At 44.4% G+C, this 57,671-nt stretch carries 50 protein-coding genes, 1 pseudogene and 1 riboswitch (2 of these 52 only partly in view); of the genes and pseudogenes, 17 read left to right on the forward strand and 34 right to left on the reverse strand.

The window, feature by feature from the left end:
* The 3 genes from sps_RS10295 to sps_RS10305 all read right to left on the reverse strand — a co-directional run.
* On the reverse strand, positions 1 to 1,096 hold the 5' portion of the coding sequence (locus sps_RS10295) for a Na+/H+ antiporter NhaC family protein (protein ID WP_077752443.1). It extends 473 nt beyond the left edge of the window; 1,096 of the gene's 1,569 nt are visible here — the first part of the coding sequence; it begins with the start codon at positions 1,094 to 1,096; its stop codon lies beyond the left edge, outside the window.
* Positions 1,097 to 1,174: 78 nt separating this feature from the next.
* Positions 1,175 to 1,393, reverse strand: a riboswitch (Lysine riboswitch).
* Between the two features lie 187 nt (positions 1,394 to 1,580).
* A complete protein-coding gene (locus sps_RS10300; protein ID WP_077752444.1) occupies positions 1,581 to 2,504 on the reverse strand; it encodes an electron transfer flavoprotein subunit alpha/FixB family protein in 924 nt (307 codons plus the stop codon).
* Positions 2,504 to 3,253, reverse strand: coding sequence for an electron transfer flavoprotein subunit beta/FixA family protein (locus sps_RS10305; RefSeq protein WP_077752445.1), 750 nt, complete (start codon positions 3,251 to 3,253; stop codon positions 2,504 to 2,506). Before sps_RS10305 ends, sps_RS10300 begins: the two co-directional genes overlap by 1 nt.
* A gap of 306 nt (positions 3,254 to 3,559) precedes the next feature.
* Here sps_RS10305 and sps_RS10310 point away from each other — a divergent pair, with 306 nt between their 5' ends.
* From sps_RS10310 to sps_RS10335, 6 genes are all read left to right on the forward strand, one after another.
* Positions 3,560 to 3,952: an H-NS histone family protein gene (locus sps_RS10310; protein ID WP_077752446.1), complete on the forward strand. Its 393-nt coding sequence runs from the start codon at positions 3,560 to 3,562 to the stop codon at positions 3,950 to 3,952.
* A gap of 166 nt (positions 3,953 to 4,118) precedes the next feature.
* Positions 4,119 to 7,193 (forward strand): amidohydrolase family protein, encoded by a 3,075-nt coding sequence (locus tag sps_RS10315; RefSeq protein WP_077752447.1) that lies wholly within the window; start codon positions 4,119 to 4,121, stop codon positions 7,191 to 7,193.
* Positions 7,194 to 7,276: 83 nt separating this feature from the next.
* Positions 7,277 to 8,554: an amidohydrolase family protein gene (locus tag sps_RS10320; RefSeq protein ID WP_237158103.1), complete on the forward strand. Its 1,278-nt coding sequence runs from the start codon at positions 7,277 to 7,279 to the stop codon at positions 8,552 to 8,554.
* Between the two features lie 168 nt (positions 8,555 to 8,722).
* Positions 8,723 to 9,109 (forward strand): Rcs stress response system protein RcsF, encoded by a 387-nt coding sequence (gene rcsF, locus sps_RS10325; protein ID WP_077752448.1) that lies wholly within the window; start codon positions 8,723 to 8,725, stop codon positions 9,107 to 9,109.
* 40 nt (positions 9,110 to 9,149) lie between these two features.
* Positions 9,150 to 9,902, forward strand: a complete 753-nt coding sequence (tsaA, locus tag sps_RS10330) for a tRNA (N6-threonylcarbamoyladenosine(37)-N6)-methyltransferase TrmO (protein ID WP_077752449.1) — start codon at positions 9,150 to 9,152, stop codon at positions 9,900 to 9,902.
* 15 nt (positions 9,903 to 9,917) lie between these two features.
* The gene (locus tag sps_RS10335; protein ID WP_077752450.1) at positions 9,918 to 10,532 is read left to right on the forward strand and encodes an acyltransferase; all 615 of its coding nucleotides are present in this window, start codon (positions 9,918 to 9,920) and stop codon (positions 10,530 to 10,532) included.
* A gap of 91 nt (positions 10,533 to 10,623) precedes the next feature.
* Here the strand turns inward: sps_RS10335 and sps_RS10340 are convergent, their stop codons facing one another.
* Positions 10,624 to 11,319 (reverse strand): class I SAM-dependent methyltransferase, encoded by a 696-nt coding sequence (locus sps_RS10340; protein WP_149027260.1) that lies wholly within the window; start codon positions 11,317 to 11,319, stop codon positions 10,624 to 10,626.
* Between the two features lie 375 nt (positions 11,320 to 11,694).
* On the opposite strand from sps_RS10340, the gene sps_RS10345 reads away from it, so the two are divergent.
* From sps_RS10345 to sps_RS10360, 4 genes are all read left to right on the forward strand, one after another.
* Positions 11,695 to 13,404 carry a proline--tRNA ligase gene (locus tag sps_RS10345; RefSeq protein ID WP_077752452.1) on the forward strand — a complete coding sequence of 570 codons (1,710 nt, stop codon included), beginning with the start codon at positions 11,695 to 11,697 and terminating at the stop codon, positions 13,402 to 13,404.
* Positions 13,405 to 13,923: 519 nt separating this feature from the next.
* Positions 13,924 to 14,802 (forward strand): LysR family transcriptional regulator, encoded by an 879-nt coding sequence (locus tag sps_RS10350; protein ID WP_077752453.1) that lies wholly within the window; start codon positions 13,924 to 13,926, stop codon positions 14,800 to 14,802.
* Between the two features lie 121 nt (positions 14,803 to 14,923).
* Entirely contained in the window at positions 14,924 to 15,985 is a 1,062-nt protein-coding gene (gene dgcN / locus sps_RS10355) for an N-acetyltransferase DgcN (protein WP_077752454.1), read from the forward strand.
* Positions 15,982 to 17,049, forward strand: coding sequence for a dipeptide epimerase (locus sps_RS10360; protein ID WP_077752455.1), 1,068 nt, complete (start codon positions 15,982 to 15,984; stop codon positions 17,047 to 17,049). The genes dgcN and sps_RS10360 overlap by 4 nt, the downstream gene beginning before the upstream one ends.
* 79 nt (positions 17,050 to 17,128) lie before the next feature.
* Here sps_RS10360 and sps_RS10365 read toward each other — a convergent pair whose 3' ends face one another.
* The 3 genes and pseudogenes from sps_RS10365 to sps_RS29135 all read right to left on the reverse strand — a co-directional run.
* Entirely contained in the window at positions 17,129 to 17,320 is a 192-nt protein-coding gene (locus sps_RS10365; RefSeq protein ID WP_077752456.1) for a hypothetical protein, read from the reverse strand.
* 132 nt (positions 17,321 to 17,452) lie between these two features.
* A complete protein-coding gene (locus tag sps_RS28790) occupies positions 17,453 to 17,659 on the reverse strand; it encodes a hypothetical protein (RefSeq protein WP_237158050.1) in 207 nt (68 codons plus the stop codon).
* Positions 17,660 to 17,692: 33 nt separating this feature from the next.
* Positions 17,693 to 17,749: pseudogene (locus tag sps_RS29135) on the reverse strand (hypothetical protein); the annotation flags it as partial.
* A 301-nt stretch (positions 17,750 to 18,050) separates the two neighbouring features.
* Here sps_RS29135 and sps_RS10375 point away from each other — a divergent pair.
* Positions 18,051 to 19,178: a patatin-like phospholipase family protein gene (locus tag sps_RS10375; RefSeq protein WP_077752457.1), complete on the forward strand. Its 1,128-nt coding sequence runs from the start codon at positions 18,051 to 18,053 to the stop codon at positions 19,176 to 19,178.
* A gap of 2 nt (positions 19,179 to 19,180) precedes the next feature.
* Here sps_RS10375 and sps_RS10380 read toward each other — a convergent pair whose 3' ends face one another.
* The 3 genes from sps_RS10380 to sps_RS10390 all read right to left on the reverse strand — a co-directional run bounded on the left by sps_RS10380 (position 19,181) and on the right by sps_RS10390 (position 23,968).
* Positions 19,181 to 19,936 carry an SGNH/GDSL hydrolase family protein gene (locus sps_RS10380; RefSeq protein ID WP_237158051.1) on the reverse strand — a complete coding sequence of 252 codons (756 nt, stop codon included), beginning with the start codon at positions 19,934 to 19,936 and terminating at the stop codon, positions 19,181 to 19,183.
* 109 nt (positions 19,937 to 20,045) lie between these two features.
* On the reverse strand, positions 20,046 to 21,878 hold the full coding sequence (locus tag sps_RS10385; protein WP_077752459.1) for a DUF885 domain-containing protein: 1,833 nt from the start codon (positions 21,876 to 21,878) through the stop codon (positions 20,046 to 20,048).
* A 140-nt stretch (positions 21,879 to 22,018) separates the two neighbouring features.
* A complete protein-coding gene (locus tag sps_RS10390; RefSeq protein WP_077752460.1) occupies positions 22,019 to 23,968 on the reverse strand; it encodes a monovalent cation:proton antiporter family protein in 1,950 nt (649 codons plus the stop codon).
* Positions 23,969 to 24,153: 185 nt separating this feature from the next.
* On the opposite strand from sps_RS10390, the gene dgcS reads away from it, so the two are divergent.
* Complete coding sequence (gene dgcS, locus sps_RS10395) at positions 24,154 to 25,035, forward strand: diguanylate cyclase DgcS (RefSeq protein WP_077752461.1); 882 nt, start codon at positions 24,154 to 24,156, stop codon at positions 25,033 to 25,035.
* A gap of 75 nt (positions 25,036 to 25,110) precedes the next feature.
* Here dgcS and tilS read toward each other — a convergent pair whose 3' ends face one another.
* From tilS to rpsB, 17 genes are all read right to left on the reverse strand, one after another.
* Positions 25,111 to 26,514: a tRNA lysidine(34) synthetase TilS gene (gene tilS, locus sps_RS10400; protein WP_077752462.1), complete on the reverse strand. Its 1,404-nt coding sequence runs from the start codon at positions 26,512 to 26,514 to the stop codon at positions 25,111 to 25,113.
* Positions 26,515 to 29,988, reverse strand: coding sequence for a DNA polymerase III subunit alpha (gene dnaE / locus sps_RS10405; protein WP_077752463.1), 3,474 nt, complete (start codon positions 29,986 to 29,988; stop codon positions 26,515 to 26,517).
* Between the two features lie 121 nt (positions 29,989 to 30,109).
* Positions 30,110 to 30,766, reverse strand: a complete 657-nt coding sequence (gene rnhB / locus sps_RS10410) for a ribonuclease HII (RefSeq protein ID WP_077752464.1) — start codon at positions 30,764 to 30,766, stop codon at positions 30,110 to 30,112.
* A gap of 36 nt (positions 30,767 to 30,802) precedes the next feature.
* Positions 30,803 to 31,948 carry a lipid-A-disaccharide synthase gene (gene lpxB / locus sps_RS10415; protein ID WP_077752465.1) on the reverse strand — a complete coding sequence of 382 codons (1,146 nt, stop codon included), beginning with the start codon at positions 31,946 to 31,948 and terminating at the stop codon, positions 30,803 to 30,805.
* 75 nt (positions 31,949 to 32,023) lie between these two features.
* On the reverse strand, positions 32,024 to 32,791 hold the full coding sequence (gene lpxA, locus sps_RS10420; RefSeq protein ID WP_077752466.1) for an acyl-ACP--UDP-N-acetylglucosamine O-acyltransferase: 768 nt from the start codon (positions 32,789 to 32,791) through the stop codon (positions 32,024 to 32,026).
* Entirely contained in the window at positions 32,788 to 33,246 is a 459-nt protein-coding gene (fabZ, locus tag sps_RS10425; protein ID WP_077752467.1) for a 3-hydroxyacyl-ACP dehydratase FabZ, read from the reverse strand. Before fabZ ends, lpxA begins: the two co-directional genes overlap by 4 nt.
* 28 nt (positions 33,247 to 33,274) lie before the next feature.
* Complete coding sequence (gene lpxD, locus sps_RS10430) at positions 33,275 to 34,300, reverse strand: UDP-3-O-(3-hydroxymyristoyl)glucosamine N-acyltransferase (RefSeq protein WP_077752468.1); 1,026 nt, start codon at positions 34,298 to 34,300, stop codon at positions 33,275 to 33,277.
* 19 nt (positions 34,301 to 34,319) lie between these two features.
* Complete coding sequence (locus tag sps_RS10435; RefSeq protein ID WP_077755637.1) at positions 34,320 to 34,814, reverse strand: OmpH/Skp family outer membrane protein; 495 nt, start codon at positions 34,812 to 34,814, stop codon at positions 34,320 to 34,322.
* 80 nt (positions 34,815 to 34,894) lie between these two features.
* Positions 34,895 to 37,378, reverse strand: coding sequence for an outer membrane protein assembly factor BamA (bamA, locus tag sps_RS10440; protein WP_077752469.1), 2,484 nt, complete (start codon positions 37,376 to 37,378; stop codon positions 34,895 to 34,897).
* A gap of 31 nt (positions 37,379 to 37,409) precedes the next feature.
* Positions 37,410 to 38,777, reverse strand: coding sequence for a sigma E protease regulator RseP (rseP, locus tag sps_RS10445; protein ID WP_077752470.1), 1,368 nt, complete (start codon positions 38,775 to 38,777; stop codon positions 37,410 to 37,412).
* An 18-nt stretch (positions 38,778 to 38,795) separates the two neighbouring features.
* Positions 38,796 to 39,983: a 1-deoxy-D-xylulose-5-phosphate reductoisomerase gene (gene ispC / locus sps_RS10450; protein WP_077752471.1), complete on the reverse strand. Its 1,188-nt coding sequence runs from the start codon at positions 39,981 to 39,983 to the stop codon at positions 38,796 to 38,798.
* 4 nt (positions 39,984 to 39,987) lie between these two features.
* Positions 39,988 to 40,845 carry a phosphatidate cytidylyltransferase gene (locus tag sps_RS10455; RefSeq protein WP_077752472.1) on the reverse strand — a complete coding sequence of 286 codons (858 nt, stop codon included), beginning with the start codon at positions 40,843 to 40,845 and terminating at the stop codon, positions 39,988 to 39,990.
* A gap of 18 nt (positions 40,846 to 40,863) precedes the next feature.
* On the reverse strand, positions 40,864 to 41,658 hold the full coding sequence (gene uppS, locus sps_RS10460) for a polyprenyl diphosphate synthase (RefSeq protein ID WP_077752473.1): 795 nt from the start codon (positions 41,656 to 41,658) through the stop codon (positions 40,864 to 40,866).
* Positions 41,659 to 41,737: 79 nt separating this feature from the next.
* Positions 41,738 to 42,295 carry a ribosome recycling factor gene (frr, locus tag sps_RS10465; protein ID WP_077752474.1) on the reverse strand — a complete coding sequence of 186 codons (558 nt, stop codon included), beginning with the start codon at positions 42,293 to 42,295 and terminating at the stop codon, positions 41,738 to 41,740.
* Between the two features lie 98 nt (positions 42,296 to 42,393).
* Positions 42,394 to 43,134 carry a UMP kinase gene (pyrH, locus tag sps_RS10470; protein WP_077752475.1) on the reverse strand — a complete coding sequence of 247 codons (741 nt, stop codon included), beginning with the start codon at positions 43,132 to 43,134 and terminating at the stop codon, positions 42,394 to 42,396.
* Positions 43,135 to 43,223: 89 nt separating this feature from the next.
* Positions 43,224 to 44,072, reverse strand: coding sequence for a translation elongation factor Ts (gene tsf / locus sps_RS10475; protein ID WP_077752476.1), 849 nt, complete (start codon positions 44,070 to 44,072; stop codon positions 43,224 to 43,226).
* Positions 44,073 to 44,188: 116 nt separating this feature from the next.
* Positions 44,189 to 44,917, reverse strand: coding sequence for a 30S ribosomal protein S2 (gene rpsB / locus sps_RS10480; protein ID WP_077752477.1), 729 nt, complete (start codon positions 44,915 to 44,917; stop codon positions 44,189 to 44,191).
* A gap of 336 nt (positions 44,918 to 45,253) precedes the next feature.
* Here rpsB and map point away from each other — a divergent pair, with 336 nt between their 5' ends.
* From map to dapD, 3 genes are all read left to right on the forward strand, one after another.
* The gene (gene map, locus sps_RS10485; protein WP_077752478.1) at positions 45,254 to 46,051 is read left to right on the forward strand and encodes a type I methionyl aminopeptidase; all 798 of its coding nucleotides are present in this window, start codon (positions 45,254 to 45,256) and stop codon (positions 46,049 to 46,051) included.
* A gap of 105 nt (positions 46,052 to 46,156) precedes the next feature.
* Entirely contained in the window at positions 46,157 to 48,730 is a 2,574-nt protein-coding gene (gene glnD / locus sps_RS10490) for a bifunctional uridylyltransferase/uridylyl-removing protein GlnD (protein WP_077752479.1), read from the forward strand.
* Between the two features lie 188 nt (positions 48,731 to 48,918).
* On the forward strand, positions 48,919 to 49,743 hold the full coding sequence (dapD, locus tag sps_RS10495; RefSeq protein WP_077752480.1) for a 2,3,4,5-tetrahydropyridine-2,6-dicarboxylate N-succinyltransferase: 825 nt from the start codon (positions 48,919 to 48,921) through the stop codon (positions 49,741 to 49,743).
* A gap of 92 nt (positions 49,744 to 49,835) precedes the next feature.
* Here the strand turns inward: dapD and sps_RS10500 are convergent, their stop codons facing one another.
* On the reverse strand, positions 49,836 to 50,753 hold the full coding sequence (locus tag sps_RS10500; RefSeq protein WP_077752481.1) for an IS5 family transposase: 918 nt from the start codon (positions 50,751 to 50,753) through the stop codon (positions 49,836 to 49,838).
* 293 nt (positions 50,754 to 51,046) lie between these two features.
* Here sps_RS10500 and sps_RS10505 point away from each other — a divergent pair, with 293 nt between their 5' ends.
* Positions 51,047 to 51,391 (forward strand): DUF3718 domain-containing protein, encoded by a 345-nt coding sequence (locus tag sps_RS10505; protein WP_077752482.1) that lies wholly within the window; start codon positions 51,047 to 51,049, stop codon positions 51,389 to 51,391.
* 355 nt (positions 51,392 to 51,746) lie between these two features.
* Positions 51,747 to 52,046, forward strand: a complete 300-nt coding sequence (locus sps_RS10510; protein ID WP_237158052.1) for a DUF3718 domain-containing protein — start codon at positions 51,747 to 51,749, stop codon at positions 52,044 to 52,046.
* A gap of 9 nt (positions 52,047 to 52,055) precedes the next feature.
* Here the strand turns inward: sps_RS10510 and sps_RS10515 are convergent, their stop codons facing one another.
* The 6 genes from sps_RS10515 to sps_RS10545 form a co-directional block, all read right to left on the reverse strand.
* Positions 52,056 to 53,264 (reverse strand): IS256 family transposase, encoded by a 1,209-nt coding sequence (locus sps_RS10515; protein WP_077751464.1) that lies wholly within the window; start codon positions 53,262 to 53,264, stop codon positions 52,056 to 52,058.
* Between the two features lie 215 nt (positions 53,265 to 53,479).
* Entirely contained in the window at positions 53,480 to 54,313 is an 834-nt protein-coding gene (gene purU, locus sps_RS10520) for a formyltetrahydrofolate deformylase (protein WP_077752484.1), read from the reverse strand.
* Between the two features lie 69 nt (positions 54,314 to 54,382).
* Complete coding sequence (locus sps_RS10525; RefSeq protein ID WP_077752485.1) at positions 54,383 to 55,852, reverse strand: PTS transporter subunit EIIC; 1,470 nt, start codon at positions 55,850 to 55,852, stop codon at positions 54,383 to 54,385.
* Positions 55,804 to 56,268: a flavodoxin gene (locus tag sps_RS10530; RefSeq protein ID WP_077752486.1), complete on the reverse strand. Its 465-nt coding sequence runs from the start codon at positions 56,266 to 56,268 to the stop codon at positions 55,804 to 55,806. Before sps_RS10530 ends, sps_RS10525 begins: the two co-directional genes overlap by 49 nt.
* A gap of 291 nt (positions 56,269 to 56,559) precedes the next feature.
* Complete coding sequence (truC, locus tag sps_RS10540) at positions 56,560 to 57,378, reverse strand: tRNA pseudouridine(65) synthase TruC (RefSeq protein ID WP_077755638.1); 819 nt, start codon at positions 57,376 to 57,378, stop codon at positions 56,560 to 56,562.
* 22 nt (positions 57,379 to 57,400) lie between these two features.
* Positions 57,401 to 57,671: the 3' portion of a YqcC family protein gene (locus sps_RS10545; protein WP_077752488.1), read on the reverse strand. Its footprint extends 50 nt past the window's final position; 271 of the gene's 321 nt are visible here — the last part of the coding sequence; its start codon lies beyond the right edge, outside the window — the gene reads right to left on this strand; it ends in the stop codon at positions 57,401 to 57,403.

The raw sequence follows: 57,671 nt of genomic DNA on the forward strand, positions 1-57,671 counted from the left end.
TCACACCGGCAATAGTCCAGGCAAATAACAGGATATAGATTGCAGGCAGCATAGAGCGAGCACCGGCGACCAGACCTTTAATAAGATATGACTTATCCAAACCCTGTATCAAGACCAAGGCCAGGGTGGCACCAAAACCGAATAAGGCACCAAAGAACAGTGATGAGGCTACATCTGTATTTTCAAATGCACCAAGGATACTAAAAGGTTTTCCATCAGCAGCTAAGGCATCTCCGCCACTGCTGACCATGAAGTAGAAGGTTGCAAAGACCAGCACGATAATGGGCAAGAATAACCCTAGAATCTTACCGTTATCCGCCTCAGGCAGATCAGAGTTAGCGCCTGGAGGCAAACCTTTAGATTCATCGTATAAGTTACCTTTCTGCGCATTGAGCTCATGTTGACGCATAGGACCGACATTGAGATCCATGAAGGCAACACAAAGCAGAAGTAGCAATGCAAAAATGGCATAGAAATTCATCGGGATCATCTGGATAAAGACGCTCAGATGTCCTGAATCTGTGAAACCATGTGCGGTAAGAATACCGCCAATCAAGGCGATAATGTAGGCGCCCCAACTTGACACGGGAGAGATCACACAGATTGGCGCAGCAGTAGAGTCCAGAATATAGGCCAGCTTGCTGCGAGAGATATAATACCTGTCGGTTAACGGTCTGGCGACACTGCCAACGACTAAGCTGTTGAAGTAATCGTCAATAAAGATCACGCAACCTAAGAACATGGTCATCAACTTGGCATCACGTTTACACTTTATGTGTCCCCTTGCCCAATCGGCAAAAGCATTAGCCGCACCACTCACGGTAATAAGCGCAGTTATCATCCCCAATAGTACCAGGAAGCCTAGTAGATACATGTTCCACGCATTGAGGGCACCATCATCCCAGAATAGGCCAGCAACTTGCTCGCCTAAATATTGACTGGATCCTATGACAGAGAAATCATTTATCAATACAGCACCGAGTATTATGCCCACCCCTAAAGAGAGTAATACACGACGAGTAACAATCGCCATCAGAATCGCAACCACAGGTGGCAGCAATGAAAGCGCCGAATCGGCGTAACTTAAAGTTGTCATTTAATTATAATCTTAGTTTTAAGTACGAATGGAGGCTGCTGAACTGGTGGGATATTGAAGATATCTGAAAACACCTGTCCTATCAGTAGCGCTCCATAGTAATACCATTCATTAAAAGGTATAAAATCTTCTTATCATCCAGATAAGAAATACTATGGCAGTGCTGTACCTATTCGATACAGCCCCAGCAGTAAACCGTGATATGCATTACTACTTCGGCATTAAATCCTTTCATGATAGATAAGCGGTATCACCCTGGCTATCACTACTGATCTTTAATGCACCTCTACTTCTCAGGACGTTTGCGATCATCAGCTTAAGCTATCGCTTAGGCCTTGTTCGAAAACGTGAAGTTAATAAAAACATAGGCGGCTTTGAGGATTCTACCCCAAAGCCGCCTATTGTGACTAAGATCACGCTTATTTAGTATGAATTAAAAACATTTCACCTAAAATTTACACTTTCACAGCATAGATTCGATAAATCATATCAAATCAGTGAGCTCTGGAACCGCATCAAACAGATCCGCTTCCAAGCCATAGTCGGCAATCTGGAAGATAGGTGCTTCGGGATCCTTGTTGATGGCAACGATCACTTTAGAGTCTTTCATCCCAGCTAAATGCTGGATTGCACCCGAGATACCCACGGCAATATACAAGTCCGGCGCCACGATCTTACCGGTTTGACCCACCTGTAAATCATTTGACACGAAACCTGCATCGACTGCGGCACGTGAAGCACCGAGTGCGCCACCTAGCTTATCGGCAAGTTTTTCTAAGATAGCGAAGTTCTCACCGTTACCCAAACCGCGACCACCCGAAACCACAACTGATGCAGCACCAAGTTCAGGTCGCTCAGATTCTGATAGACTCTGAGAAACAAATTGAGTCACAGAATCGAATACTTTATCTATAGCAACAACATCTGCAGCACCATCATTGGCTACCGCATCGAATGCGCTTGAACGTACAGTGAGTACCTTCTTAGCATCATGGCTCTGAACCGTAGCCAGTGCATTACCTGCGTAAATTGGACGCACGAAGGTATCAGCACTAACAACTTCTACCACTTCAGATAACTGAGCGACATCTAAAAGCGCTGATACTCGTGGTAATGTGTCTTTACCTTGGCTAGTGGCAGCAGCCAAAATGTGTTCATACTCACTGGCAAGATCCACCATAAGCTGTGCCACATTGTCGGCAAAGCCGTGAGCATATTGCGCCGAATCGGCGACTAAAACGTGTCTGACACCAGCAAGTAGCTTAGCGGCATCGACCACGGCGGTACATTCATGGCCGGCAATCAATACATCGACATCGCCGCCAATGGCTTGAGCACATGCAACAACCTTGGCGGTGTCCAGCTTTAAGCTGGCATTATCATGTTCTGCTAATACTAAAATTGCCATTAGATCACCTTCGCTTCATTCTTTAACTTATCGGCCAGCTCTGCAACGCTAGCTACCATAATGCCAGCCTTACGCTCGGCAGGTGGAGTCACTTTCAATACTGTTTGATGCTGCTTCAGGCTTACACCTAAGTCATCAATAGAAAGTGTCTCTAATGGTTTACGCTTTGCTTTCATGATATTAGGTAACTTGGCGTATCTAGGTTCATTTAAACGCAAATCAACCGTCACTACCGCTGGCAGGGAAACGGTGACGCTCTGTAGACCACCATCGACTTCACGTGTCACGGCAAGAGAGTCGCCTTCAACCTTAACTTCTGAAGCAAATGTCGCCTGAGGCATATTTGCTAATGCCGCAAGCATCTGACCTGTCTGGTTATTATCACCATCGATAGTTTGCTTACCTAAGATAATAAGTTGTGCCTGCTCTTTTTCCTGAACTGCATTGAGCAGCTTAGCAATAGATAAAGGTACTAACGCCTCTTCAGTCTCAATATGAATACCACGATCAGCACCTAAAGCCATTGCCGTGCGTAGCTGCTCTTGTGCGGCTTTAGGGCCCACGGTAACAACCACAATTTCAGAAGCAGCGCCTGCTTCTTTTAGGCGCACGGCTTCTTCTACGGCAATCTCACAAAAAGGGTTAATCGCCATTTTCAAGTTAGCGGTATCGACATCGGTATTATCAGCATTCACTCTGACTTTAACATTGGCATCGACGACGCGCTTAACAGGCACCAATACTTTCATAGGGCTTCCTTCTTACGTCATATTTAGAGGGTTGAGTATAGGTTAACACCCACACAAAGTAGAGCCACTTTACGTGCTGTTAACGTTAACGTCAACAGAGGTTCAAACGCTTGTTTGTATTTTTTTTGATACAAGTCATATTATGATGATTTTTAGCCTATTAAAATAACAATAAATAGAAAATTATATGAATATAAATATATATTCATATAATTAATTAAAATAACATTTGAAACTTGTTCTAATAATTCCTATTATTAGTCTGATAATTTAATAACTCACTTAATATAATTGGACCAAATAATTATGAGCGATTTTCTTGAAATACTAACTCATGGCCGCCGTTTTAAAGCCGCAGTAAAAGAATTAGCAATTGAAGACTTAAAAGAATTAGCGGTAAAACTTGATAAAGTTATCTCAGAAAGAGACTCTCAAGCAGAAGCTGAAGCCGAAGCTACAGCAGAAAGAAATGCTAAGATAGATGAGATCCGCAAACAAATGGAAGCCGTAGGCTTATCAATTGATGATCTAGGTGCAACGGCAGTAAAGCCAGCACCTAAGAAGCGTGCTCCACGTCCAGCTAAATATGCTATCGACGTGAATGGCGAAGCTGTCACTTGGACTGGCCAAGGCCGTATGCCAACAGTATTTAAGAACGAGCTAGATAAAGGCCGTTCTATGGATGACTTTCTCATCTAAATCACTTCTATCAAACAGAAGTAGTATATTAGACCGGCTTAGGCCGGTTTTTTTATACTTATGGTTTAACACTATTGATAAGAATCATTACAATTGCCACTTGGTATTTACACTAAATTTCAGATAATCTCTAATTACGTTTCACTATTCATAGTTAATGTCAAAAATGCATCACAAAATAAAAACCATAACAATAATTACGACATTATTTTTAATCAGTTCAATTCAAGTACAAGCAAACGACCAACTCACTGATAATACTCCAAAATTAACCGCCCTCACCCATGCAACTTTAATGATTGAGCCCGGTAGAACAATTAAAAATGCCAGCTTACTCATTCAAAACAATAAGATTATAGAAGTCATAAAAAATAATAAAGTGCCAGAAGATGCATTCATTATCGATCTGCAAGGCTATACGGTCTATCCTGGTTTTATCGATCCTTTTACCGACTATGCCATCGAATTTGAATACCCAAAAAATGAAGTGGCACCTCCCATCTATGAGATAAAGCGTATAGGAGGAAATGCTGAAAACGGCGCAGTTCACTCTGAAAAATTTTGGTTTAATTATGTTCAACCTAATAAAAGTGGTGCCAAACCTTGGATCGAAAATGGATTTACCAGTGTACAAAGCAGTAATTTAGATGGCATCTTTCGTGGGCGTGGAGTGACATTATCTTTGGCAGAAAAAAGTGCCAATGAAATTATATATCGTGCACAATCTGGTCATTTTTTGGCATTCGATAAGGGCAGTTCCCCCCAAGATTACCCAAGCTCTTTGATGGGTAGCATAGCGCTTATTAGACAAACTTTCGCCGATGCCGATTGGTATAAAGAAAATATAAACAAGTCATTTTCAAGTTCTGAAACCCAATTAATTGAATTTAATAATGCTTTCGCGGCTATGGCTAATATTGAAAATGAACAGATTATTTTCGATACTAAAAATCTAAACAGTCAACTCAGGGCAGCTCGCTTATTAAGTAAACACGAATATAAAGCAAGTTTGCTGGGTAACGGTATGGAGTACGCCCGGCTCGACGAACTGAAAAATTATGGTTATGGATTAATTCTGCCATTGAACTTTCCTGCAGCTCCCTTGGTGGGCGATGATGACAGTGAAAGAGAGATAAGCCTAGCGCAAATGCGACATTGGGAAAGAGCACCTGCTAACTTGATGGCCGTCGAAGAATCTAAAATCCCCTTTGCACTGACTCAGCATGGCATCAAAGCCGAAGACTTTTGGCCTAGACTCAAACAGGCCGTAACATATGGCCTAAGTGAAAAAATGGCATTAGCCGCACTCACCACTGAAGCCGCAGAGATTGTTGGTACAAGTGATTTTAGCGGTCGATTGAAGCCCGGATTTATTGCGGATTTAGTGATCACTAAGGGTAACATCTTCGAAGATGGCGTTATTCACAGCATCTGGTTACAAGGTGATGAACACCAACTTATTGATAGGGACACCTACCTGTTGGATTCGAGCTATCAGATCCAGATAGGACAAGTCTCACTTGACCTATCTATTTCTAACACCGATACAGAAGATGACAAGATGTCTGGCATCTTGTCCAGCGGTGAGCAAGAGCTGACACTATCTCAGGTAACCTACCTCAATAAGCGCTTAACTTTCAATGTCGATATGACAGAAGCTGGTTTTGAAGGGATCAACCGTTTCACACTCTGGTTTGACGAGCAAGGTATTCGAGGACGCATGCTAGATAAGAATGGTGCACACACTCCTGTAGCCGGAGTCTTGAGAGAAGCCATCCAAGTATCGGAAACTGATGAAGATGAACCACCTGTGGAACTTATTTCTAAGTTGACCTTACCCAATACCGCTTACGGCAGAGACAGCTTAGCTAAGACAGAGAAGCTGCATATCAGTAACGCCACCATCTGGACTTCAGACGCGCAAGGGGTACTTGAAAACAGTGACCTGCTTATCTCTCGCGGCAAAATAGAAAAGATAGGCTCAAACCTGAAAACACCTTCGGGTTATCGCCATATCGACGCCACAGGCAAGCATTTAACTGCTGGCATTATCGATGAACACTCACATATCGCCATCAATGGCGGTACCAATGAAGGCACTGATGCCATCACCTCTGAAGTCCGCATCGGCGATATCATCAACCCCGATGATATCGCTATCTATCGCGCCTTGGCCGGAGGGGTCACCACGGCGCAGTTATTACACGGCAGTGCGAACCCTATCGGTGGTCAGGCCCAGGTAATTCAGATGAAATGGGGAGAGAATGCCAACAAGTTAAAATTTACTCAAGCGCCGCCCAGTATCAAATTTGCCCTAGGCGAAAACGTAAAGCAGAGTAATTGGGGCGATAATTTCGATAGACGCTTCCCACAGAGCCGCATGGGAGTTAAATCTCTGTTCATCGAGGCGTTCAACGAAGCCAACACCTATCAAAAATCCCTTGATGACTATCGTCGTCTTAGAAGTAGTGAGAAGCGCAAACATATCGCACCTAAACCCAACTATCGCTTAGCCGCTATCACCGAGGTGCTAGAGCAAAAACGAGATATCCATATTCACTCCTATGTACAATCTGAAATCTTAATGTTCCTGCGCCTGGCAGAAGCCTATGACTTTAAAGTGAAGACCTTCACCCACATATTGGAAGGCTACAAAGTCGCAGAAGAGATGGCAAAACACGGCGCCTCGGCTTCAACGTTCTCAGATTGGTGGGCCTATAAATTTGAGGTCTATGATGCCATTCCCCAAAATACCTGCTTGATGCAGAGCAAAGGTGTACTCACCAGCATTAACTCAGATGATTATGAGATGCAGCGAAGATTAAATCAGGAAGCCGCCAAGTCTATGATGTATTGTGATATGTCGGCAGAGGATGCATGGAAAATGGTCACTATTAACCCGGCAATTCAATTGGGGGTCGATGAATACGTAGGCTCCATATCTAAAGGTAAGCAAGCGGATATCGTCTTATGGGACCACTCACCATTATCTGTTTACGCAAGAGTCTATGCCACCTGGATTGAAGGCAAACGCTATTTTGATCGTCAAACAGACAAGCAGCTGCAAACTGATATCGCTAAAGAAAGAGCGGCATTGATTCAGAAGATACTGCTCAGTGAATCCAAGCCCAGCACTCTTCCTCCCGGAGAAGCGGTCGTAGAGAGCAATGAGCCAGAATGGCACTGCGACACTCAATACGATGTTTGGCATAAATCACACAAAATGGGAACTGGGTTATGAAGCCGCTTCCCCTAGTAACTCAAGAACTAAACAAACAGCTGGAACAGGTGAAAGCACAATCAATAGTGAATAAGAAGATGTCCATGATAACCAAGCGAGTACTGTTTTATTTTAGCTTAGGCTGCATTGTCACTTTGCCCGCTTATGCCCACGATATGATCCCCGCTGAAGCACAGTCGACAGCAATATTATTTACCAATGCCAGCTTACACACCGTCATTGATGGCGTAAAACTGAACACCGACTTGTTAATAGAAGATGGCAAAATTAAGGCCATTGGCCAAAACCTTATCGCTCCGAAAGCCAGAATTATAGATGGGACAGATAAGCATATCTATCCTGGTCTCATTGCTCTAGATACTAGCCTAGGCCTGGTCGAGGTTGAGATGATGCGCCCCAGTAATGACAGCTATGAAGTTGGTGAGATCAACCCACAACTAGAAGTCATTACAGCCTTCAATCCGGATTCGGAGATCATACCAACCATACGCGTTAATGGTATCACTCATGCCCAAGTCGTCCCACAGGGTGACAGTTTAGCCGGACAGTCCTCGTTGGTCTCTCTGGACAGCTGGACAGTGGAAGACGCGCTGGTGCCGACTCAAACCGCTTTTCATCTCTATTGGCCAAGACTAGGCCGCCTTTCTCAAGATAAAGAGAAGCGCCTTGAGCAGACAGATAAATATGATCAGAGAGTCGCCGATATTTCCCAAGCGATTTCTGATGGATACCGCTATTTTCTGGCAAGTAAGGTAAACAAAATCAATAAGCTTGATCTCAGATGGCAATCCCTACTCCCCCTATACAAGGGAGAGGCCCAACTGTTCGTACACGCCAACACCCAAAAGCAGATAGAGGAAGCGGCATCTCTGGCCAAGCAATATCATTTCAAACTGGTTATCGTCGGTGGTTACGATGCTTGGCGCCTAGGTGAATTGCTCAATGAGATAGAAGCTAAGGTCATCTATACCCGCACCTTAAGCCTGCCGATGAGAAAAGATGAGCCTATCGACTTAAGCTTTAGGATCCCAGCCTTACTCAAGCAAGCAGAGATCCCTTTTGCCTTAGGTTTCTCATCGGATTGGAATAGTCGTAATTTACCACTGGCAGCGGGTCAGACCGTGGCTTATGGGCTCACCAAACAAGAAGCACTGAAAAGTGTCAGTCTCGATGCAGCAAGAATTCTCGGCGTAGATGATATGGGAGCGATCGACGTAGGTTATAAGGCTAACTTGGTGGTGTCTAAAGGCGATATCTTAGATCCCATGGAGACCAAGATAGAAAAGGTCTATATCGATGGCCGCGAGATAGATCTCAATAATCGTCAACAACAGCTTTATCAAAAGTACCTAAAGCGATAGAATTCCTTCAAATAGGGTCATAAAAGGAAACCTTTTATGACCCTATTTGTTTCAGCGCTTAGTTAAGCGCCTTACCCTATCTTTGTTAAGTACGGTAAAGTGAGTTCCAATACCCATATAACTAATATCAGTTCGTTAGTAACTGTACTTTAATAACAGGCCTAAATAATGAAAACCCTATTAATCTCTGCCCTAGTTATACTGCTAAGCGCCTGTGCTGGCGAATATAAATTTAACAGTAACCTCAACGGAGAAGTCATTGACGATTATTTCAAGGCATCGGATGTCCCTGTCTATGATAATACTACAGCGCCTAATCTTCCTTATGAGATCATAGGCTTAGTCGAAGGTGAAACATGTCAGGAGCAAGCCAACGATGCTCCGGCAACGATAAGTGAGGCACGTACAGCAGCACGAAGAGCTGCGGCTGATAAAGGGGCTAATGGTCTGGTTATCAAGAAGTGTCTGGTATTTGAAGAATACGATCAGGGCTGTTTTAGCCGCGCGATCTGTGTCGGTCAGGCAATCAAGACACCAGTTACAGAGCAGCAGTAATCTTCTTAAGTATCTAACCTTCATTTCAAAGTAGTCATCAATGAGCTTTAGCAGTCAGATTCAAGCCGTGGCGTACTGCCGTACGCCCTATAAACAAAAATTTGGGATCCCTAGGCAACCAGGGCTCGTCAACGCTGCCCGCGGCTTTGTCGAACTCCAAGCCCCCTACAATGATATCGATACAGTCAGAGGCCTTGAGCAGTACTCTCACCTCTGGTTGGTATTTTGCTTCCATGAAAATCTCGCCCAGGGCTGGAAAACTACGGTTCGCCCTCCTCGCCTAGGCGGCAACGAGAAACTGGGTGTGTTCGCAACTCGTTCCACTTTCCGCCCCAACGGTTTAGGCCAGTCTGTGGTTAAGCTTCATAAGATCCACCAGCGCAAAGGTTATCTGGCTTTAGAGATCTCAGGAATGGATCTCCTCGATGGCACGCCCATCATAGATATCAAACCCTATATCCCCTTCTCTGACTCAGTGCCTGAGGCATTAGGCGGTATCGCCCATGAAGCGCCAGAACTTACCAAAGTTGAATTTAGTCAACACGCTAAGCAGCAGCTAGTAAATTATGAAAAGCTCGAGCAATACCAACACCTCGAAGAGCTCATCATAGGTGTCCTTGCTCAAGACCCGCGTCCCGCCTATAAGAAAGCTAAGACGGACCCTAAGCTATATCAAGTCGCCCTTTATGATTTAGATATCCTCTGGCGTCTTGCTGAAATTGATAATGATCGGATTATTGATAGTGAAGACACGATTATTGTGCAAGAGATTAAAACAGGGATCAGTGTGTAACTGACTAGATAATTGATGACACAAGACGACTATCAAGCCCAGCATAAAAAACGCATGTCCTATATGCCTTGGCTCTACTTCAATCTAAAACCCAAGTTACTGGCCTGGGCCAGGCCTTGGCAGCAAGAAGTACAAACCAGATTGATGGCTTTAGAGACTGTCACCCTAGGTGATAATTGCTTTATTGCCCCCGAAGCTAATCTGTTTGCCGAGCCAAATCGAGGCATCACAGTCGGCAATTTATGTATGATCGCAGCCGATAGTTTCCTCCACGGCCCGATAGTCATGGGCAACGAAGTCGCGATAAACCATGGTTGCTCATTCGATGGCGGCAGCGCCGGCATTACCATCGGCTCTCAGACTCGCATCGCCAATAACGTCACCATTTATGCCTTCAACCATGGTATGCACCCAGACACACCTATCTATCAGCAAAACTCCGAGTCTAAAGGTGTGATCATAGGCAAGGATGTGTGGATAGGTGCCCAAGCCGCCATAGTCGATGGCGTCACCATAGGTGACTGTGCAGTCATAGCCATGAATGCCACTGTTACCAAAGATGTACCAAACTATGCCATCGTTGCCGGCAATCCAGCTAAAGTGATTGGAGATAGAAGGGATAAGGTGTAGGGGTCAGTGACATCCACTTCATCATAATGACATCTGATCCATATCCATATGGGTCAGATGTCGATTAAGCACCTTCACCTTACCTAATACCTTAAGCCTGTGTAACGGCGTTTTCGCCATCCGCTGTAACGCTGCGGTCACACTCGGGCCTTTGATGGAGCCATACAGAGCCGTTAAGGCGAATGTTATCGCCAAATGTCTCGTCAACGGCCTTGACCACACCGGGATGAGCATCCGTATAGTCATGACCAGATATTACCGGACAACCGGTAGAAACGGCCCAATCAATGTCCTTCCTCACGGATTCGTAGTCATGTCCTGCATCAATGAAAACCAAACTTGGTTTGATGGTCCTATTAGCCAAATAGAAATCCGCCGCATCACCATCAAAAACCTGAGTTGAACAATGTGCTAATGCGTAGCGAAGTGTGCGCATTGTAAACTGACGATGTACTTCAGGAGGCAGAGCAAAAGGATTCCAAGTGAAATTTCCCACCGTAATAAGGGTAACCTCAGCCCGCTTCATTGACGCAAGTAAATTCGTAGTATGGCCAAAGAGCGTCCCTATTTCAACAATTGGACCTTCATGCTTACCCGATTGAACTACAGCATGTTTGATACCCAGCTCATCATCCTCGGTAATAGAGCCCCACACCGACGTTTCGGTGTTCTCGAGAAAGTGTAAGTAGGATGTTAGAACAGGCTTTAGCTGTTTTCGATATTTTATGATTAAGTTGAGTTCTGATAGTTTTTGCATAACGCCCATAGTGTGTATTCTCCTGTACATGTGAATATACCAAGCTGAATTTCTTCAAACACAGTGGCAAACGATAGAATAAACCAGTCTCTCGCTTAATAACTGAATATCAACACAGTTACCATCCCTAACAAATATTCTAGTCTATCAGCTAGGTACAATCGGAAAAATAATAATTCAGTGTGGATGCGGCTATGAACTTCGGCAGCAGGACGAGGTTTCACAGCGTGAATCTCCGAGCTAGAGATAGCAATGAAGATCAAAGTAATCGTCACACAGCCCAATACCTACAGCCTACATAGAAAATGTAATCAGACTTCATTAGAAGGCTCAATTACTTGGTAGACAGAAACCCCACAGATGATAAAATGTCGACCAATTTATTTTCTGAACTGGATATCGGTAATGCGCGTAAGCAAGTACCTGCTTTCAACACAAAAAGAGACCCCTGCAGATGCAGAGGTGATCAGTCATCAATTAATGTTACGTGCCGGCATGGTACGTCGAAACGCTTCAGGCCTATACAGCTGGTTGCCGACAGGTCTTCGCGTATTACGCAAGGTAGAAGCTATCGTTCGTGAAGAGATGAACAAGGCCGGTTCTGTTGAAATCTTGATGCCTATGGTGCAGCCAGCCGATCTTTGGCAAGAGACTGGCCGCTTTGAAAAATTCGGTCCAGAACTGCTTCGTTTCCAAGATCGTCATAACCGTGATTTTGTACTTGGTCCGACTCACGAAGAAGTGATCACCGATATTGTTCGTAAAGAAGTTAATTCTTACAAGCAACTACCGTTAAACTTGTTCCAAATCCAAACTAAATTCCGCGACGAAGTTCGTCCACGTTTCGGTGTGATGCGTTCACGTGAATTCTTGATGAAAGATGCTTACTCTTTCCATCTGGATCAAGAGACGATGGATGAGACCTATGAGTCAATGTTCCAGGCTTATAGCAATATTCTAAATCGCCTAGGTCTAGCGTTCCGCCCAGTTATGGCTGATACAGGTTCTATCGGTGGCAGCATGTCACACGAGTTCCATGTACTGGCTAACAGCGGTGAAGACTTAATTGCTTACTCAACTGAGAGTGATTACGCAGCCAACGTCGAAAAATGTGAAGCGCCACTGCCCACAGAGACTCGTCAAGCTGCAACCAGCGAGATGACACTTGTCGATACGCCTAACGCTAAGACGATTGCAGAGCTCGTTGAACAGCATGATATCGCTATCGAAAAGACAGTAAAGACACTGATCGTTAAAGGTGATTCAGATGAAGCGCCACTTGTGGCACTCGTGATCCGGGGTGATCATGACCTTAACGAAGTGAAAGCCGAGAAAATCTCTGGGGTACTGACACCGTTTGAATTTGCCGACGAAGCCGATATTCGTAAAGCTATCGGTGCAGGCCCAGGCTCTATTGGTCCTGTTGGTCTTGAAATTCCGGTATATATCGATCACGGCGTTAGCGTCATGAGTGACTTCGGTGCAGGTGCAAACCAAGACAACAAGCACTACTTTGGCATCAATTGGGAGCGTGACCTTCCTCAAGCGGAAGCATTCGATCTACGTAATATTATCGAAGGTGAGCCTAGCCCATGTGGCCAAGGCACTATCGCATTGCTTCGTGGTATTGAAGTTGGCCATATCTTCCAGCTCGGTGACAACTATTCTAAAGCGATGAATGCTAACGTCCTCGACAAAAATGGTAAGGCTAAAACCTTACTCATGGGTTGTTATGGCGTAGGTGTGAGCCGTATGGTTGCCGCTGCAATTGAGCAGAACCACGATGACCGCGGTATTATCTGGCCAGATGCCATTGCACCATTCAAAGTGGGTATCCTACCGATGAATATGCATAAATCTCATCGTGTCCAAGATAAAGCCGAGCAGCTTTATAAAGATCTCAATGATGCCGGTTTCGAAGTCTTATTTGATGACCGTAAAGAGCGTGCTGGTGTGATGTTCGCCGATATGGAGCTTGTTGGCCTGCCTCACGTGGTCGTGATTGGCGATCGCAATATCGATAGCGGTGTATTCGAATACAAGAACCGCCGTACTGGTGAGAAGCAAGAAGTGCCATTCGATCAGATCGTCGACTTCTTAAAGGCAGCTAAATAGACTTGTGTCCTTAAACAAAATTTTCTAGCTTAATTAATAATGCCACTCAATTGAGTGGCATTATTTTTTAGTTAACCGACTGATTAAAACAGTTTGTTTTTATATCGATTGATATCACCCTCTACCTAAACACAGTGCCTGCTAACGTCCCAGTATATTGCTGTTTATCTATCGTTAACTGACCGTTGATGAGCACAGTATCCCCCTGTCGAATAGCGGTTCCAATTCGAAAAGTCAGCTTGTGCACGATAGTTTTCTATATCTAAAATAACAATATCGGCAGACATACCGATAGCCTGTTGCCCTCGATTTTTCAAACCTAATATTTCTGCAGTTTTGATTGACGCCTTTTGTTAATCAGCCATGACCACTGGTTGCGATCTCATGAACCATGTAAAATCCCAGATAGTCCCCGTATCACTTACGGCGGTGCCGGCTGCGATTCTTTGGACCGCTTTGGTGTATTTCTTTGCTTAAGGCAAAGCAAGTGATTAAATTTAAATAGATTTAAGGTAAACGATGAGACTGAGACACATAGAGATTTTTCATGCTATCTATACCACAGGATCGATCACCAATGCAGCGAAGATCTTGCATGTGTCTCAGCCCTCTGTCAGCAAGGTGCTCTCCCACGCTGAGATACAGTTGGGGTTCCAGCTCTTTAACCGAGTGAAAGGTCGACTGACGCCAACAGAAGAAGCAAAAATATTATTCGGTGATGTTGACAAGATCTATCAACAATTAAGATCCATTAAAAACACCGCCAACAACATTAAAAAGTCTGAGTTTGGTAGTATCAAAATTGGGCTCACACCTGCACTTGGTTTCGACAGTGTTCCAGCAGCAGTAGCCAACTTTCATCGTGATCACCCCGCAGTTAATATTCAACTGCAAACTATTCATAATGAGTCGGTGATGCATACCCTACTCGAAAGAAAATGCGATCTCGCCATTGTCTTCTCTCCGGATAAACAGCCAGGGTTTAATGAGATAGAGCTGGCTAAATCAGAACTCTACATCGTTTACCCCAAGACACTGTTTCCACACTGCCCGACTCAACTCTCCTTCGCCGAGTTGAGCAAGCATGAATTTATCGATATTGGTGATAGTGGCCCCCTTGGAGATTTACTCTGGACACGAATGCTTGAAGAAAATGTCAATATATCCCCCAGTATTAGGGTACAGACCTATTTTCTCGCCCCTAGAATTGTGGCGCAAAATATAGGCTTATGTGTCGTTGATAAATTTACAGCCCTAGGCAATCTATCCCCAAATACCGCAATGGCTTCATTCGATCCACCATTAGAGTTTAACGTTTGTGCCTTACATCTAGAAAACAGTAACTTATCTTCCGCAAGTAAAGAGTTTCTAAGTTATTTATCTGAAGCTATATCATAGACTTATAACCAGCCATAACCTTGAGTTATAGGCTGGGAAACTCTTTCAAATTTATCCATCAGTCAGATCCGCTAAGCTGTAATTAACAACAATTGCACTTAATTACAAGGGTCTAAAACTCATGATAAAGCCCCCCTACCTTCTCTTTATTGGCGATGCCACAGATAAACTTTCAATCAAAATGGCGCAAGGTGCAGTCGATTGGAGCCCAAAGCAATGCATAGGCGAACTCAGCGTTGCAGGTTGCACTGTCACAACGAGCCTGCCTCAAACCTCAATAGTTCAAGCTGCAGAACTTGGTGCAAAATCATTCGTACTGGGTTTTGCCAATAGCGGCGGTGTACTTGACACCAAATGGCATGGGGTGATTAAACAGGCACTAGCCCAAGGCTTGGATATTGTCAGCGGATTACACGAAAAGCTGACCGATATAGAAGAGATAGCAGAACTTGCAGACTCCTTAGGCAGGCAACTTATCGATATCCGCCATCCTCAACAGTCATTTAAAACAGGCACAGGCGAAAAGCGCAAAGGTAAACGTTTGCTTACCGTAGGCACTGATTGCTCAGTAGGAAAGATGTATACCTCACTTGCCTTGGAAAAAGAGATGCAAGCCCAACAATTTGATGCTGACTTTAGAGCAACAGGTCAATGCGGCATTCTTATCAAGGGAGAAGGTGTCGCAATTGACTGTGTGATATCTGATTTTATCTCTGGCGCTACCGAATTATTGTCCCCCGATAACAATACTGCTCATTGGGATATTATTGAGGGACAAGGCTCGCTATCACACCCAGCATTTTCCGGTGTCAGCTTAGGCTTGCTTCATGGCTCTCAGCCAGATGCAATAGTGATATGTCACGCCCTTAATCGCAGTCATATGCGGGGACTCCCTAAAAGTCAGCTCCCCTCAATTGCTGACACCATTAGTTTAAATTTGCAGGCTGCGAAACTCACGAACCCAAATGCCTATGTGGCAGGTATCGCGGTGAACACCTCGAGTGTCACCATCGAGGAAGGGCAAAAGATCTGTCTTGCTATCGCCAATGAGTTCGATTTGGCATGTGCCGATCCTCTGCGTGACGGCGTATCAAGTATCGTCAAAAGCTTGAAAGCCTGGTCGCCTAAGGCAGCCACAGATAACAAAAATCCAGTTATAACAGATATGGAAAAAAGCGCATGATCAGCTCAAAAAAACTGCTTCACTTTCATGGGGAAGATTTTGAGTTACTCGCTATTAAGCAATCAATCCCCCTCAAACACGTGTTTAGAATTGCCCGCGGTGCAAAACACTCTGCGCAAGTGGTTGTGGTACTACTGAAATATAAAGGGCTCATAGGCTGGGGCGAGTCTGTCCCCTATGGACGATACGCAGAGACAATAGAGAGCACCATAACAGCTATAAAGACTGTCTGTACCCATACTAAGCAGTTTATGGGGTTAGCCCACTCTATCGCTAGCAACAGCCAAGGCGCAGCGCAAAATGCATTGGACTGTGCCTACCTAGATCTACAAGCTAAGTTAACCCGTGAAACAATAGAAACCCGCTTTAACTTACCGAATCCGCAAGCGGTAATAACGGCGCAAACATTGAGCATAGACACCCCTACAGCGATGGCTGAAGCGGCGAAAACGCTAGAAAAATCCCCTCTCATCAAGGTTAAACTCGATAGTGTCGATATTATTGAGAAAATGACAGCTATCCATAATATGGTCCCCCATAGCCTATTTATTGTGGATGCTAATGAGGCATGGTCTATAGACGAATTACGCCAATCTGCAGATGAATTAGCCGCGCTTAATGTGGTGCTGATTGAGCAACCTTTGCCCGCAGGAGAAGATGAAGCACTCACTGAATTAAATATCGATATTGCCCTATGCGCCGATGAGTCTTGTCATACCGTAAAAGATCTTCCTTCACTTTTGGGAAAATATGACGTCGTCAACATCAAGCTTGATAAGACCGGAGGCTTAACCGAAGCGGTGACACTGGCAGAGCAAGCCAAATTAATGGGTTTTGATATTATGCTTGGCTGTATGGTGGGAAGTTCACTGGCGATGGCACCGGCATTTTTGCTGAGCCCATTTGCTAAATATATCGACCTAGATGGGCCTTTATTGGTCAAAGATGACAGGCAAGTAAGCTTCGATATTCATCATGGTCTGATGCAACCTTTTAGCCAAAAACTTTGGGGAGGAATTACCCCTGAAAGCAACAGTGAAGCGAGTCATCTGCTTAAGCTGTGAGCTTATACCAATCGGTATAAGCTAAAACATCCATTCCTTTATCCTCTTAGCCAAAACGGCTAGATAATCTTATGATTACCTAGCCGTTTTTTTCCACTTTAAACGTAAATTCTAACACCAGCGGCTGCTGAGAGCCTTTATTAAACCCGATCACGCAGGCCTGTGTCTCACCAAAATTAAAAACATTAGACTTAAGACTTTTGCTATAAGCGTTTTGCCACTCGATTAAGGAGAAATCATCAAATGCAATATTTTGAATTTTAGTTTGCATTTGTGCCTGACTGTCTTGAGAGTTTGGCGCTATTTCTAACAGGATCCAATAACTTTTATAACCAATTCTGCTGTTGCGCCCTGAAGATGATTTTATTTTCAGACTCTATAACGCCGTGACCTCCTCAGCTGCCTATTGGGTGTTTCGCTTTGCAGATAGTTCAGATAAACGCATCGTCACATAAAATTTTTGTAACCCAACGGCGGGAGTTGGCTTGTAACCTTTTAAATAGATAGGAACAATCTCAGCCCGGTAGGGCTCTCCTTCATCGAGCCATACATACAAGATAAAACTGAGCTGAGTCAAATTGAAGTTTTGATCGAATATGAAGTTCCCCATGGAGTAGTCAATTAAGCGGTTTTGATATAACTCCCCCCCTTGAGCAACATGGGGATGATGAGCGATAGCAAGGGATGCACCTGTATCAATTACAGGTTTAAGCCTCTGTTCAGTCCCCCTATAGGCTCATTTTTATACTCTAAACTACCATGGCATTGTACTATGGTATGCTGACTAGCTTTGGTTTCTCGCTCCACGGTCGAGACAATGTTTTCTAAGCTACCATATCCATACCCTAAAGTTATAGCCTGTTCTGAATTAATAGCTGCAATGCAATTTTCTCATCCAGATTTCTTGGTAATAATTCACCTCCCTTGATATTTGCCCTTGATTTGAAAGAATATATTAGCTTTACTTACGGTAAAGAAAGAATCAATTCCATGGAGTAAAAGTGCCAGAAAAAACAGCGATTGTGCTCGGCGGCGGCGGTGCTAGGGCGGCATATCAGGTGGGTGTGCTCAAGGCCATAGTGCAATTTTACCCCCGTAATCACGGTATCCCCTTCAAGATAATCTGCGGTACTTCAGCCGGAGCAATCAATGGAACTTCTATCGCCACCCATGCTTCCTGCTTTCATCTAGGAGTGCGTAAACTCGAGTGGGTATGGCGTAACTTTCGTACCGAGAAGATATATAAATCTTCAGCCAGAGGAATACTGGGCCATTTGTGCAGGATGCTACTCATGAGCCTGCAAGATGACAGGATCAACACCAATGCCGGTAGCCTGTTTAACAGTGATCCTCTGCGCGACATGCTCAATCAGCTCATCAATTTCATTCGCATCGACAGAAATATCGCCAGTGGTGCCCTCGATGCCTTAAGTGTCGACGTGTCCTGCTATAACACCTCGAGATCGGTTACCTTCTTCCAGGGGAGTCATGATATTGCTAACTGGCATAGGGACAGACGCAGTGGTCAACGTACTCAACTAAACACAGACCATCTACTTGCTAGTTCTGCTATCCCACTAATTTTTCCCTCGGTTAAGCTCAACCAGGGCTATTATGGCGATGGCTCAGTGCATCAGCTCGCCCCCTTGAGCAGCCCAATTCATCTTGGTGCCAAAAAAATCTTGGTGATAAATTTAGAGAGTCCCCACAAACAGCTACCACAAGAGTTAGCCCATCACCCTAGGACTGCGACCATTACCGGTCACCTGCTCGATACCATTTTCTCAGATACGTTAAATAGTGATTTGGAGCGTCTAGAGCGGATCAACAACACACTAGAGTTGATTCCTGAAGAGAAGAGAGAGTCACTGCCTCTCACCAAGATAGAAACCTTAGTCATCAAGCCCAGTGAAGACTTAAGTCAGCTGGCGTCCTATTACTATAAAGCGATGCCGACGGCGGTGAAAGCTATGCTCAGACCTATCGGCATAAAACAGGATACCGATTCGAGTATCGTTTCCTACCTGCTGTTCGAACAGGCTTACTGCAGCGCCCTTATTGACTTAGGTTATCAGGACGCCATGTGCCAAATAGATGAGCTTAGTGACTTCTTCGGGATAACTAAATAGCACTATTGAAGCTCAATTCTCTTTTCGATGGCCTTAGCAGCTGTGCCTCCCCAAAGCCGATATACGTCTGCTCCTGGGTGGAAGCCATCACTGGCCATATCCGACGCTATCGGCATAAGGGGGATAATGACCAGCTCACACTCACTTTCAAGCTCGATAAGCGACACTAGCTTACGATTAAATTCCGATGCTCTCAGTCCCAGAAACCATCTTAATGGCTGGGGTAAGGCAGGAAAACAGTGCATGGGCGGTACTGCTGTCATCAAGATATGTTTGGCAGCAAATTTTGATTTAAGTAATGTAATTAACCGCACCTGCTGAGCTATCCAATGGCTCTCTCTTATCGGGCTCAAGAGGTCGTTGACCCCAAGCGAGACCAATACTACATCGATATCAGGTCCGCCATTATCATTTAAACTATTGCCATCTATATTCTTATCTTGTGGGCTATAGTCGTCAAGAAAACTAGCCTCCGAGCTGTCCACGGATAAAGAGTCGGCTTGAAAAGGTCGCCCTTGTAACGTCTCGATAAGATCTTCCGTGGTATTGCCCGATTTCGCTACCAGAGACCAATCTACGCAATATTTCTGTGCCAGAATCCGAGTCAAACAGCCACTGAGAGCATCTTCTTGGGTCTCGACACCGACTCCAGCCGCAGCAGAGTCTCCAACTACCAGTACACTCAGAGGCCTGCCTTCTCCTAAGCGACCACTGCGTCCCCCAGTAGCTTCAGCCAAAATAGGTATATTTTTGCGCACTAACCTCCCCTGTATAAGTAACAGGGGAGCAAGTATTAAAAACACAAAATAATAGAACATGGCTTCTCCTTGTCTGGCACGAATTACATGCATTAACTAATAGCCTAGTCTAATTTTTTGCGATAAGTGAATCCCCAATATAACGATCGACAAGTCTCTCAAGGATATCTAAGGGAACGGCACCATTTTTCAATATTATGTCGTGAAAGTCTCGTAAATTAAACTTATCACCCAAAGCCTGTTTAGCTTTTTCTCGCAGAGATAAAATCTTCATCATGCCAACTTTGTAAGAAGTAGCCTGACCAGGCATCACGATATAGCGTTCAACCTCAGACACCACATCGCTATCGGCCATGCCGGTATTGAGCTTCATATATTCTATGGCCTCCTCTCTTGTCCAACGCTTATGGTGAATACCGGTATCCACCACCAGACGTACCCCGCGAAATAGCTCGGCTTGCAGCCTACCTATATTATCGAAAGGGTCATCCTGAAAACCTAACTCCCAAGCCACTTGTTCAGAGTAAAGTGCCCAGCCTTCTGAGTAAGCGGTAAAAGGTGCCATCTTGCGAATAAATGGCATATTCTCCAGCTCCATTGCTACCGCTACTTGAAAATGATGCCCGGGTATTGCTTCATGGTAGGCAAGAGTTCGCATACTGTATTTAGGCGTTGCCTTAATATCATAGAGGTTAGCGAAGAAGCGGCCTGGACGACTGCCATCCAGCGCAGGGGGCTGATAATAAGCGCCAGGGGCTGTTTTCTCTTTAAATTCAGGGATGCGCACGACTTCCATACCGGCTTGAGGACGAATTCTAAATGCATCATCCAATCCCATATTGATCTCATCGAGGATTTTTTGATAATCGACTAAGATCTGCTCGCGACCTTCATCACTGTCTTCGTAGTAAAACTTAGGATCTGCCGCCATGGTTTCAATCGCAGTAAAGAAGCCATTATCAACCCCATAACCCTCAGATTCTAAGATGACTAATATCTCAGACTGGAGTCGAGCAACCTCTAAAAGACCCATATTGTGGATCTCATCCGGGGTATAATCTGTGGTGGTAAAAAACTTGAGTGATAGCTGATAAGCAGACTCGCCATCGGGAAGGTGCCAGATCCCGTCATCGGTTCCTGCCTTTGCCTCAAGCTCGGTAAAGTAATCGATAAACAGGCCATAAGCCGGATAAACATAGTCTTGAATACGTTCCTGCGCCGACAATAAGATACTTGCCTGCTCTTGAATAGGAATATCCCCCACTTCGGCTAGTTTACTCTGCAATGAAGTGTAGAGTATATTATCTTTAATAGGCGTATCAACAAACCCCTTCATCTCAGTCAGAACACGCTCGATTACAAAACGCGGTGGAATGATCCCCTTCAGCTCCCTGATCCTTAATCCCAGCAAGTTCTGCTCAAATTTAAGTTTCACCTTCTGTAGTCGGGACAGGTAATGCTCAGCATCCTCGATTGAGTTAACCTGATGCTGAGATTCCATAAAACTAGGATAGCCGTTTTGAATACCAAAAAGCTGATTCACTGGATAGTTATGGTAACGAAAGGCCTTCGCATCATCAGAAAAACTGAGTAAATATAGGGCTATCTCCTTAGTCAGTAGCTCATTTTCATCGAGAGTAGCATCATCGTAAGTCAGCAAGGTCTGGTGAATATCGTCAAGCTGGACAAATAGCTCATCGGCCTTCTCAGGCCTATCATCATCGAGCTCTGCATTATGACCATTGATGCCAACAGACTCGAGAAAGCCTAAGGATGTTAAGGTTTCTGGACTCTCAAAGGCAATCTTTATCAAGGTGCGATCTAAGAAGGCACGAAACATGATAGGTTTCTTAGCAAACCATTCATGGGCCGTAAAAACGCTAACAGAAACCAAGATAATGAGCAGAATTAGCCCGGAATATTTGAGGAGTTTTTTGAACATGACAGTCCCTGTTGTCTGATTGTTACCGACAACAGGGTACCATTAGAAATTGAAACTTAACAAATTAGTTACAGTTAAATTAAATTATGCTAAATGAGCTTCTGCAACTGATGCACTCTTGTTGCCACTCCCTTCTACCTTTAGCCTTGTAATAGATGAATCTCGGCTTTTTCGATACGTCTTGGCTTACCCAGAATAATCAGGGTATCACCCGAACGTATGATCCAATCGAGCGCCGGACTTTCAACTTCGGCCCCACTGCGTCTCACGGCCCGTAACTCGACTCTTAGCTTCTCCCAGGGGATCTCCGCTAAAGTCATGCCTACGGCACTGGCCCCCTTAGGTAGAGCGACAGCGTGAAGATGCTCCAAGGTGAAATCTGTCTCGGCGCCGGAGAAGAAGCCATGAAGATACTTGTAATGGTTACGGCGCTCATACTCTAAACGCTTGAGTATACGCGTTAGCGGTACTCCGCATTGATACAGAACTTGAGAGACCAACATTAAGCTGCCTTCCAAGGTTTCAGGGATCACCTGACTCGCACCCGCTTTTTCGAGCTCTTCCATGCCAGTGTCGTCTCGGGTACGTACTAAAATTTTAGCCTCGGGTGCCAGCTGACGACAGAGAGGTAACACCTCTTCCAAGATACGACTGCTGCTGAAGGTCAGTACGATTAACTTAGCCTCCCTAATCTTGGCCTGCTTGAGTATGCTTCTCTTACACACATCACCGAAATACACAGGCTCACCGGCCTTTCGCGCCTCTGAAACTCGGGTAGGATCTAAATCCAACACAAGAAAAGGAACCGCTTCTGTCTTCATAAAACGCGCAATAGTCTGACCAACACGTCCATAGCCCAATATCAAGACTAGATCATTTTGATGCTCGATTTTAGGTTCTATGGCTAAGGTTTTCTCTCCCTTAGATTTAACCCCTTGCAGCCTGCGGGCGATATCAGGACTATGACGCACTAGCCAAGGAGCGATGGCCATAGATAATACCGCCACCATCACCAGCTTAGTACTGAGCTCGATATCAAGCAGTTCATAATTCACCGCCAATGCCAGCACCACAAAACTAAATTCACCCACCTGAGCTAAGCTCAAAGCTGTGGATACCGAGATCCTAAATGACTCTTTCGCCAGCCTGAGCAAGGCAAACACCACCAAGGCCTTGCCTACGATCACGGCGATGAGGATAATTAAAATCTGCCACCAGAACTGCAGTACCAGTGAAAAATCTATTAACATGCCGATAGAGATGAAGAACAAGCCCATCAAAAGATCCCTGAAGGGTCTAATATCAGCCTCTAACTGGCGCTTATATTGGCTTTCTCCTAACAACATACCCGCCATAAAGGCGCCTAACGCCATAGATAAGCCTAACCATTGGGTTAATGCACCTGTCAGCAAAGCCACCACTAGTGTCGACAACATAAAAAGTTCATTGGAGCGGGAACGAGCCACTTCATCGAATAGCCTAGGTAAGCCCCACTTACCGAACGCCATCAGGGCAATAAAGGCCAATACCCCTTCGGCCATAGCGTAACCTATGCTTTGTATCGACAAGGTCTCACCACCAGAGGCGAGTAGAGGCAGCAAGATTAACAGAGGGACAACCGCAAGATCTTGAAATAACAACACACTGACCGAAAGCTCGCCATGGCGGCGTCTGAGCCAACCTTGCTCGTTTAGCAGCTTAAGCACTATGGCAGTCGACGAGAGTGCTATTGCAGACCCCACAACCAGTGACTCCACTATGCTCAGGGAACTGAGCAGTGAAATACAGGTTGCCAATAAAGTAGTGACCACCACTTGAGCACTACCGAGTCCAAATACCGTACGTCTCATGGCCCAAAGCCTTGGCAGAGAGAACTCTAAGCCAAGACTAAACATCAACAAGACAACACCCAGCTCCGCTACCGATTGCATTTGATGCTGACTAAACCAATTGAAACCTGATGGCCCACTGATCACCCCTGTGACAAGGTATGCCAAGATAGCAGGCAAGCCCGCCCGCCTAAGTAAGGCTATGGAGATGATCGCGATGACAAGCATCGATAGAACCTGGATAAGAAAACTGTGTTCCATTCTAAATTTGAACTCCGAGTCAAAATACTGGCATGGTTTTTTATATCACTGACACTGAAAGATTAACTGAATGACAAATAAAGACAAATTTAATTAACATTAATTTAGGCATAGTTTTTGCTAGTTATTCTCCATGAACGAGGATAGTTAACCTCAGTAATACCGCCATCGATGGAGCATTCATTATGGACTTTGGCCTAGCAACAGACTTTTATTCTAATGAACTAAGATATCAACCTGAGTTACTTGACTCCCAGAGTCGGGATCCAGATCTGGTACAAATCATTCAACATCTACATGAAAGTTTAGATCCCAGGACAGTTTTTGCCTGTTTCGGCAAGATCATGGGACAACACTTGCCTATTTCCGGTATTAAGCTGAGATACAACAAATACCAGTTCACTTGGGGTACACACCAAGGGCTTTCCATCAAGCAGCAACTGGTACATCAAGGTAATACGGCGCGTCTCGAATACAATTTAGCCTCTCCTTTGATGCCTTCACAAGCAAAGCAATTACAACTGTTGCAAACCTTAGTAATATTACCCTTGTTTAATGCCACTCAATTTCAAGAGATGTCGCAGCAGGCGATGTATGATTCACTCACCAGGCTGGGTAATCGTCATTACTATATCGAGAGCCTCAAGAAAGCCATAGCGACATCCACTCGACACACTAATGCTTTATCCATTGTGATCTTAGATCTCGATAACTTTAAGATGCTAAATGATGTACACGGACACCAATTTGGCGACACTGTACTCTCAGAGTTTGGCCAGCTGCTCACTAAAGCCATCAGAGATACCGATCAGGCGTTTCGTGTGGGAGGTGATGAATTTGTTGTAGTAGTCCGGGGGAATTTGACTGCTGCCGAGATCTTATGCCAGCGAGTACTAGAGGCCATGTCTAAACTGCCGCTATTTGAGAAACATCAAGTACAAACCAGCTTAGGCATATCACAATGGAAGAGCGATGAATCTGCTACATCCTTGTATGAGAGAGCAGATAAAGCACTCTATCGGGCAAAAGCGGCTGGCCGTAGATGTTATAGAGCAGACTTGAGTTAATTCGATACGAGTCTGATGTACATGTTTATGCCAATATGGAAGTGAATCTAGCCAAAGCCACCAGCGCTGGACGTACTAAACCTGATGTGGGGTGAACACTAACCCGAGCTCACCTTGTTCGCATACGTATTCGGTGTCTATCCAATAACCCACGGCACACACTAGTTGCTCTCCGTAAAAAATACAGGGCACTCTTTCTCTCTCCCATGGTGGAATGTCATATTCTTGCCATAATTTTTTCAGCTCTCTGGCTTTAACTCTATCGCTAGGATGACACCTGGTACTTCCCTTAACTGAAAAGCGAATGCTAACTTGCAGTCCCATCTCAGGAAGACGCACCCTGTCTGAGTTGTTCACCTTAGTTATCGACAGCCTATTACGCACGGATAAGAGAAGACTAATATCTACATCTTTATCTAATAAACTGCTGGTGTCGACCTCGATAAACTTCCGAACATGCGGCTCACATTTTTCATCCGCTACCGACGAAAGATAAGCACGGCCCTGGTAGCGTCTAATCAATAATGTACCCATTCGAAGCTCGATCTTGGCATCACGCCTTGCCGTCAATAATTGAGACAGAGATTGAGCTAATTGAGTCTGGGATGGTGGAGCAAAGCCTAATCTGTTTATAAAACCTCTAAAGAGCAATGATTGCCAGCTGACACTCTGCTCGGCAAGAAGCCCTAAGTCGAGAGAATCCCCCCACTCACTGGATGAGATAAAAGCGGGTAAGCGTTCACTCACTTCATTGTCGATAACGGCCTGTTGCTGGGCACATAGAAATGCACTACGACTCGCAGTTGTCGCGATAGCTCCCCAACGGGCTTTGAGTCTGGGGATAATCTCTAAGCGAAGAAAGTTACGGTCATACTTGTCATCGCTATTACTCTCATCGGTAATATGAACCAGTCCAAGCCCCTTGGCTTTCATCTCGATCTGCTCGCGGCTGATGGATAAAAGAGGTCGAATTATGTGTTTATCACCATCGAAAACTTGCGTGCTTCCCATCGCCGATAGCCCCTTAGGACCTAGGCCTCGCTTTAATGCCAAGAGCACAGTTTCAAGCTGGTCATCCAGATGATGCCCTGTCAACAATGCATCACCAGACACCATCTCTGATTTTATTGCATCATAACGTGAACTTCTCGCCTCGGCCTCGACGCTCTTACGCGGGCCAGTATCCACCACGATCCGTTTGATACTATTGGGGATCCCGTAAAAGTCAGCCCTTGACTCACAATGGCTCGCCCAAGCATCGGCATTATCACTCAGACCATGATGAACATGAATCAACAAGTAACGGTACTGGGTATGCTCTCTGGCAAACTCAGAAAGGCCTAGCGCTAACAGCTCAGAATCGACACCACCACTGTAAGCGAGGACTAACTTAGCGCCCGGTTTAATTCCCGATGACTCGACGAGGTCAGCGATTAAATCGGCGACATCGAAGTCGTTTTTTATTCCATCCGGTGACATTTAGAACAAGATCCTCACCTTGCCGGCTCCGGTTAAGGTTTCCAGCGCCAACATGAGTTCATCTGTCGGGTTCACCCTCCAGTTATCCCCCAACTTAAACTGGGCCTTAGCCTGTGGTTGAGCATAATTAACTATGATGGGAACCGCGCCCTTTTTCCACGGTTCCACCACTTGTTTGAAGCTATCTAGCCAAGTTTCATCGACTAGGTCACTGTCAATATCCACCTCAACTGCACTAGCAAAATGGTTACGCGCCTCACCCATGTCTATGATATTTCTGGCTGTCATACGGTTACCGCCGGAGAAATCATCGAAACTGACCTCTCCTTCGATGATCAAGATGCGATCTTTTTCCAACAGATGGTTAAACTTCTCGAACGCCTCTGTGAACAGCATCACTTCCAAGCGGGCACTCTTATCGTCCAAGGTCACCAGTCCCATCTTGGAACCACGCTTGGTCATCATCACCCGCGTGGCAATAACCAAACCAGCGGCTTTCATGGTCTTGCCACGCTCGGTAGGATGCACATCTTTGAGGCGACCCGATGTGTAATGCTTCAGCTCTTTGAGGTACTGATTAATCGGGTGGCCGGTCAGGTAGAGGCCTAAGGTTTCACGCTCACCTTCAAGCCAGACCTTATCCGGCCAAGGGGTACATTGGACAAATTGCTGCTTAATGTCTTCAGGATCACTATTGAGCAAACCGAACATATCGTGCTGGCCTATTGCCTCAGCCTTAGCATTTTGATCTGCGGCACGTACAGCCTCGGGTAATGTCGCCATCATGGCGGCGCGATGAGGCCCTAAGCTATCCAGGGCACCGGCACAGATGAGCTTTTCCATAATGCGTTTATTTAACTTTTTAAGGTCGACTCGGGCACAGAAATCGAAAAGATCTTTGAATGGTCCATCCTTACGCGCTGCCAGTATCGACTCAACGGGTCCATCACCCACCCCCTTGATGGCACCGATACCATAGACGATGTTGCCCTCATCATCGACATTGAATTTCAGCAAGCCCTTGTTTACATCCGGTGGCAGCAGAGGTTGCCCCATGCGTTCACACTCATCCACCAGAATGACGATCTTGTCCGTATTGTCCATATCAGCTGACATAACTGCCGCCATAAACTCGGCCGGATAGTGGGTCTTTAGCCAAAGTGTCTGATAAGAAACCAGCGCATAGGCAGCCGAGTGAGACTTGTTAAATCCGTAACCCGCAAACTTCTCCACCAAATCGAAAATTTTCATCGACAGTTCGCCGTCGACACCGTTATTGATGGCTCCCTCTTCGAAGGTACCACGCTGCTTGGCCATCTCTTCGGGTTTCTTCTTACCCATGGCTCGACGTAGCATATCCGCACCACCGAGTGAATAACCAGCGAGAACCTGAGCGATCTGCATTACCTGCTCTTGATAAAGAATAATGCCATAGGTGGGCTCAAGCACCCATTGTAGAGACTCATGTTGATACTCAGCATCTGGGAAAGAGACTTCCTCTCGGCCATGCTTACGCTCGATAAAGTTATCTACCATGCCGGACTGAAGTGGGCCCGGACGGAATAAAGCCACCAGAGCGATCATATCTTCGAAGCTATCTGGTTGAAGACGCTTGATCAAATCTTTCATACCACGGGATTCCAGCTGGAATACCGCCGTAGTCTCATAGCGCTGTAACAGTTTAAAGCTCTTATGATCATCTAGGGGAATCGACTCGATGCGCACGGGATCTTTGCCCAATTTTTTCTGCTTGGGGTTGATCATCTGCAAAGCCCAGTCGATGATGGTCAAGGTTCTCAGTCCCAGGAAATCAAACTTGACCAGGCCCGCGGTCTCGACATCATTCTTATCGAACTGGGTAACCGGGTTTTTTCCTTCCGAGTCACAATAGATGGGAGCAAAATCGGTAATTGTGGTAGGCGATATCACCACCCCACCCGCATGCTTACCCGCGTTACGCGTCACGCCTTCCAAAATCCGACACATGTCGATGAGATCTTTGACCTCCTCGTCTGCATCGTAAGACTCCTGCAATGCAGGTTCGACCTCGAAGGCTTTTGCCAGAGTCATGCCAGGCTCTGCAGGCACCATTTTAGAGATACGGTCGACGAAGCCATAGGGATGGCCTAATACCCTCCCCACATCTCGTATAACGGCCTTGGCAGCCATGGTACCGAAGGTGATGATCTGAGATACGGCATCACGACCATATAGCTCGGCTACGTGATCGATAACTTCATCTCGTCTGTCCATGCAAAAATCGATATCAAAATCCGGCATGGAAACACGTTCAGGGTTGAGGAAACGCTCAAACAAGAGTTCATACTCCAGAGGGTCGAGATCGGTAATTTTAAGAGCATAAGCCACTAAGGAACCCGCTCCGGAGCCGCGACCCGGACCGATTGGAATATCTTGATCTTTTCCCCACTGAATAAATTCCATCACAATGAGAAAGTAGCCAGGAAAACCCATCTGGTTGATAACTTTAAGTTCAATATCCAGACGCTTATCGTATTCCGGACGCTTCTCAGCCCTCACCTCTGGATCGGGAAATAGAAACTCCAGGCGCTCCTCTAAGCCATCTTCTGACACTTTAACCAAGAAGTCTTCGATGGAGAGATCCCCCGTAGGGAAGTTAGGCAGGAAATACTCACCCAAGCGTACTGTTACATTACAGCGCTTGGCGATCTCCACTGTATTAGCAATCGCTTCAGGAATATCTTCGAACAGCTCACACATCTCCTCGCAGCTCTTAAAATATTGTTGCTCACTGTATTTCTTCGGGCGGCGAGGATCGGCTAAGGTAAAACCATCTGAAATTGCGACACGGATCTCATGAGCATCGAAAAATTCCGGGCTATTAAACACCACCTGATTGGTTGCCACTACAGGTAAATCTTTCTCTTCAGCCAGCGCCACTGCCAGATGCAAATAAGTCTCCTCATCGGGGCGTCCGGTGCGGAGCAATTCCAGATAATAACGGTCAGGGAAATGAGTCTGATAAAAATCGACTAATGAATCGACTTGAGGCTGATTCCCTTTTAGAAGCGCTCTGCCAATATCTCCGTGTCTTCCACCCGAGAGTAGTATTAGTCCCTTACTATATTTAGCCAGCCAATCTTGATCGATAACGGCTCTATCATCGATATGGCCCCTCAGATAAGCATCACTGATTAATAAAGTTAAATTCAAATACCCATCATTATCCATGGCTAACACAGTAATCGAACATAAATCTTTGTCGAAACCAGGGACTTTAACCCAAAAGTCGGCACCTATGATGGGCTTTATACCCGTACCATGACAGGCACCATAGAATTTAACTAGACCACATAGGTTAGTCTGATCGGTTAACGCAACAGCCGGCATGCCAAGCTCTGACACCTTAGCTAAGATAGGCTTCACTTTGGCTAGGCCATCAGACATGGAAAAATCGCTGTGGACGCGCAGATGCACAAAACTGGGATCAGACATATTTTTGAGTACTTAAATTAGTAAAGAAATTAGTAAAAAAGGGACGGTGAAAGCCTGAGAAAGATTAACAGAGTCAGACAGACCAAGCCAGAACGGTAAGTTAAAGGAGCATAATATGTAGTTAGTTTCTGGTTTCCAGATCCTTGGTTAATCTTTCTCTTACCGGGCGAAAGCTCTTCCTATGTTCAGCTAGCACACCATGTTGCTCTAAGGCTTGGAAATGAGTCTTGGTGGGATAGCCTTTATGTTTAGCGAAACCATATTCAGGATGCTCCATATCGAGCAGTTCCATCTCCCTGTCACGAATAACCTTGGCCACGATTGAGGCCGCACTTATCCCGGCAATCAAACCATCACCTTTCACTACAGCATGGGCCTCGAGAACAAGCTCCTTGTTGTCACCGTGATGAAAATTGGGGGTCCGATTGCCATCGACTAAGACTTTCACCGGCTTAAGCTCTAATCCAGCTACGGCTCTTTGCATGGCTAACATGGTGGCATGTAATATATTGAGTTCATCTATCTCTTCTGGCGTCGCATGGCCAACACTAATGGACAGCGCTTTTTCATGGATTTCGGTGAACAAAGCCTCACGTTTCTTCTCGGTCAGCTTCTTAGAATCATTCAGCCCAGAGATTGGATTATTGGGGTCCAAAATCACCGCAGCCGTGACCACATTTCCAACCAGTGGCCCTCGACCAACCTCGTCGACGCCGGCATATAAACCCACACTCAAGATATCGATCTGTTCGGGAGTAATACCTTTAAATATTGCCATACTTAATACCTGCTAACTGAGAGCTAAAACAAAAATCTAGTGAGAGATGAGCTTAACAACGGCCTCTGCGGCCCGTGCACTGGCGTTACATCTCAACTGTTCATGAAGCTCGAGAAACCTATTATCTAGTTGGGTAAAATCCCCATCTAACTGCTCTGTCACAGCATCAGCGATCAACTCAGGAGTACAGTTTTCCTGAATAAGTTCAGTCACTAAATTCTCTCCAGCAAGTAGATTAGGCAGAGAATACTTATCGATAAGCATCAATGACTTAGCAATTCGATAAGTGATTGGACTCACACGATAGGCGACAACCATGGGCCGCTTGACTAACATAGCTTCCAGAGTCGCGGTCCCCGAAGCCAACAAGATACAGTCACTTGCTGCCATGACCTCTCGCGAGTGACCTTCTATGATATGGATTTCAAGATCTGGGGCATATGTTTTCAGAGCCGCTTCAAACTGAACACGACGCTTAGCATTCACAACCGGAGTCACGAAAAGAATATCGGGATATTTCTGCTTGATTATCTTAGCTGCGCGAACGAAAGGCTCAGCTAACAGTTTAAGCTCACCACCACGAGAACCGGGTAAAACCGCTAGGTATTCTGCTTGAAGATCTAAGCCCAAGGCTTTGCGAGCTTCAATTTTATCACTAGCCAGAGGGATATCATCCGCTAAGGTGTGACCCACAAAGGTACATGGCACTTTATGTTTATCGTAAAACGCTTTTTCAAAAGGCAGCAATGACAACACCATATCTGTCGCCTTGGCAATTTTGAAAATGCGTTTCGGTCGCCAAGCCCATACTGAAGGACTGACATAATGTACCGTCTTGATCCCCCGCAATTTTAATTTGAGCTCGAGACCAATATTAAAATCAGGAGCATCGATACCTATGAAGCAATCTGGCTTAATGGAACATATCTCAAGGATCAAGGTTTTACGAACTTTCAATAATCGAGGAAGACGAGACAAGACTTCGGCTATGCCCATCACAGCAAGCTCTTCATAGGAGAACAAAGATTCAAAACCTAAGGCTTCCATACGAGGTCCGCCAATACCGATAAATCGTGCATCGGGATAGCATTCCTGTAGCGCTTTGATTAACCCAGCGCCTAAAATATCACCAGAAAGCTCTCCGGCAACCATAGCAAATATCATCTGTCTTTTTTCGCTCATAGGATACGAGTCTTAAAATAGTAACGAATGGAGAATAGAGAGCCCGTCATTAATACAGGCTCGGATCAGAAAGATCTAGCGGATAATGCCACGATTAGAATTAGCGACAAAATCAATCATAAACTTAACTTGCTCATCATCTGACTCTTCAGATAAAGCCACGATAGCCTCATCGACTGTCAAGCCTTTACGATAGAGGGTCTTATAGGCTCGTCTAACAGCTATCTGACTATCTTTCGAGAAGCCACGGCGTTTCATGCCTTCACTGTTCAGTCCACGAGGAATACCAGGTTGACCCGATGCCATCACGAAAGGTGGCACATCTTGCAAGATCAATGAATAACCGGCAGTAAATGCATGAGCACCGATATGAACAAATTGATGCACACCTGTGAGCCCGCCTAATATGGCCCAATCCCCCACATGTACATGACCGGCAATTGAAGCATTGTTAGACATGATAACATTATCACCCACCACACAATCGTGGGCGATATGAACATAGGCCATAAACAAATTGTTTGATCCTATGCGAGTCTCACCCTTATCTTGGGTGGTTCCCCTATGTATAGTCACAGATTCACGCACGATGTTGTTATCGCCCATGATGAGTCGCGTTGCTTCACCTGCATATTTCTTGTCTTGGCAATCTTCACCAACAGAGGCAAATTGAAAGATTTTATTACCTTTGCCGATGACAGTCGGGCCTTTGACTACGACATGGGAGCTTAACCAACAGTCGTCACCAATTTCAACATAGGCACCAATATAGGTCCAAGGACCGATGGTGACATTGTTACCAATTTTGGCATCAGGATGTACAAACGCTAATTTATCTATCACTTTTTAATCTCTCTGCGAGCACACATGATCTCTGCTGAGCAAACTAACTCACCATCAACCTTAACAACGCCTGTGAACACCCCTATCCCGCGGCGCTCTTTAACCAACTTAACTTCAAAGTGTAGTTGATCGCCCGGCTCAACCACTCGCTTAAAACGCGCCTTATCTATGCCAGCGAAGTAATAGAGCGAATTGTCCATTGCTAATTCGTTAGTTTTAAAAGCGAGTAATCCTGTCGCCTGAGCCATGGCTTCTAAGATCAAAACACCAGGCATCACTGGCTGAACCGGGAAATGTCCCTGAAAAAATGGCTCATTGATAGTGACATTCTTGATCGCATGCAAAGTTTCACCAGGAGTGTAATCCAAAACTCGATCGATCAATAAAAAAGGATATCTATGGGGAAGAGAGGTCATAATCTCTTTGATATCCATGGTATTTAATTCATTTGACACACATTTTCCTTAGGCTGCCACTCGGCAGTTAATTTTCTGTTTGATTCGATTTCTCAAGCTTTTTGACTCGTTGAAAAAGTTCATCTAACTGTTTAAATCTCACGGTATTCCTACGCCATAACTTGTTTTCCATGGCGACAGTTGTAGATGTATACACCCCAGGCTTACGGATAATACTGGTGACATTAGTACCACCTGAGATATGAGTACCATCGGCTATGCTTAAATGCCCCGCAACAGCACTATTACCACCTATGATGCAGTACTTACCAATCTGTGTACTACCCGCAATTGTCGAGTTACCTGCAATGGCCGTGTTTTCACCTATGATATCGTTATGCGCTATCTGTACTTGATTATCCAGTATCACACCATCATGTATCTGGGTATGTTCGATAGCACCGCGATCCACCGTAGTGCTGGCACCAATCTCGACTCGATTGCCGATACGAACGCCACCAGTCTGGGGGATCTTAATCCATAATCCACGCTCATTGGCGTAACCGAAGCCATCAGAGCCAATGACTGCTGCCGAATGTATTATGCAGTCTTGCCCCAGATGCACATCGTGATAAAGGGTGACATTCGCCCACAATCGAGTGCCAGAACCTAAGATACAGTCTTGGCCAACAACACAACCAGGGCCGACTTGGACATTTTCAGAAAGAATAACGTTTTCACCAATAACGGCATTAGCACCTATTGCAACACCTTCAGCTAACTTAGCCGAAGGGTGAATGACTGCAGAATCGTGTATCCCAATAGCTGCTTTGGGTGTGGTATCCATGAGCTGAGAAACACGAGCAAAACCTACATAGGGATCGTTTAATACCAGAGCATTACCGGTAAAACCTTCGACTTCTTGAGCCGAGATCAATACTGCGCTTGCCTTAGTATTCTCCAGCTGAGCACGATATTTAGCATTCGCTAAAAAAGAGAGCTGACCTTGAGTCGCATTATCCAAGGTGGCGACACTGGATACTTCCAATGCCTCATCACCTCGAATCTCTGCACCTAATATACTAGCCAGTTCTTTTAGGGTATAGCTTTTCATTTATGATTAGCCTTTACCATTAACCTTTACTGAGTGCTTCGACGACTTTACTGCTGATATCTGCTGTTGGCTTAACATAGATGACCGCACCACGCTGTAGCACCATGTCATAGCTATCTTTTTCTGCGATAGCATTGATTGCCTGCTGAACTTTAACCAGTAGCTTATTCTGTTCTTCACCTTGACGACGACGCATATCTTCATCTAAAGCCTTGCCCTTAAGCTGCAGCTCAGATTTCATCGACTCCATCTTGCGTACCATTTCGGTTTTCTGAGACTCACTCATTAACGCGCCATCACGTTGCTGCTTCTCAAGCATGCCACGAAGCTCTTCTTGCATCTTCTGCACACTGGCAACACGATCACCAAATTCAGTCTTCAGCGTCTTGCTCACTTGCTCGCGCTGAGGCAACTGCTCAAAGACGGCCTGCATATCTACCACTGCAATCTTCTCTGCTTGCGCCGCTATAGGTGCACCAAGAAGAACCAATACCATCATCGCGCGATTAAACATCTTTTTCACAATAAACTCCTTTATTCAGCAAAACTTGCCGATTATTCTGTATTTTAACTGTCTATTTTTTAAATATTAATCTAGAAAGTTTTACCAATGTTAAACGAGAAGATTTCAGTTTCATCATCCTCGTATTCCTTAACAGGCCACGCCAAGCTAAATACCATAGGTCCCATAGGAGATAACCATTGAATACTCATACCCGCAGAGGCTCGAATCCTACCTGGATCAGAGTAATCTTGAAGTTTATCAAATTCATGAGCCGGAAGGTATCTATAAGAATCATAATCAAACTCAGTATCCCACACGTTACCCGCATCGAAGAAGAAGCTGGTACGTACCGAGTTAGTGTAAGCCTCATCCAAGAAAGGTGTAGGCACAATCATTTCAAAACTGGCAGTTGCAATCGCATTACCACCGATAGAGTTACCAGAACTCACCTGGATCTTATTTGGATCACCTGGCAGATAACATCCGTCCCCCGATGGATCTGGAGAACAAGGCTCTAAACCACGACTCAAGTAGAATGAACGCGGACCCACCGAATTAGACTTAAAACCGCGGAGTGAACTGCTGCCCCCAGAATAATAGTTTTCCCAGAAAGGCAAGATCTGGTCGTTATTATTAAATTGCCCATAACCATTACCATAGCCAACACGAGCTTTCGCTAATACTACCCACTTGTGACTGCGAGTGATTGGGAAATAGAAACTGGTATCAAAATCTGCCTTGAAATACTGCAGATCTGAGCCCGGTATCGTTATCTTAGTACTTAAACGCTGAGATGAACCATCCGATGGGAATGTGCCTCGGTTCAATGTACTGCGATACCAGCCTAAGTTAGCCTCGAAGTTATTAAACGCTAAGTCGGCATTAGGATCTTGGTCATCTCGGTAGATGTTATAGAATCTAAGTGCCTGCTCATAGGCCGAAATCTCTGAAATAGTGTTATGACGGTAACCTATACCACCGTTGATACGGTTATATTCGTTGATAGGGAATCCGGAGTTAAGTGCAACACCATAGGAGCTGTTCTTATATCGCTCAAGATTAGCTTCATGTGCATCAAACTCGTTCCAATAAACGCTGCCGCCTAAGCTGACACCATCTTTGGTAAAGTATGGGTCGGTAAACGACAAATTCACATTCTTAGAATACTTGTTGGTATTAAGATTGATACCCGCCTGATTACCCGTACCTAAGAAGTTACTCTGCTGCACACCGAACTGCAGACTCATACCTGACTCAGTACCATAACCAACACCGGCATTAAACGAACCAGAGGGCTGCTCTTTCACGTTGAACGCTATGTCGACCAGATCATCGGTGCCAGGAACCTGTACAGTTTCGGTATCGACAGTTTCAAAGTAACCAAGACGATTCAAACGTGCCTTTGATTGCTCGACTTGAGCCGAATTAAGCCAAGCACCTTCCATCTGACGCAACTCACGGCGCATGACCTCATCTTTAGTCACTTGGTTACCGGAAAAATTAATGCTACGCACATAGACACGTTTACCCGGTTTAATATTGACGTTGAGGCTCACTTCTTTTGCCTCATCGTCAATTTCAGGGTAAGTCTGAACTTCTGGGTAGGCGTAACCGAAACGACCTAAATACTTGCCGTACATCTCTTCGGCAAATGTCACGTCGGCACCATTATAAGTGTCACCAACCTTGATAGGCAGAATGGCCTTCATCACCTTCTCACGACCCATCAGGTCGCCGGTAAGGTTTACTTCTGTGACTGTATACTGTTCACCCTCATCGACATTGATGGTGATATACAAACCTTTGCGATCTGGGGTCATGGCGACCTGAGTCGAAGTCACATCGAAACGAATATAACCCCGGTTATGATAGAAACTCTTTACCGTTTCTAGATCGGCCTGAAGTTTCTGTTTCTGATAACGGCGTTCACCAAACAGATCCCACCAAGCGACGTAATCTTTAAGTTCCAACATACCGATCAATTCAGCATCGGTGAAGACTTCATTACCGACAACATTAATCTGCTTGATTTCAGCGGCTAGACCTTCGGTAAAATTAAATTGTAACTCGACACGGTTACGGGGCAAGTTAACGACTTCAGCTTTCACTTTAGCACCGTACTTTCCAACACCATAATAGAAGTCTTGTAGGCTTTTTTCGATACCGGCCAGCATGGTTCTGTCTAACGACTCACCCACCTTCACACCAGAGCCGTCTAAGCTCTCTTGAAGCTGCTCATCTTTGATGTCCTTGTTACCTTCGAAAGTAACCGAACTGATGGTTGGTCGTTCTTTGACGGTGACAATCAGAACACCGCCATCACGACTGACTTCGATATGTTCGAAGTTCGTCGAGGCATACAAGCTTTTAATCGCTTGTTGAAGTTTAAGTTCATCGACAGTATCACCTACCTTGACTGGAATAGTCAGTAAGGCAGCACCAAGAGCTACACGTTGTAGTCCTTGAATTTGGATATCTGTGACTTCAAATGGCTGGAATGTTTCTGCCCAACCGTTCCCTGATAAAGACGCACCGACTAATACCATCGAGGCAAAAAGTTTATTAAATCTCATAGAGCACTTCTAATTATGTGTGTGTCCTTGCTCAGAGTCGGGAGAAATCGTTGAAAAGCGCGACGCTCATCAACATCAGCAGCATGGCTGCCCCAAATCTGAATCCAATTTCCTGTACCTTCTCTGGTACAGGTCTTCCTGTGATCACTTCGATGAAGTAATACAACAAGTGTCCCCCATCAAGCACGGGCAAAGGCAGTAAATTAATAATACCTAAGTTAACGCTGATTAATGCGAGGAAACCTAAAAAGTAAACCAATCCATAGTTAGCACTGTTACCAGCACCTTGTGCTATGGATATTGGTCCACTTAAATTTTTAACAGACAGATCCCCAGTGATCAGTTTGCCGATCATCTTAAAACTGACAGAGATAAGTTGCCATGTTTTATCTGTCGCTACCCCAAATGATTCGATGAAACCATACTCAAGCTGAAGCTTCATATTTTCCGGCCAATCCGCTTGAGTAGGTGCAACACCGATAACACCTTCGACTTGACCTAGTGAACCTTCACGTTCACTAGGGATCACTTTGAGCTGAAGTTGTTCACCATCTCGTCTAACTGTAATTAATACAGTTTGATTAGCTGATGCTTTTATCTTACTGACGAAATCGTCCCACTCATCATAGGGCACACCATCAACGGCGACTAAGATATCTCCGACTTCTAAGCCTGCGGCCGCAGCCGCGCCATCTGGGCTCACTAATCCTAAAACAGGAGTTATTTCGGGTCTATAGAAATCGAGTCCCAATGAAGCGATGGGCGACTCTTTATCCGGATCGAACTCCCAGGATTCCGTGTTTAATCTATATTTAGTACCTAGTGCGTCATCGGCACTATATTCCAGAGGCGCTAAGGTGATATCAATATGTGGCTCACCAATCTCACTCACCAAGGCGTAAGTCACCTCTTCCCAATTACGCACACGCTTGCCTTCAACCGAAGTTATCAGCATAGGCTCATGAATTTGAATTTGCGCAGCGGGCGTATCTATACGTGTAGCATCAATAACGGGCTTGAGTGCTGGTACGCCAATAAGGTACATGAAATAAAGTGAAATAATGGCAAAAATGAAATTGGCCAAAGGCCCAGCTGCAACTATGGCGATACGCTGCCAAACCGTTTTTCGGTTAAACGCTTGATCTTTTAATTCTTCCGGAACATCATCCACACGTTCGTCAAGCATCTTGACATAACCGCCAAGAGGAATCATAGCTAACACGTATTCGGTGCCATCTTTACCCACTCTTCGCCATATCGCTTTACCAAAGCCGATAGAAAAACGCTCAACTTTAACCCCACAACGCCTAGCCACCCAAAAGTGACCATATTCATGTGCAGCAATTAAGATGCCTAATGCAATAACAAAGGAACCTAAGTTCCACAGAAAGTCGATCATTCCCATCCTTTGAGGTAGTTAAATCTTTGCTACCAACTCTAAAGCAAATCTGCGTGTTTGTGTATCTAATGCAATAATATCATCCAGACTCTTTAAAGAATTCATCGACACCTTGCTCAAACACGTTTCATTTATTCTGGCTATATCAGTAAACTTTAACTTGTTTTCCAAAAAAGCAGCAACCGATATTTCATTTGCTGCATTTAACACTGTCGTCGCTTCCTGACCTTGCTTACAAGCCTCTATGGCAAGAGAAAGACAAGGAAATCGTTCGAAATCAGGCTCAAGAAAGCTTAATTGTCCGACTGTGAAAAAATCTAAAGGTTCAACTCCCGAGTTAATTCTTTGTGGATAAGACATACAATGAGCGATTGGCGTACGCATATCAGGGTTACCCAACTGAGCTAAAACCGAGCCATCCCGATACTGAACCATAGAGTGAATAACACTCTGGGGATGAATAACAACCTTCAGCTGCTCAGAAGTGGTATTGAATAACCAACGAGCCTCTATATATTCGAGGCCCTTATTCATCATGCTAGCGGAATCAACAGAAATCTTACGACCCATAGACCAATTAGGATGTTTACATGCCTGAGCCGGTGTCATGGCGCTAAGAGAATCCAGAGGTGAAGTAAGAAAAGGGCCCCCTGAACCTGTCAGCAAAATATGCGATATACCTGCACCATCAAGATCGCAGTAGCCGATATTGCTCTGAATCGGCTCAGGTAAAGCCTGAAATATTGCATTATGCTCACTGTCTACTGGCAACACTTGTGCACCAGAGGCCTTCATCGCTTCGATAAACAGCCTGCCAGACATCACCAGCGACTCTTTATTCGCTAATAGGACTCGCTTACCCGCTTTAACGGCAGCTAAAGTCGGCAATAAGCCCGCCGCACCAACAATTGCGGCCATAACAGTATCGACACAAGATGCACTGACAAGATCATCAAGCTCCGTCGCCCCAGTCGTAACTTCAATGCCAGAGTTTGCTGGTAAACGCTGGCGTAAAAGCTTGGCGGCATCGACATCGACCATATGGGCAATCGTTGGCTTGTGATCTATACACAGAGCCAACATTTTATCCACATTAGTATTCGCCACCAAGGCGTAGATGGAATAAGCCTCAGGATTGTGGTTAATGACACTTAAGGTGCTAGTACCTATGGATCCAGTTGCGCCAAGTATGACCATTCTTTGCATTAGGTTACATCCAAAATGCGATATAAATAAGTGTAAACACAGGCAGCGCAGCTGTCAGACTGTCTATTCTATCGAGTATGCCACCATGCCCAGGCAATATGGTGCCCGAATCTTTAATATCCGCCACCCGCTTAAACATACTCTCTGACAAGTCTCCCACCGCCGAGACTATGGCGATAAATAAGGTCACGGCAACGACCAAGCCTAACTCCTGCTCTGGTGAAGCTAGCATCACGCCTATCACAATAATCATGCTGGTAAGTAAACCACCCACGAGGCCTTCGATAGTCTTGGCTGGACTTACGTTAGGCATCAATTTAGTACGCCCAAGGGCTTTACCCGCAAAATATGCTCCGCTATCTGTAGCCCAAACCACAAGCATGACCAAGAAGACTAACACCCCACCGTAATAAGGGTCTGCTTCTGAACTTAACCCCTTAAGGGCAATCAGGGCTGCAAAACAAGGAATCAGGGTAAGTTGTCCAAACATAGACTTGAACATGTGGCTCTTTTGCCACAAAGCCGAACTCTTTGGAAAAGAGAGCACCAATAAAAGTGAAATAGCCCACCATAAAGCACCAATCAAGATGATGGCCAAATAAATTGGATGAAGATGGCCTTTAAACCAGAGTTCATCGCTAGGAACAAAAAGATTGAGTGCGATTAATAACGCACCTATGGTGATAGTAAAGCTCCACTGCGTCATTTGACAGCGCTTATCGATAATCTGTCCCCACTCCTTGGCAGCAATCAAAAATACAGGCACCAATATCCAGGAAAAGAACTCAGTTGGAAGGAAAAACACCGCCCCTAAAACCAAGGGAATCAGCCAAATTGCTGTTATTATTCGTTGTTTTAGCAAAAAAAAATCCTCAAAAAATTATGACTCGGACTGCATCGACTCTATTTGGCAACCAGTCAGGCCGAATCTTCGTTGTCGAGATGCAAAAGTTGCAACAGCCTGTTTAAAAGCATTTTCATCAAAATCTGGCCATAAAGTGTCGGTAAATACCAACTCGGCATAAGCGGCCTGCCACAATATGAAATTACTAATACGATAGTCCCCACCGGTCCGTATCATTAAATCAACTTCGGCTTGGTTTTGCATGCATAAATGCTGACTTAAAGCTTCTTCAGTGAACTGACTGCTGACCATTTCACCGGTTTCAACCTTTTTAGCGAGTGCTTGTGCGGCCTGCATGATGTCCCAACGGCCACCATAGTTAGCCGCCACATTCAAAACCAGATCGGTATTACCTGCTGTTTTTGCTTCCGCTGCGGCAATTTGCTTCTGTAAGCGTTCAGAAAAACGACTGATGTCGCCAATAATATTGAGCCTAACCCCATTTTTATGCAGCAACTTTATTTCACGCTGCAACACAGTAAAGAAGAGCTCCATCAAGAGAGAGACCTCTTTATCGGGCCTGCGCCAGTTTTCACTGGAAAATGCAAATAAAGTTAACGAGTCGATTCCCATCTCTCTGGCGGTACTCACGGCTCGTCTGACGGTTTTAACTCCCGCCTTGTGCCCCATCACTCTGGGTTTCCCCTGCGCCTGTGCCCAGCGTCCGTTGCCATCCATGATGATGGCAACGTGTTTAGGCTTAGACTGTTTAACAAGCTCTTCGATCTCCTCGGGAGAGAATTCAGAACCAGACTGGGAATCGATTGACATCTATTACAACCCTTAAAAAAGCAAACGCCGTGTAGTATACCGCTACACGGCGTCTTAACTCTAGTTTCTTAGCTCTAGATTAGACTTCCATCAACTCTGCTTCTTTTGCAGACAAGATATCATCAATCTCCTTAATATGAGCATTGGTGAACTTCTGAATCTCATCTTCGGTACGGTGCACATCATCTTCGGTACACTCTTTATCTTTCTCTAATTCTTTAATATCTGAGTTAGCATCGCGGCGCACGTTACGAACAGAAATACGTCCATTCTCAGCTTCTGCACGTACAACCTTGATAAGGTCTTTGCGACGCTCTTCAGTTAATGCAGGAAGTGGGATTCGGATGATGGCACCCGCAGACATAGGGTTTAAACCTAGATCTGAAGTCATGATAGCTTTCTCAACTGCTTGGATCATAGTGGCATCAAACACAGAAACAGCCAGAGTACGAGAATCTTCGATAGTGACATTACCCACTTGCTTAAGCGGTGTCATTGAACCGTAATAAGAGACCTTAATCGAATCTAAAAGGCTTGGATGAGCACGCCCGGTACGGACTTTAGCCATCTGAGTCTTAGTGGCTTCTACACATTTAGCCATACGTGTTTGAGCATCTGTTTTAATTTCGTTTATCACGATAAATATCCTTTAAATAAGTCACTAAATTCTAAGTCATAGGACTATCCAGTCACACTAAATCATTAATTTTTGCTGACTGGATATTACAATATTTCTTAACTCGTTGTTGTGCTTGCTTTGATCATTGTGCCTTCTCGCTCACCCATAATGACTCGACGTAGGGCGCCAGGCTTATTCATGTTAAATACCAATATTGGCATGTTGTGATCTCTCGCCATGGTAAATGCGGCAAGATCCATCACTTTTAATTCTTTTTCCAAAATTTCATCGTAACCCATTTCATCATACTTTACTGCATCTGGGTTCTTCACTGGATCATCAGAGTAGACACCATCTACTTTAGTTCCTTTGATCACAACTTCTGCTTCGATTTCGATACCGCGCAAGCAAGCAGCAGAGTCAGTTGTGCAGAAAGGATTACCCGTTCCTGCGGCAAAAATAACCACACGTCCAGACTTTAGCAAACTAATAGCTTCGGCCCAGTTATAATCATCACAGACGCCTTTAAGTGGAATAGCAGACATTAGCCTTGCATTGACGTAAGCTCGGTGTAGGGCGTCGCGCATGGCTAAACCGTTCATCACTGTGGCTAGCATGCCCATATGATCACCGACTACCCGATTCATGCCCGCTTGTGCAAGCCCCTCGCCACGGAATAAGTTACCGCCACCGATAACAACACCTACCTGAATGCCGAGCTCAACCAGTTCTTTAATCTCCTGAGCCATACGATCTAATACTTTGGGATCTATGCCAAAGCCTTCTTCGCCCATTAAGGCTTCACCACTGAGTTTAAGAAGAATACGTCGAAATGCTGGTTTAGGATTCGTGCTCATTTTTAATGTCCTGATTGATGCCGATAGGTAAAATCATACAATAAGACCGCAGCAAATGCCGCGGTCTTAGGAGTGCTTACAAAAGGAGATTAAGCCTTAGTAGCAGCGATTTGTGCAGCTACTTCAGCAGCAAAATCTTCTTCTTTCTTCGCGATACCTTCGCCAACTTCTAAACGAACGAAGTTTGATACAGTAGCACCTTTCTCTTTAAGAATTGCACCAACAGTTTTCTTAGGCTCCATGATGTAAGCTTGGCCAGTAAGAGATATCTCACCAGTAAACTTCTTCATTCTTCCGAAAACCATTTTCTCAGCAATCTCAGCAGGCTTGCCTTCGTTCATAGCGATTTCGATCTGAAGTGTTCTTTCTTTTTCAACAAGAGCAGCAGGAACATCTTCAGGGTTGACGAATTCAGGCTTAGAAGCAGCAACGTGCATTGCTACGTGCTTAAGCGTTTCTTCGTCAGCTTCACCAGCCACAACAACACCGATACGCTCACCGTGACGGTAAGATGCTAGCTTAGCACCATCGATGTACTCAACGCGACGAACGTTGATGTTTTCACCGATTTTAGTCACTAGTGCAACACGTGTTTCTTCGAACTGAACTTTCAGATCTTCGATAGTGACTTTAGATGCAGCTGCAACTTCCAGTACAGAATTAGCGAATGCTAGGAAGTTTGCATCTTTTGCAACGAAGTCTGTTTGACAATTAACTTCTAAAAGCGCAGCAAAACCTTCGCTATTTTTAATCAGGATTGTACCTTCAGCAGCGATGTTACCCGCTTTTTTAGCAGCCTTTGCAGCACCGCTCTTACGCATGTTATCGATCGCTAGTTCGATGTCACCATCAGTTTCAACCAACGCTTTCTTACAATCCATCATGCCAGCGCCAGTGCGCTCACGAAGTTCTTTAACTTGGGCAGCAGTAATTGCCATTGTTAAATCCTCTATAGATAATTCTACAAATTCAATAGATATAAAACAGGGGCCTTAAGGCCCCTGTTCACCAATCATGTATCTTGGTTAATAAGGGATGAAAATCATCGCCCCTATTATTCGGCTTCTACGAAACCGTCTTGCTCAGCTTGAACAGCAAGATCTTGACCACGGCCAGATTTTGCGGCAGCAGCAACAGTCTCAGTGTACAAACGAATAGAGCGCATTGCATCATCATTTCCAGGAACGATGTAGTTGATACCGTCTGGTGAAGAGTTAGTATCAACAATAGCAACAACTGGGATACCCAGATTGTTTGCTTCTTTAACAGCGATATGCTCATGATCTGCACCGATAACGAAAAGAACGTCAGGCAGGCCGCCCATGTTCTTAATGCCACCAAGAGACTTGTCTAATTTCTCAAGCTCACGAGTACGCATCAAAGCTTCTTTCTTAGTAAGCTTGTCGAAAGTACCATCTACAGACTGGCTTTCAAGATCTTTAAGACGCTTGATTGATTGACGCACTGTTTTCCAGTTAGTCAACATACCGCCTAACCAGCGGTGATCAACATAGTACTGGTCACAAGAGATTGCAGACTCTTTGATAGCTTCGCTTGCAGCACGCTTAGTACCAACAAAAAGAACCTTACCTTTCTTTGAAGCGATGTTGCTGATGAAAGCAAGAGCTTCATTGAACATAGGCACTGTGTGCTCTAGGTTGATGATGTGAACACCATTACGAGCACCAAAGATGAAAGGCTTCATCTTTGGATTCCAGTAACGAGTCTGGTGACCGAAGTGAACACCGGCTTGTAGCATGTCGCGCATTGAAACTGTAGTCATTTTATTACCTTAAATTGTTAGGGGTTAGACCTCCACGCATCCCATATCTTCGACCTATACAGGCACCCCGAAGAATGTGTCGATACGTGTGTGATTTAGTATTTAATAAATAGCCATGTATAATGGCCGCCATCTTAACTCTGCATCTTAGGTTTTTGCTAGAATCCCTATTACATTGAATAGTGAGTATCTTCACACCACCAAAGATGAGATTAGAGTCAAACATAACGGCGCGCTTTATACCATATTAGGAGAGAGAACACAAATTTTACGAGTGTTTTACACTAATAAGAATGCGCACCACCCCTCATAAATTGAGACACGAGAGATAGCTAAATGAGTATAGTGATAAAGACTGCCGAACAGATAGAAAAAATGCGTGCTGCTGGTAAGTTAGCGGCCGAGGTCTTAGAGATGGTGGCCCCCTTCGTGAAAGCCGGTGTCACCACGAATGAGCTTAACGATATCTGTGCAAAGTTTACCGAAGAACATGGTGCGATATCGGCCCCTCTCAATTATCATGGCTTCCCCAAGTCTATCTGTACCTCAATCAATGAGGTTATCTGTCATGGTATCCCCAGCGATCGTGCCCTGAAAGACGGTGACGTAATCAATATCGACATTACTGTGATCTTAGATGGTTACCACGGCGATACGTCGAAGATGTTTTTAATTGGTGAGGTCACCCCCAAAGATATGCGCCTGTGTCGTATCGCTCAAGAAAGCTTATATGCCAGCATTCGTAAGGTGCGCCCGGGAATGAAATTGGGTGAAATTGGCACCATAGTCGAAAAGTTTATCAAGACCAAGAAAACTGGCCTAGAAAAATACACCATAGTTAAAGATTACTGTGGTCACGGGATCGGTGAAGGTTTCCATGAAGAGCCTCAGGTGATGCATTACAAAAATAGCGATAAGACAGTATTAAGACCCGGTATGTGTTTCACTATCGAGCCCATGATAAACGCCGGCCGTCATACTTCTATTCTTGATAAAGAAGATAACTGGACAGTCACGACTTCAGATGGTAAAAATTCTGCTCAGTGGGAGCATACCTTGCTTATCACCAAAACTGGCGTTGAAGTACTTACCCTTCGTGCTGAAGAAGATTTCCCAAGAATTATCAACCACTAAATTAGTCGCTTTTTTTACCTTCTAATTTAATAGCTGAATTCTGTGGGATACAACAGAAACCAATTTACATAAGTAAATTGGTTTCATTTTGTTTCGAGGAACCCAATGTCCACAGAATCTGCCCAACTCGCTAAAGCTTCACTTCTCGCTCAAAATCACGATTTATTAGCACGATTCCGTCAGGAAAATTCGATAAAGCACCTCGTATTTCAACGCAGCCAATTTGTTGATAAGCTGCTGATTCAGCAGTGGGAGAGCCACAATTTAAACGAATTCCCTATCGCACTCGTTGCGGTCGGCGGATATGGCCGAGCCGAATTACATCCCCAGTCAGATGTCGATTTATTGTTCCTCAGTGATTCAGCGCTCTGTGAAGCTGCTGAAAAAGCATTAAGTAAATATATTGCCTTTCTCTGGGACGCGGGTTTAGAAGTCGGACACAGTGTACGAAGCATCGATGAAACTTTAGCCCAAGGTCTGAACGATGTCACCATCGCGACTAACTTACTTGAATCACGATTATTATGCGGTCCCAGTGAGTTATACCATTCGCTGTATGTTGCCATAAGAAAGGATGACTTTTGGCCGGCAGACAAATTTTACATCGCTAAGCGAGACGAACAAATCGCCCGCCATGCAAAAGCCAATGCCTTCGATCTCGAGCCTAACCTCAAGACCTGCCCTGGTGGCTTGAGGGATATTCATACTATAGCTTGGGTTGCGATGCGATATTTCGATGCGTCGAAGGCTGAAGATCTGGTTGCTCATGGGTTTCTTGAGCCTGAAGAATTAGAAGAACTCTTAGAGTGCCAGTCATTTCTTTGGGAGTTGAGATTTGCTTTGCATCTGATTTCAGGTCGGGACGAGAACCGCTTATTATTCGACCTACAGCGTCAAGTCGCAGACATCATGGGGTATGAGGACGCCACTCAACTTGGTGTTGAGCAGATGATGAAGCGCTATTATCGAACTGTTAGACGCGTTATGGAGCTCAATCAGATGCTATTACAGCATTTCAAGCGGGCAACCTTAGGTCACACAAAAGCGTTAAAAATTACGCCTATTAATAGAGATTATCAACTTCGCGGCACCTTTATCGAAGGCTTAACGGAAAATAAGTTCGATGAACCTGTAGAGATAATGAAGCTTTTCCTCTTGGTTGCAAAAAACTCCAATATCAAGGGGATTTACGCACCTACCTTAAGGAGTTTACGAAAGGCAAGACGCTTACTTAGTAAACCTTTAATGGAACATGAAACGTGCAGAGCGGTGTTTTTAGAAATACTCCGTCATCCCAGAGGAGTCGCATCACTCTCTTTGATGCATCGGCATGGCGTCTTATCTGCTTATCTCCCTGCGTGGCGTGACATTGAAGGGCAAATGCAGTTCGATCTATTCCATGCTTACACAGTAGATGAACACACTCACAGATTATTACTCAATATTGACCGTTTCTCACAGCCAGAACAGAAAGAAGAGTTTCCACTGGGCTCAGTACTCATCAACCAACTCCCCAAGAAAGGACTGTTAGTTTTAGCCGCCATTTTTCATGATATTGGTAAAGGTCGAGGAGGCGATCATAGTAAATTAGGGGCGATAGATGCGCTTAATTTCTGTAAAATCCATGGCCTTAACAATCATGATGGCAGACTTGTAAGTTGGTTAGTTGAAAATCACTTAGTCATGTCTATCACCGCTCAACGGCGAGATATTTCAGATCCTGATGTCATCGCAGAATTTGCAGATAAAGTCAGAGATGCCGTTCGTTTAAGTTACCTTTATTGCCTAACTGTTGCCGACATATGCGCCACCAATGAAAAAACCTGGAATAGCTGGAAGGGCTCCCTACTTAGGGATCTGTATTTTTCCACCCAGCGTGTATTAGCTAGAGGCAAGGAGAAGCCCATAGATATTCGCGCACGTGTACGTGAACATCAAGCTAAAGCCAAAAAGGAGCTCCTTCGTCGAGGCATAAAGGAAAAAAAATTAGACCTACTATGGCAAAGGTTTAAAGCCGATTATTTTCTGAAGCATCAGCCCAATCAAATCGCCTGGCACTCTGAAGCGATTCTCAAACATAAACACGATGAGCCTTTAGTACTTATCTCCAAGCATACCATTCGAGGGGGAACTGAATTATTTGTCTATGGCTCAGATAAACCTAAGTTATTCGCCACTGTAGTGGCCGTACTTGATAATAAAAATATCAATATTCATGATGCCAGCGTAATGACTTCAAAAGATAATTATGCGCTAGATTCTTTTGTCATTTTAGAGCAGGATGGTAACCCTGTATCTCAGATCGCCAGAATTCAAGGCCTTAAGAAAGCGTTAACAAAGTCCTTGAGTAAAGACACCCCTAAGTTACCGAAATTTAAAAAAATACCTCGCCAGATGAAGCCTTTTAAAGTGGCAACTCACGTGAGCTTTTTACCGTCACGTCGACATGGCACCAGTATGATGGAGCTCATCACGTTAGACAGCCCTGGTTTACTGGCAAAAATTGGTGAAACACTTTATCGTTGCAACATTAAATTGATGGCAGCCAAAATCACAACCATAGGTGAAAGAGCAGAAGATTTCTTTATACTGCAAAATACCCATGGTGAACAATTAACCGATGAGCAACAGCAAGTACTAAGCGAAAGCCTGATTCAAACGCTAAAACAAACGGCTTAGATTCAGACTCATGTAAGAAAGCTTAAGTAGCATAAACAGTGTCTCATTGAATGGCATAAGAGATATTCCAGATAAATCTCACTTATGCCAACTTTGTTGTAAATACTTATGCAAGTTTATCGTATAATTACATCCATCTTGTGATGGGTAAATACAAACAAATAATCTAATAAAATTGGGAGAAGTAAATGGAGGCTTTACGCCAACGTATAGAGGCGGCTTTTGAAGCTCGCGCCGAGATCAGCCCTAGCACAGTAGATTCAAGTGTACGTGCAGATGTTGAGAAAGTGATTAACATGCTTGATAAAGGTGAAGCCAGAGTCGCCGAGAAGATTGATGGCCAATGGCATGTACACCAGTGGTTGAAGAAAGCTGTATTGCTGTCTTTCAGAATTTTCGACAACTGCGTTATCGATGGCGGTGAGACTAAGTACTTCGATAAAGTCCCCATGAAATTTGCCGATTATGACGAAGCGCGCTTCAAAGAAGAGGCTATCCGTGTCGTACCACCAGCAACGGTACGTAAAGGCTCTTTCATCGGTAAGAACACAGTACTGATGCCTTCTTACGTAAACCTTGGTGCCTATGTGGATGAAGGTACCATGGTCGATACTTGGGCGACTGTTGGTTCATGTGCCCAGATTGGTAAGAATGTTCACCTATCAGGTGGCGTCGGCATAGGTGGTGTACTAGAGCCATTACAAGCAGGGCCGACTATCATCGAAGATAACTGTTTCATCGGAGCGCGCTCGGAAGTCGTGGAAGGGGTTATTGTCGAAGAGGGCAGCGTGATCTCTATGGGGGTCTATCTTGGCCAGAGTACACGTATCTATGATCGTGAAACCGGCGAGGTCCACTATGGTCGTGTTCCTGCCGGCTCTGTTGTGGTTTCGGGTACCTTACCTTCAAAGTGCGGTAAATATAACCTCTACGCCGCCATCATAGTCAAGAAAGTCGATGCTAAGACTCGCGGTAAAGTCGGTATCAATGAATTATTAAGAATTGTTGACTAACCTCACCGTTTAATCTGTTAGTCACCTTTACAGATAGGCGTTGTTGATCAAATCCTCGCTATAGATGCAGCTACTCCAAGGGTTTGAGCTAACTAGGCAGGCTGTTTCCTAACTGGCATTCCTAGTCTTATGACTTTGTTCATTGCCTTTACACCTGCCAGCGCTTCACCTACTTGAGCATTATAATCTCGTAGGCTAAGTTTCGGACTAATTAGTTGCTTATATCGGTACATTGCTGTTTCAGATAGTGACCGTAAGTGATAGTCATTTTCCTTCTTCCATTGCGCTAACTCATTATTTTTGAGGGCTCTCACTGCCTCGTTTCGAGGATGCCCATCCTCCCAAAACCCAGCACTGCTTCTTGGTGGGATAGTTGGTTTGCAACCTTTACGCTGAAGTAGTTTGTGACACGCTTTGGTGTCGTATGCTCCATCAGCAGAAACTTGTTTAATCTGTCTTCTTAACGGCTTGATTAATGTGGGTAACACTTCATTATCAGCAACGTTAACCAGAGTGACTTCTGCTGCTACGACTTCATGCGTATTCGCATCTACTGCGAGGTGTAACTTACGCCAGGTACGACGCTTTTCTTTACCATGCTTTCGAGTCTTCCATTCTCCCTCGCCGTAAACTTTGAGGCCCGTTGAATCAATCACTACATGTGCCACAGAGCCACGACTCGGTGAGCGATATTTGATATTTACGGTCTTGGCACGTTTGCTAATGCAGCTATAGCTTGGTGAGGTTAGTGGCACATCCATAAGCTGGAAAACCGAGGTAGTGAAACCTTCTAGTGCTCTCAGTGATAAGTTGAATACACCTTTAACAACCAATGCAGTTTCAATAGCAACATCAGAGTAAATATACCCACGGCCACGGCGGCCGTGATGTTCAGAGCAACACCAAGAGCTAATGGCGTGCTCATCAATCCAAAAGGTCAAGGACCCTCGATTAATCAATGCCTTATTGTACTGAGACCAATTGGTCATTTTACGCTTAGCTTTACCCATCTTGATGTTTCCAATAACCACATTGGAAGATCAGATCACATAAGCTGCAAAAGGTTCAATCGATTTAGGAAACAAGGCCTTACAGATATATAAAATGCTACTCCATAAAAATCCCACTCGTTGTGGGATTTTTTATGCCAGATGTTCAAAAAACATAAATTGTTACTCAGAGAAACACCCTGTTCCCAATACTACATCTTGATACATTTATCTACAAATACCTTACAGCATTCCTAGCGGAAACCAGCTTAAATCATAACACCCCCTTAAAGAAAAGACGCTAGGAGCAATCCATGAAAAAACTACTCGCTATCGCAGTGCTCGCTCTATCTCCAATAGCATTTTCAGTTTCAGCTGGCATGACGACTCATATGGAAAACACTCTTGTGGCCGTATGTAAAGCCGGAGCCAGCAACAGCATGTACAAATTCAGAGACACTATGAAGAGCTACCACATCAACAAACAAAGGATTTTTCCACGCTTAGTCTGTAATGGCGAAAGCTTCCATCAATTTGCTATCAGCAATGGCGCAGACAAAACAGCGAAAAAGATCGCTCCCTACCTTAAGGGCACTGTAACGATTAAAGATATCGCCATGACCTATAGCTCAGATGAAATAATGGCTGTAAACTTTTAACCCCCCTCACATTGCTTTCATAAAAAGAGCCTTTAGAGGCTCTTTTTATTGCCAATTAAAATTACACTTATTTAATCTGAAATCATTCTTACATTAAAATAAAAAAGACTAAAGATGAGAGTTGAAACCTGACCACTAAATATAGCTACAGCTCTATCAATATATATTTAAATAAAATAAGAAATAAGAAGAACATTTCGTTACTTTAGGAAACCTCCTGAATCCTTTTTTATATTCAGATACACTTAGCTACAAATACAATACAGATATCTTCATTAATTTCAGCTTTAATATATCAACGGCGAATAAAAATTTAATTACTCAGTTCTAAAACTAACCGTAACGCTAGGAGCGAATGATGATAAAAGTAATGACACTGACGGCATTGATATTAACCTCACTTACATTCAATGCAACTGCAGCAATGGATCCAAAGCTAGAACAGACACTTATAGACATTTGCAAGACAGGAGTGACGGATAATATATATAAGTTCAATGATACTATGCATAAGTATAGAATTAATAAACGAAATATATTTCCAAAGCTAGTCTGCAATGGAGAAGGCTTTCATGAATTTGCTCTTTCACATGGTTCAAATCTCGTAGCAAAAAAAATAGCCCCTTTTGTTGACCCTGTAGCAGATTCTGTGTAACTACCTAAATTATATATAGTCTGCTATTCGATCTTCAAATTCAATAATAAAACGATTGAGTGCTGGTTTCCAGTTTCTTATCGGCATGGTCCACTTCTTCGAAGCTTGCATAATCGCCAAGTAAACGACTTTCTTCGCTGAGTCATCATTTGGGAAGAGCTTACGATTCTTGATTGCTTTCCTAATCACACTGTTTAATGACTCGATAGCATTAGTTGTATAGATGGCTTTCCGGATGTCTTGAGGGTAATTAAATAGCGTATTAAGATTAGTCCAGTGCCTGTGCCAGGATGCTGAGATACTAGGATATTTAGCGTCCCATTGCTCGCCAAAACGTTCCAAATTAAGCAACGCTTCCTCTTCGGTCACTGACTGGTAAATCCTCTTTAAATCAGCTGTCACCGCCTTGTAATCTTTGTACGGCACAAACTTCATCGAGTTTCGAACCATATGGACGATGCAGAGCTGGATTTGAGTGTTTGGGAACACGGTATTTATGGCATCAGGAAAACCTTTTAGACCGTCAATGCAGGCGATGAGGATATCTTTGAGTCCACGATTTTGAAGCTCTGTCAGTACATTTAACCAAAACTTAGCGCCCTCGTTCTCTGCTATCCACATGCCAAGTAACTCTTTATGGCCTTCGAGGTTAACGCCAAGCGCGAGGAAAATAGCTTTGTTGATGACCTTACTGTTCTCCCTGATTTTAACCACAATACAGTCAAGGTAAACGATAGGATACACGGGTTCTAGCGGACGAGATTGCCATTCGACGACACGCTCAAGGACTGAGTTAGTGACGCGAGAAATTAGCGTTGGTGATATCTCTGCGCCATACATCTCATCAAAGGTATCGACAATATCTCGTGTCGTCATTCCTTTCGCATAAAGATGTAAAATTTTGTCATCCATCGAGGTGAAGCGGCTTTGGTTCTTTTTAACAATCTCAGGCTCAAAGCTACCATTTCGGTCACGGGGAGTGTCTAACTCGAAGCATCCATCTTCGGTCTTTATTTGTTTGTGGGAGTAGCCATTGCGGTTATTACCAGCCGCGACCTTCTCGTTTTTTTGATAGCCTAAGTGATAATCGAGTTCAGCATTTAATGCGGCCTCAACAGTGACTTTGGTTAACATAGCCCTGAAGTCATTTAAATCGGCTTCGGTTTTAATGCCTTTAGCGGCTTGTTTAGCGAATGCTTCTAGTTCTTTTTTATTCATACTCTACCTTCCATTGACCCACATAGGGTACTGATTGAAAGGTAGTTACACAAAATTATTTACAGGCTCCTTTTGTTCAAGGAAAAACATCGATCACAGATCTAGCAATGAACAGTACCAGCTCTCAAGTATTATCAGTGAACTTCTGACACTCCAACATTCACCTAATAAAAAGGCGCATCAGCGCCTTATTTATTCACATGCCGTAATGAAACTTAAAATACAACGGTTTTATTTCCATAAACGATTACTTCTTCATGTAATACCAGCTGAAGTGCCTTACTTAATACACTTTTTTCGACATCTCGTCCATTTTTCGCTAGGTCTTCTGCACTAAAACTATGATCTACAGAAATAACATTTTGATTGATGATCGGGCCTTCGTCTAAACAATTATTCACGAAGTGTGCAGTGGCACCAATGATTTTAACTCCTCTCTCCCAGGCCTGACGATAAGGTGAAGCACCGATAAATGCCGGTAAAAACGAATGATGAATATTGATGATACGATTGGGATAGCTCTCTACAAATTCCGGCGTCAAGATCCGCATAAATTTGGCGAGCACGACATAATCGGGTTTATAGCCCTCTATCACCTCATTCATCTTCTTCTCATGCTCAAGACGAGTGATATCTTGATGGGAAATAAAATGAAAAGGTATATCAAACTTATCGGCCAATGGTTTAAGTATCTCATAATTTCCAACTATCGCAGCAATCTCAACATCGAGCCCACCATAATAGGCCTTCATCAAGATATCACCGAGACAATGTGCCTCTTTGGTCACCATGATCACAATCCGCTTCTTACCCGAACTAACTAACTTTACGTGGCTCGCATGAGGGAGAACTTCATCCAAATCAGACAAAATTAATGAGTCATCAAACACACCTTCAAGCTCAGTTCTCATATAGAAGCGCCCTTGAGCGTTATCTACAAACTCACTGTTTTTTATGATATTAAGTTGATGCTTAAAACATACACCCGTTATCTTAGCGATAAGCCCCTGCGCATCGGCACAGTCTGTTATCAACACTTTCCTTTCCATCGTTACCCCTTTAATTCGTAATGCTAATGCATAAATCTAAAGTTAAATTTCAAAATATGATCGTGGGGCTCATGAGCGAGTATCAATATATCGCTGTAATAACCGACGTAAACTTTCGGCTTTAGTGCCATAAACGACTTGTATTCCGTTGCCAACCACCACAACTCCCTTCGCACCAAGCTGCTCTAACCTGAGTTTATCGACTAATTCCGGTTTTTTTACACTGATCCTGAGCCGAGTCAGACATGCATTCAAGTCTAAGATGTTATCGGCACCACCTAGCGCATTAATTATGGTTCTAAGGCTGGCTTTAGGTTGCTCCTCTTCTTCCATTCGTCCAGGGGTCTTAAGGTTGAAAAGTAAAATAGAGCCCCGAAAAACTAAGTAATAAATTAATGCTGTTATGGGACCTAAAATCAGAAACCATTCACTATTTTTTGCATTGTTAAATAAGAGGGTAAAATCCACTAACCCATGTGAAAATACTAGACTGTGATGAATATCCAACGAGATGCAGACAGCATATGCCAGCCCGGTCATTAGCGCATGCAATAAAAACAGTATGGGAGCGACAAACATAAAAGCAAACTCTATGGGTTCTGTCACCCCTGTTAACCAGCTGGCAGAAGCGGCTGAGATCATTATGCCTGCAACCCTATTTCTCTGCTCCTTGTCGGCACATCGCCAAATAGCAATTGCAGCGGCAGGAAGCCCCCACATCTTAATCAGATAGCCTCCGGCTAAATTACCGGCTAGAGGATCGCCAGCAAGGTATCTGGCAACCTCCCCTCTGATCACCTCACCCTCTTTCACAAACTGTCCCATTTCCAAATAAAAAGGAGCATTCCATATATGATGGAGACCCAATGGGATGAGTAAACGCTCCACTGTTCCATAAAGCGCAAATGCTTGGGCAGGCTTTTGATAAACTACCCAATCAGAAAAACGCTCTATTTGCAGTGATAAACTAGGCCAGATATGAATGAGCAGATAGGAGAGTGCAATACACAAAGGGATCATCAATAGGGGGGCGCTTCGCCTTCCCTCAAAGAAAGAAAATACAGCAGGAAGGCGCACTTTTTCACTTTGCTTAACTGCCAGACAAGTTACAGCCCCAACTAACATGCCACCAGCAATACCAGTGTCTATGGTGTTAACTCCCCATAACATCCGAGTCGATATGCCATAGACTTCAGCTAGGGCTGCCATGCTTGAAAGGTAAACCCCAAAGCCAAAAACTGCAGTAAATGCGGCTATACCTTGATCTTTACAAAACCCGATGGATACAGCGACTGCAAATAACATGGGCATCATTGAAAAGATGAGTTTACCCACAGTCAGCATGACCAAAGAGATTGCATCTGGTATAAATGGCAAAGGATTCGATGCCAGACCTATCATGACGCCCGCTGCGGGTAAAATTGCAATCGGAATTAACAGCGCCTGACTCAGCCTCTGCGCAAATTTAAACCAATGTTGACTAATATATCTTAGGCAACGATTTCCGTATCGATTAATGCGTTCCAACTTTGCAGCCATGCTTTTGCTTCTACCTCTGGTTCCATTGTTTCACATGCATCGATTTTTAGCACTTCACCAATACGCTTAGCACTGCATTCTGTAAGCAGCTCATCAAACTTGACCCCTGCACCACAAAAAGTCTCATAACTAGAATCGCCTAGTGCTATCACCCCGTATTTTAATTCAGGCATGTATGGCGCTGTTGCTTTTAAATTTTCAAACCATGGCTGTATATCTTCAGGCACATCACCTTGACCCGTAGTGGAACAGATCACCAATAACAGTTCATCTTGTGGAGGGACAAAACCATCTAGTTGATCATGCATCAACAGCGACACTTCCCTACTCTCTTCCTTTAGCACTCCTAATAAGGTCTCTGCAACAAACTGTGCATTACCGTAGACAGTCCCAAAAACTAAATTCACTTTTTTCATGTTTCAGATCGCCCTGCATTAAAATTAGTTTTATACTTCAAACATACTTTATTGATAGCTTCATGCCAACTTATTCGGCTGAAACTTCAAGGGCCTTAAGATGCGCCACTTCAGTAGACTCAAGCACATAAAGCATATTCACCGCTCTGCCCATATAAGACGCATGCGCTTTTTTACATCACAACATACTGCAAACAACATTCTTTTTGGCCTCCCAGAGCAAATTCAAGACAATGACCCCCCAGCATCGGAAGACTCAGAGGAGCTTGTAATCCCTGTGGATAAGACAGCCTAAACTATCAGGTATGAACTGTCTGATGCCAAGTACTCATCCTCCCAACCTAAACCCTTGAATAGATCGAGCCATTGTTGCTCCAACTCAGCTTCAATAACAATACGCTCTCCCGTTCTAGGATGATTGAATGTAAGCTGCTTAGCAATGAGCCAAAGCCTGTTTACCGAGAAGTGCTCCCTAAAAAACTTATTCTGCTTACCATCTCCATGGGTGGTATCACCAAGGATCGGGTGCCTAAGGTGTGCCATATGACGTCTTAGTTGGTGTTTTCTCCCCGTATAAGGACTTAATTTCACCAGAGCATAACGACTGGAAGCATAACGACCGGAAGCAAATGGGATCTCGGTATTTAACAATGGCTGATAACTGGTCACGGCATCTTGAGCAGCCTTATCAGGATCCACATCCTTATCACCCAAATCATCAAGCTCTACTTTCAATGGATAATCTAGAGTAGCCGCTTCATGCATATTGCCACGAACTATGGCGAGATAATGCTTTTCAACGGTTTTTTCAGCAAACTGCTCACATAATGCTTTTGCCATTTCACTACTCTTAGTAAAAAGTAACACCCCAGAAGTCGGTCTATCGAGTCGGTGAACAGGAAAAACATGGCAACCGACTTTATCTCGAGTTAATTGCATCGCAAAAAATCGTTCCCTACGAGCTAAGTAGGACCTATGCACGAGTAACCCGGCAGGTTTATGAATCGCAACGATATCGTCATCTTCAAACAAGATTTCAATTTCGGGCGCTACTTCTTCAATCGTCTCTTCGCCAACGATGTTTTCTTCCGCTTGTTTCGACTGAGTCATGTCACTCACTTGTGTATGTGCTTTATCTTGGTTCACTAAGGCATTTATCCAAATCATCAAAAATTTTAATTAATGTGTGCCGCGCTTGTATATCACTCCACACATGATGTGCCATAGGCGCGATTGCAATATTACTGGGGAGTTCCTGCCTATTAGCGATCAAAACATGCATTTTGGGAATAAAAATAAACTGCACCCAGCTTTCAAATGGCATTGCCTCACAACTAAAAGGTGATGTGTCGGCCATCGCTTCTTCTGAGGGAGTATCCTGGCGCCACAAAGAACGGCGTTTT

It is taken from the genome of Shewanella psychrophila (assembly GCF_002005305.1).
GTDB classification, from domain to species: Bacteria; Pseudomonadota; Gammaproteobacteria; order Enterobacterales; family Shewanellaceae; genus Shewanella; species Shewanella psychrophila.

Excerpts from the sequence above, each read along its gene's own strand:
- sps_RS10365 (WP_077752456.1), bottom strand. The coding sequence starts at position 17,320 with ATGCAAACTAAAATTCAAAATATTGCATTTGATGATTTCTCCTTAATC.
- purU (WP_077752484.1), bottom strand. The coding sequence starts at position 54,313 with ATGGAAAGGAAAGTGTTGATAACAGACTGTGCCGATGCGCAGGGGCTT.
- sps_RS10515 (WP_077751464.1), bottom strand. The coding sequence starts at position 53,264 with ATGAATAAAAAAGAACTAGAAGCATTCGCTAAACAAGCCGCTAAAGGC.
- sps_RS10530 (WP_077752486.1), bottom strand. The coding sequence starts at position 56,268 with ATGAAAAAAGTGAATTTAGTTTTTGGGACTGTCTACGGTAATGCACAG.
- sps_RS10335 (WP_077752450.1), top strand. The coding sequence starts at position 9,918 with ATGACACAAGACGACTATCAAGCCCAGCATAAAAAACGCATGTCCTAT.
- dgcS (WP_077752461.1), top strand. The coding sequence starts at position 24,154 with ATGGACTTTGGCCTAGCAACAGACTTTTATTCTAATGAACTAAGATAT.
- sps_RS10390 (WP_077752460.1), bottom strand. The coding sequence starts at position 23,968 with ATGGAACACAGTTTTCTTATCCAGGTTCTATCGATGCTTGTCATCGCG.
- lpxD (WP_077752468.1), bottom strand. The coding sequence starts at position 34,300 with ATGAAAAGCTATACCCTAAAAGAACTGGCTAGTATATTAGGTGCAGAG.
- rseP (WP_077752470.1), bottom strand. The coding sequence starts at position 38,777 with ATGATCGACTTTCTGTGGAACTTAGGTTCCTTTGTTATTGCATTAGGC.
- sps_RS10510 (WP_237158052.1), top strand. The coding sequence starts at position 51,747 with ATGATGATAAAAGTAATGACACTGACGGCATTGATATTAACCTCACTT.
- dgcN (WP_077752454.1), top strand. The coding sequence starts at position 14,924 with ATGATAAAGCCCCCCTACCTTCTCTTTATTGGCGATGCCACAGATAAA.
- map (WP_077752478.1), top strand. The coding sequence starts at position 45,254 with ATGAGTATAGTGATAAAGACTGCCGAACAGATAGAAAAAATGCGTGCT.
- sps_RS10350 (WP_077752453.1), top strand. The coding sequence starts at position 13,924 with ATGAGACTGAGACACATAGAGATTTTTCATGCTATCTATACCACAGGA.
- sps_RS10385 (WP_077752459.1), bottom strand. The coding sequence starts at position 21,878 with ATGTTCAAAAAACTCCTCAAATATTCCGGGCTAATTCTGCTCATTATC.
- tsf (WP_077752476.1), bottom strand. The coding sequence starts at position 44,072 with ATGGCAATTACTGCTGCCCAAGTTAAAGAACTTCGTGAGCGCACTGGC.
- tsaA (WP_077752449.1), top strand. The coding sequence starts at position 9,150 with ATGAGCTTTAGCAGTCAGATTCAAGCCGTGGCGTACTGCCGTACGCCC.
- sps_RS10300 (WP_077752444.1), bottom strand. The coding sequence starts at position 2,504 with ATGGCAATTTTAGTATTAGCAGAACATGATAATGCCAGCTTAAAGCTG.
- dapD (WP_077752480.1), top strand. The coding sequence starts at position 48,919 with ATGGAGGCTTTACGCCAACGTATAGAGGCGGCTTTTGAAGCTCGCGCC.
- sps_RS28790 (WP_237158050.1), bottom strand. The coding sequence starts at position 17,659 with ATGGGGAACTTCATATTCGATCAAAACTTCAATTTGACTCAGCTCAGT.
- sps_RS10315 (WP_077752447.1), top strand. The coding sequence starts at position 4,119 with ATGCATCACAAAATAAAAACCATAACAATAATTACGACATTATTTTTA.
- sps_RS10310 (WP_077752446.1), top strand. The coding sequence starts at position 3,560 with ATGAGCGATTTTCTTGAAATACTAACTCATGGCCGCCGTTTTAAAGCC.
- rpsB (WP_077752477.1), bottom strand. The coding sequence starts at position 44,917 with ATGACTACAGTTTCAATGCGCGACATGCTACAAGCCGGTGTTCACTTC.
- rnhB (WP_077752464.1), bottom strand. The coding sequence starts at position 30,766 with ATGGCAATATTTAAAGGTATTACTCCCGAACAGATCGATATCTTGAGT.
- sps_RS10360 (WP_077752455.1), top strand. The coding sequence starts at position 15,982 with ATGATCAGCTCAAAAAAACTGCTTCACTTTCATGGGGAAGATTTTGAG.
- truC (WP_077755638.1), bottom strand. The coding sequence starts at position 57,378 with ATGACTCAGTCGAAACAAGCGGAAGAAAACATCGTTGGCGAAGAGACG.
- ispC (WP_077752471.1), bottom strand. The coding sequence starts at position 39,983 with ATGCAAAGAATGGTCATACTTGGCGCAACTGGATCCATAGGTACTAGC.
- glnD (WP_077752479.1), top strand. The coding sequence starts at position 46,157 with ATGTCCACAGAATCTGCCCAACTCGCTAAAGCTTCACTTCTCGCTCAA.
- sps_RS10340 (WP_149027260.1), bottom strand. The coding sequence starts at position 11,319 with ATGTACAGGAGAATACACACTATGGGCGTTATGCAAAAACTATCAGAA.
- sps_RS10320 (WP_237158103.1), top strand. The coding sequence starts at position 7,277 with ATGATAACCAAGCGAGTACTGTTTTATTTTAGCTTAGGCTGCATTGTC.
- dnaE (WP_077752463.1), bottom strand. The coding sequence starts at position 29,988 with ATGTCTGATCCCAGTTTTGTGCATCTGCGCGTCCACAGCGATTTTTCC.
- sps_RS10305 (WP_077752445.1), bottom strand. The coding sequence starts at position 3,253 with ATGAAAGTATTGGTGCCTGTTAAGCGCGTCGTCGATGCCAATGTTAAA.
- uppS (WP_077752473.1), bottom strand. The coding sequence starts at position 41,658 with ATGTCAATCGATTCCCAGTCTGGTTCTGAATTCTCTCCCGAGGAGATC.
- tilS (WP_077752462.1), bottom strand. The coding sequence starts at position 26,514 with ATGTCACCGGATGGAATAAAAAACGACTTCGATGTCGCCGATTTAATC.
- rcsF (WP_077752448.1), top strand. The coding sequence starts at position 8,723 with ATGAAAACCCTATTAATCTCTGCCCTAGTTATACTGCTAAGCGCCTGT.
- bamA (WP_077752469.1), bottom strand. The coding sequence starts at position 37,378 with ATGAGATTTAATAAACTTTTTGCCTCGATGGTATTAGTCGGTGCGTCT.
- sps_RS10525 (WP_077752485.1), bottom strand. The coding sequence starts at position 55,852 with ATGGCTGCAAAGTTGGAACGCATTAATCGATACGGAAATCGTTGCCTA.
- lpxB (WP_077752465.1), bottom strand. The coding sequence starts at position 31,948 with ATGAGCGAAAAAAGACAGATGATATTTGCTATGGTTGCCGGAGAGCTT.
- sps_RS10345 (WP_077752452.1), top strand. The coding sequence starts at position 11,695 with ATGCGCGTAAGCAAGTACCTGCTTTCAACACAAAAAGAGACCCCTGCA.
- sps_RS10435 (WP_077755637.1), bottom strand. The coding sequence starts at position 34,814 with ATGTTTAATCGCGCGATGATGGTATTGGTTCTTCTTGGTGCACCTATA.
- sps_RS10505 (WP_077752482.1), top strand. The coding sequence starts at position 51,047 with ATGAAAAAACTACTCGCTATCGCAGTGCTCGCTCTATCTCCAATAGCA.
- sps_RS10500 (WP_077752481.1), bottom strand. The coding sequence starts at position 50,753 with ATGGGTAAAGCTAAGCGTAAAATGACCAATTGGTCTCAGTACAATAAG.
- pyrH (WP_077752475.1), bottom strand. The coding sequence starts at position 43,134 with ATGAGCACGAATCCTAAACCAGCATTTCGACGTATTCTTCTTAAACTC.